The sequence below is a fragment of the Spirillospora sp. NPDC047418 genome, from assembly GCF_040643275.1.
Lineage (GTDB): Bacteria > Actinomycetota > Actinomycetes > Streptosporangiales > Streptosporangiaceae > Spirillospora.
Genome location: NZ_JBEYTW010000077.1, coordinates 1 through 43,388, shown reverse-complemented (window position 1 = coordinate 43,388; position 43,388 = coordinate 1). Strand labels below are relative to the sequence as shown.

General features: G+C 70.3%; 38 protein-coding genes and 1 tRNA gene. 9 read left to right on the top strand and 30 right to left on the bottom strand.

Features of this window, described 5'->3' with window-relative positions:
* Positions 1–88 precede the first annotated feature (88 nt).
* The 3 genes from ABZ806_RS33925 to ABZ806_RS33915 all read right to left on the bottom strand — a co-directional run bounded on the left by ABZ806_RS33925 (position 89) and on the right by ABZ806_RS33915 (position 2,442).
* A complete protein-coding gene (locus tag ABZ806_RS33925) occupies positions 89–391 on the bottom strand; it encodes a chaplin family protein (protein ID WP_500221542.1) in 303 nt (100 codons plus the stop codon).
* A gap of 160 nt (positions 392–551) precedes the next feature.
* Complete coding sequence (locus tag ABZ806_RS33920) at positions 552–1,250, bottom strand: response regulator (RefSeq protein ID WP_500221541.1); 699 nt, start codon at positions 1,248–1,250, stop codon at positions 552–554.
* Between the two features lie 22 nt (positions 1,251–1,272).
* A complete protein-coding gene (locus tag ABZ806_RS33915; RefSeq protein WP_500221540.1) occupies positions 1,273–2,442 on the bottom strand; it encodes a sensor histidine kinase in 1,170 nt (389 codons plus the stop codon).
* A 109-nt stretch (positions 2,443–2,551) separates the two neighbouring features.
* On the opposite strand from ABZ806_RS33915, the gene ABZ806_RS33910 reads away from it, so the two are divergent.
* Entirely contained in the window at positions 2,552–3,574 is a 1,023-nt protein-coding gene (locus ABZ806_RS33910) for an SAM-dependent methyltransferase (RefSeq protein ID WP_500221539.1), read from the top strand.
* A 21-nt stretch (positions 3,575–3,595) separates the two neighbouring features.
* On the opposite strand, the gene ABZ806_RS33905 is transcribed toward ABZ806_RS33910, so the two are convergent.
* From ABZ806_RS33905 to ABZ806_RS33890, 4 genes are all read right to left on the bottom strand, one after another.
* Complete coding sequence (locus ABZ806_RS33905; protein WP_500221538.1) at positions 3,596–4,804, bottom strand: cytochrome P450; 1,209 nt, start codon at positions 4,802–4,804, stop codon at positions 3,596–3,598.
* A 300-nt stretch (positions 4,805–5,104) separates the two neighbouring features.
* Positions 5,105–6,499, bottom strand: coding sequence for an SGNH/GDSL hydrolase family protein (locus tag ABZ806_RS33900; protein ID WP_500221537.1), 1,395 nt, complete (start codon positions 6,497–6,499; stop codon positions 5,105–5,107).
* A gap of 705 nt (positions 6,500–7,204) precedes the next feature.
* Positions 7,205–8,350: a PH domain-containing protein gene (locus ABZ806_RS33895; protein ID WP_500221536.1), complete on the bottom strand. Its 1,146-nt coding sequence runs from the start codon at positions 8,348–8,350 to the stop codon at positions 7,205–7,207.
* Between the two features lie 401 nt (positions 8,351–8,751).
* On the bottom strand, positions 8,752–9,132 hold the full coding sequence (locus ABZ806_RS33890; protein WP_500221535.1) for a PH domain-containing protein: 381 nt from the start codon (positions 9,130–9,132) through the stop codon (positions 8,752–8,754).
* Positions 9,133–9,502: 370 nt separating this feature from the next.
* On the opposite strand from ABZ806_RS33890, the gene ABZ806_RS33885 reads away from it, so the two are divergent.
* The gene (locus ABZ806_RS33885; RefSeq protein ID WP_500221534.1) at positions 9,503–10,651 is read left to right on the top strand and encodes an NADH-quinone oxidoreductase subunit D; all 1,149 of its coding nucleotides are present in this window, start codon (positions 9,503–9,505) and stop codon (positions 10,649–10,651) included.
* Positions 10,652–10,674: 23 nt separating this feature from the next.
* On the opposite strand, the gene ABZ806_RS33880 is transcribed toward ABZ806_RS33885, so the two are convergent.
* The 11 genes from ABZ806_RS33880 to dacB form a co-directional block, all read right to left on the bottom strand.
* The gene (locus tag ABZ806_RS33880; RefSeq protein ID WP_500221533.1) at positions 10,675–11,181 is read right to left on the bottom strand and encodes a DUF3180 domain-containing protein; all 507 of its coding nucleotides are present in this window, start codon (positions 11,179–11,181) and stop codon (positions 10,675–10,677) included.
* A complete protein-coding gene (gene folK, locus ABZ806_RS33875; RefSeq protein WP_500221532.1) occupies positions 11,178–11,765 on the bottom strand; it encodes a 2-amino-4-hydroxy-6-hydroxymethyldihydropteridine diphosphokinase in 588 nt (195 codons plus the stop codon). Before folK ends, ABZ806_RS33880 begins: the two co-directional genes overlap by 4 nt.
* Positions 11,762–12,127: a dihydroneopterin aldolase gene (gene folB, locus ABZ806_RS33870; protein ID WP_500221531.1), complete on the bottom strand. Its 366-nt coding sequence runs from the start codon at positions 12,125–12,127 to the stop codon at positions 11,762–11,764. Before folB ends, folK begins: the two co-directional genes overlap by 4 nt.
* Complete coding sequence (locus ABZ806_RS33865) at positions 12,124–12,561, bottom strand: nuclear transport factor 2 family protein (protein WP_500221530.1); 438 nt, start codon at positions 12,559–12,561, stop codon at positions 12,124–12,126. The genes folB and ABZ806_RS33865 overlap by 4 nt, the downstream gene beginning before the upstream one ends.
* Positions 12,558–13,481, bottom strand: a complete 924-nt coding sequence (folP, locus tag ABZ806_RS33860) for a dihydropteroate synthase (protein WP_500221529.1) — start codon at positions 13,479–13,481, stop codon at positions 12,558–12,560. The genes ABZ806_RS33865 and folP overlap by 4 nt, the downstream gene beginning before the upstream one ends.
* Positions 13,482–13,659: 178 nt before the next feature.
* The gene (folE, locus tag ABZ806_RS33855) at positions 13,660–14,268 is read right to left on the bottom strand and encodes a GTP cyclohydrolase I FolE (protein WP_500221545.1); all 609 of its coding nucleotides are present in this window, start codon (positions 14,266–14,268) and stop codon (positions 13,660–13,662) included.
* A 32-nt stretch (positions 14,269–14,300) separates the two neighbouring features.
* Positions 14,301–16,304, bottom strand: coding sequence for an ATP-dependent zinc metalloprotease FtsH (gene ftsH, locus ABZ806_RS33850; protein WP_500221527.1), 2,004 nt, complete (start codon positions 16,302–16,304; stop codon positions 14,301–14,303).
* A gap of 390 nt (positions 16,305–16,694) precedes the next feature.
* Positions 16,695–17,258 carry a hypoxanthine phosphoribosyltransferase gene (gene hpt / locus ABZ806_RS33845; RefSeq protein WP_500221526.1) on the bottom strand — a complete coding sequence of 188 codons (564 nt, stop codon included), beginning with the start codon at positions 17,256–17,258 and terminating at the stop codon, positions 16,695–16,697.
* A 127-nt stretch (positions 17,259–17,385) separates the two neighbouring features.
* Positions 17,386–18,381: a tRNA lysidine(34) synthetase TilS gene (tilS, locus tag ABZ806_RS33840; protein WP_500221525.1), complete on the bottom strand. Its 996-nt coding sequence runs from the start codon at positions 18,379–18,381 to the stop codon at positions 17,386–17,388.
* 48 nt (positions 18,382–18,429) lie between these two features.
* Positions 18,430–19,539 (bottom strand): zinc-dependent metalloprotease, encoded by a 1,110-nt coding sequence (locus tag ABZ806_RS33835; protein ID WP_500221544.1) that lies wholly within the window; start codon positions 19,537–19,539, stop codon positions 18,430–18,432.
* A 125-nt stretch (positions 19,540–19,664) separates the two neighbouring features.
* A complete protein-coding gene (gene dacB, locus ABZ806_RS33830; RefSeq protein ID WP_500221524.1) occupies positions 19,665–21,065 on the bottom strand; it encodes a D-alanyl-D-alanine carboxypeptidase/D-alanyl-D-alanine endopeptidase in 1,401 nt (466 codons plus the stop codon).
* A 140-nt stretch (positions 21,066–21,205) separates the two neighbouring features.
* Between dacB and ABZ806_RS33825 the strand changes: the two genes are divergently transcribed.
* A complete protein-coding gene (locus ABZ806_RS33825; RefSeq protein ID WP_131943154.1) occupies positions 21,206–21,697 on the top strand; it encodes an inorganic diphosphatase in 492 nt (163 codons plus the stop codon).
* A 183-nt stretch (positions 21,698–21,880) separates the two neighbouring features.
* Here the strand turns inward: ABZ806_RS33825 and ABZ806_RS33820 are convergent, their stop codons facing one another.
* Together ABZ806_RS33820 and ABZ806_RS33815 are read right to left on the bottom strand one after the other, a co-directional pair.
* The gene (locus ABZ806_RS33820; RefSeq protein ID WP_500221523.1) at positions 21,881–23,155 is read right to left on the bottom strand and encodes a C40 family peptidase; all 1,275 of its coding nucleotides are present in this window, start codon (positions 23,153–23,155) and stop codon (positions 21,881–21,883) included.
* Positions 23,156–23,285: 130 nt separating this feature from the next.
* Positions 23,286–25,049 (bottom strand): RNA polymerase sigma factor, encoded by a 1,764-nt coding sequence (locus ABZ806_RS33815; protein ID WP_500221522.1) that lies wholly within the window; start codon positions 25,047–25,049, stop codon positions 23,286–23,288.
* Between the two features lie 436 nt (positions 25,050–25,485).
* Between ABZ806_RS33815 and ABZ806_RS33810 the strand changes: the two genes are divergently transcribed.
* Both ABZ806_RS33810 and ABZ806_RS33805 read left to right on the top strand, forming a co-directional pair.
* A complete protein-coding gene (locus tag ABZ806_RS33810; RefSeq protein ID WP_500221521.1) occupies positions 25,486–26,478 on the top strand; it encodes a MerR family transcriptional regulator in 993 nt (330 codons plus the stop codon).
* The gene (locus ABZ806_RS33805; RefSeq protein WP_500221520.1) at positions 26,475–28,922 is read left to right on the top strand and encodes a VIT domain-containing protein; all 2,448 of its coding nucleotides are present in this window, start codon (positions 26,475–26,477) and stop codon (positions 28,920–28,922) included. Before ABZ806_RS33810 ends, ABZ806_RS33805 begins: the two co-directional genes overlap by 4 nt.
* Before the next feature lie 111 nt (positions 28,923–29,033).
* Here ABZ806_RS33805 and ABZ806_RS33800 read toward each other — a convergent pair whose 3' ends face one another.
* Complete coding sequence (locus ABZ806_RS33800) at positions 29,034–30,512, bottom strand: MFS transporter (RefSeq protein WP_500221519.1); 1,479 nt, start codon at positions 30,510–30,512, stop codon at positions 29,034–29,036.
* Between the two features lie 75 nt (positions 30,513–30,587).
* On the opposite strand from ABZ806_RS33800, the gene ABZ806_RS33795 reads away from it, so the two are divergent.
* Positions 30,588–30,962 (top strand): MarR family winged helix-turn-helix transcriptional regulator, encoded by a 375-nt coding sequence (locus ABZ806_RS33795; RefSeq protein ID WP_500221518.1) that lies wholly within the window; start codon positions 30,588–30,590, stop codon positions 30,960–30,962.
* Between the two features lie 510 nt (positions 30,963–31,472).
* The gene (locus ABZ806_RS33790; protein WP_500221517.1) at positions 31,473–32,021 is read left to right on the top strand and encodes a GNAT family N-acetyltransferase; all 549 of its coding nucleotides are present in this window, start codon (positions 31,473–31,475) and stop codon (positions 32,019–32,021) included.
* A 489-nt stretch (positions 32,022–32,510) separates the two neighbouring features.
* Here ABZ806_RS33790 and ABZ806_RS33785 read toward each other — a convergent pair whose 3' ends face one another.
* From ABZ806_RS33785 to ABZ806_RS33750, 8 genes are all read right to left on the bottom strand, one after another.
* Positions 32,511–32,906, bottom strand: coding sequence for a DUF6924 domain-containing protein (locus tag ABZ806_RS33785; RefSeq protein ID WP_500221516.1), 396 nt, complete (start codon positions 32,904–32,906; stop codon positions 32,511–32,513).
* Between the two features lie 481 nt (positions 32,907–33,387).
* Complete coding sequence (locus tag ABZ806_RS33780) at positions 33,388–33,822, bottom strand: VOC family protein (protein ID WP_500221515.1); 435 nt, start codon at positions 33,820–33,822, stop codon at positions 33,388–33,390.
* A gap of 238 nt (positions 33,823–34,060) precedes the next feature.
* A tRNA-Thr gene (locus tag ABZ806_RS33775) sits at positions 34,061–34,133 on the bottom strand.
* Between the two features lie 62 nt (positions 34,134–34,195).
* Positions 34,196–35,698, bottom strand: coding sequence for an alpha/beta hydrolase (locus ABZ806_RS33770; RefSeq protein ID WP_500221514.1), 1,503 nt, complete (start codon positions 35,696–35,698; stop codon positions 34,196–34,198).
* A gap of 346 nt (positions 35,699–36,044) precedes the next feature.
* On the bottom strand, positions 36,045–36,650 hold the full coding sequence (locus tag ABZ806_RS33765) for a hypothetical protein (protein WP_500221513.1): 606 nt from the start codon (positions 36,648–36,650) through the stop codon (positions 36,045–36,047).
* 16 nt (positions 36,651–36,666) lie between these two features.
* Positions 36,667–37,941 carry an ABC transporter permease gene (locus tag ABZ806_RS33760; RefSeq protein ID WP_500221512.1) on the bottom strand — a complete coding sequence of 425 codons (1,275 nt, stop codon included), beginning with the start codon at positions 37,939–37,941 and terminating at the stop codon, positions 36,667–36,669.
* The gene (locus tag ABZ806_RS33755) at positions 37,938–38,639 is read right to left on the bottom strand and encodes an ABC transporter ATP-binding protein (protein ID WP_500221543.1); all 702 of its coding nucleotides are present in this window, start codon (positions 38,637–38,639) and stop codon (positions 37,938–37,940) included. The genes ABZ806_RS33760 and ABZ806_RS33755 overlap by 4 nt, the downstream gene beginning before the upstream one ends.
* Before the next feature lie 134 nt (positions 38,640–38,773).
* Positions 38,774–39,949: an efflux RND transporter periplasmic adaptor subunit gene (locus ABZ806_RS33750; protein ID WP_500221511.1), complete on the bottom strand. Its 1,176-nt coding sequence runs from the start codon at positions 39,947–39,949 to the stop codon at positions 38,774–38,776.
* 277 nt (positions 39,950–40,226) lie between these two features.
* Between ABZ806_RS33750 and ABZ806_RS33745 the strand changes: the two genes are divergently transcribed.
* Together ABZ806_RS33745 and ABZ806_RS33740 are read left to right on the top strand one after the other, a co-directional pair.
* Positions 40,227–41,303 (top strand): ferredoxin reductase, encoded by a 1,077-nt coding sequence (locus ABZ806_RS33745; protein ID WP_500221510.1) that lies wholly within the window; start codon positions 40,227–40,229, stop codon positions 41,301–41,303.
* A gap of 20 nt (positions 41,304–41,323) precedes the next feature.
* Complete coding sequence (locus ABZ806_RS33740; protein WP_500221509.1) at positions 41,324–42,415, top strand: fatty acid desaturase family protein; 1,092 nt, start codon at positions 41,324–41,326, stop codon at positions 42,413–42,415.
* Here the strand turns inward: ABZ806_RS33740 and ABZ806_RS33735 are convergent.
* Positions 42,400–43,236, bottom strand: a complete 837-nt coding sequence (locus tag ABZ806_RS33735) for a GNAT family N-acetyltransferase (protein ID WP_500221508.1) — start codon at positions 43,234–43,236, stop codon at positions 42,400–42,402. The genes ABZ806_RS33740 and ABZ806_RS33735 overlap by 16 nt on opposite strands.
* Positions 43,237–43,388 lie beyond the last annotated feature (152 nt).

Genomic DNA, 43,388 nt, shown 5'->3' with positions numbered 1-43,388 from the left:
GCCGCCCCGCCCCGGACCGGCGACGCGCCGGACCCCCGGTGCGGGTCTCCGGCGCTTCGGTGACGGGTGTGGGGACCCGTCGTGAGAATCAGCCGTTGCTGGCGTGCGCGCCGCCCTTGCAGCCACCCGAGTTGGCGATGCCGATCACGGCGATGGCGTTGCCGCAGACGTCGACGGCGGCGGAGATCGGCGCGACCACCTGGGTGCCGTTCAGCACGCCGAAGTTGCCGGCGGTGGTGTTGCCGTTGCCGGCCCCGCCGCCGTGGTGGTGGCCGTGGTGACCGTGGTCCCAGCCGCCGCCGTAGGCGGAGGCGTAGGCGGGCGTGGCGGCCAGTGCGGAGCCGGCCACGGCGAGGCCGAGGATGCCGGAGACGGCAAGCTTCTTGAACAACGTGAGTCCTCCCGTACGTGGGCTTAGCAGGCCCGTTCTGACATTGCCGACGTCGCCCGCGAAGGCGGCGTCGCGTACCGTAGTTACCCAGCTACTCTCAGGTAGGGCAATGCCAATCGTCACGGTGAGGGCAAAAAGTCACCATGGAGTAATCATTCCGTTACAGACTGTGACCTCTTTGGCCGCTTTTGACCAGGCCTGTCTCGTAGGCGAAAACGACCGCCTGCACCCTGTCCCGAAGACCCAGCTTCATCAGGATCCGTCCCATGTGCGTCTTCACCGTCGCCTCGGAGACGTACAGCCGTCCCGCGATCTCCGCGTTCGACATGCCGCGCGCCACCAGCCGCAGCACCTCGCCCTCACGCTCGGTGAGCGTCTCCAGCGCGCCGCCCGCCTTCTGCGCCGCGTCCGGCAGGTGCACGGCGAACCGGTCCAGCAGGCGCTTGGTCGTGCTCGGCGCGACCACCGCGTCCCCCGAGTGCACCGCCTTGATCGCCTCGATGAGCTGCGCCGGGCCGGCGTCCTTCAGCATGAACCCGCCGGCCCCCGCCTTGATCGCCGCGAACGCGTACTCGTCGAGGTCGAAGGTGGTCAGGATGACGACCTTCGGGCCGGACTCCGCGACGATCCGGCGGGTCGCCTCGATGCCGTCCATCCGCGGCATCCGCACGTCCATGAGGACGACGTCGGCCCGCGTGCCGCGCAGCAGGTCCAGCGCCTGCACGCCGTCGCCCGCCTCGCCCGCGACCTCGATGTCGGGCTGCGCGTCCAGCACCATCTTGAAACCGGCGCGCACCAGTTCCTGGTCGTCCACGAGCACCACCCGGATGGGCTCCGCCACGTCGTCGATCTCCGTCATGCCCACTCCTCGTCCGTGCGCCTCATGCGGCGATCTCCTCGCGCACCGGGAGCCGCGCGACCACCTCGAACCCTCCGCCGGGACGCGGCGCCGCCCGGACGTCGCCCCCGTACACGGCGACGCGCTCGCGCATCCCGGCGAGGCCGTGGCCCCGGTGGTCGTCGAACGCCGCCGCGCCGCGGCCGTCGTCCGCCACCCGGATCTCCAGCGCGTCGTCCGCGTAACGCAGCCGCACCGACACGCTCACCCGCGGACCGCCGTGCTTGAGCGTATTGGTCAGCGCCTCCTGGACGATCCGGAAGACCGTGAGCTGGCGCCCCTCCGACATGGCCGCCGGCGTCCCGTCCACCTCGTACGTCACCGCCAGCCCGGACCCGCGGACCTGCTCCACCAGATCGTCCAGCTCGGCGACGCCCGGCTGCGGCGCGAACGCCCCCGCGTCGTCGTCCTCGCGCAGGACGCCGAGGAGCCGCCGCATCTCCGCGAGCGCCAGCCGTCCCGTCGAGGAGATCGCCTCGAGCGCCTGCCTGGCCCGTCCCACATCGGTGTCGATCGCGAAGGACGCGCCGTCGGCCTGCACGACGATCACGCTCACGTTGTGCGCCACGACATCGTGCAACTCCCGGGCGATCCGCGCGCGTTCGGCGGCCATGGCCACCTTGACCTCGTTGTCGCGTTCGCGCTCCAGCCGCTCCGCCCGCTCCTCGACCGAGCGCAGGTAGGCGCGGCGCGTCCGCATGTGCAGGCCCAGCACGTAGACCCCGGCCACCAGCAGCCCCAGCATCACGAACGCGTACTTGCGGTCGTCGGCGCCGGACGGGTACCTCCACGCGGCCATGCCCGCGCCGGTCAGGCCGACCAGCGCGGCCGCGATCCCCCAGCGGATCGAGAAGCCCGCCGTGACCGTGTAGATCGCCATCAGGACGGCGATGTTCCCCTGCACCGGCTGCAGTCCCGCCACGCACTGGACGAACGAGACCAGCGCGGTGACGGTGAGGACCGTGCGCGGGTACGTCCGGCGCAGGACGAGCGGACCCGTGAGGAGAACCGTCAGCAGCCCGTACTGCAGGGCGCCCATCCCGTACGTCCCGCCCAGGAGCGACGGGACGGCGATCAACAGGATCGGTGCCGCGAAGAACGCGTCGACCAGCGGCTTCTTACGCCGCAGCCACTCCCAGACGCTCGCCACCATGCCGCCAGCGTATGTACACGCCGGTAAGCACGGATCAGCCGCAAGTCGGACACACGTCCACCACAAGGATGGGCCGGTGCCGGGCACCGCTCGCGGTAACGTCACAGGCGTGGCGGCGTTGGTTTCCGAATGGCTGACATGGCGCACGGCGATGGAACGGGCGCTGTACGGGGAGGACGGCTTCTACCGGCGCGGGGAACGGCCGGCCGAGCACTTCCGCACGTCGGTGCACGCCTCACCGCGCTTCGCCGCCGCCATCGTCGGCCTGCTGACCGAGGTCGACGCGCTGCTCGGCCGCCCGGAGCGGCTGGACGTCGTCGACATCGGCGCGGGGTCGGGGCGCCTGCTGGGCAACATCCTGGCCTGCGCGCCCGCCGACCTGGCGCCCCGGCTCGTCCCGACGGCGGTGGAGATCGCGCCGCGGCCCGCCGACGTCCCCGCGCAGATCATCTGGCGGCCGGACCTCCCCCGCCGCATCACGGGGCTGGCCGTGGCGAACGAGTGGCTCGACAACGTGCCGCTGGACGTCGTCGAAAGCACCCCGGACGGCATCCGGACCGTGCTCGTCGACCCGTCCACGGGGGCCGAGCGTCCCGGCCCGTCGCCGTCCGCCGAGGACCACGACTGGCTGGAGCGCTGGTGGCCGCTCAGCGAGCCCGGCGACCGCGCCGAGATCGGCCACCCGCGCTGCAACGCCTGGGGGTCCGTGATCCGGCGGCTGTCCCGCGGGCTGGCGCTCGCCGTCGACTACTCGCACTCGCGCGAGGCCCGCCCGGTGTACGGGACGCTGACCGGCTACCGCGACGGCGCCACCGTCCCCGCCGTCCCGGACGGATCGTGCGACGTCACCGCGCACGTCGCGCTGGACGCCTGCACCACCGCAGGCGAACGCGCCGGCGCCACGTCCACCCTGCTGACCACCCAGCGCGACGCCCTGCGCGTCCTCGGCCTGTCCGGCGCCCGGCCGCCCCTTGACCTGGCCCACCGCGACCCCCGTGCCTACGTCGCGGCCCTCTGCCACGCCGGAGAGGACGCCGAACTGACCGACCCGTCCGGCCTGGGCGGCTTCGGCTGGCTGACCCAGACCGTCGGCATCCCCCTCCCGAGCGTCCTCACCCCCTGTACCTCCTGACCGAGCCCGCCCGAGAGGCGGTCAGCGCTCCACGTGGAGGGCTTGCAGGCCGCGCAGGATGTAGCCGGGCTTCCACTTCGGCTCTTCGGACACGCGGAGATCCGGTGCCACGCGCAGGAGCGCACCGAACGACTCGGCGAGTTCGATGCGCGCGAGCGGGGCGCCCAGGCAGTAGTGGATGCCGAGCCCGAACGTGATGTGCGGGTTCGGGTCACGGGACAGGTCGAGACGGCCCGGGTCGGCGAACACCTCCGGATCCCGGTTGGCGGACGCGAACTGCAACGCCACCTCGGAGCCGCGGGGGATGTCGACGCCGGCGACCGTGATGTCCTCCAGCACCCAGCGTTCGAACATGGGCGCCGGTGTGTCGTAGCGGAGCAGCTCCTCGACGGCCGTGGGGACGAGCGAGTGGTCGGCGCGGAGCCGCTCCAGCTCCCCGGGGTTGCGGAACAGCGACCACCAGCCGTTGCCGGTCGCGTTGACCGTGGCCTCGTGGCCCGCGTTGAGGAGCAGGACGCAGGTGCCGATCAGCTCGTCCTCGGTGAGCCGGTCGCCCTCGTCCACGACCTGGGCGAGTGCGCTGATGAGATCGTCGCGCGGCTCGTCCCGGCGGGTGCGCGCGAGGCCGCGCAGGTAGTCGGAGAACTCGACGGCGGCGCGGACGGCCGTGTGCTGCACCTCCTCCGGCGGGTTCAGTTCGTACATGCCGCAGATGTCGGCGGACCACGGGCGCAGGAGCGGGCGGTCCTCGGCGGGGACGCCGAGCATCTCGGCGATCACGTTCACGGGCAGCGGCTCGGCGACCTCGGCGAGCAGGTCGCCGCCGCCCTTCGCCGCCAGCGCCTCGGCCAGCTCGGCGGCGAGCCGCCTGATCGTCGGCCGCAGTCCCTCCACCATCCGGGCGGTGAACGCCTTGGACACCAGGCGCCGCAGCCGCGTGTGCACGGGCGGCTCCACGTCCAGCATCCCGGCCCGGACCAGGTCCCAGAACGGCTTCAGGAAGTCGGCCTCCGGCTGCCGGCCGAACTCCTCGTGGCCCGCGATGTGGAGGTAGGACCGTCCGAGCCGCCGGTCCCGCAGCAGCGCGTCGACGTCCTCGTACCGGCTGATCACCCACTGGCCGGTCGGCTCGTGGAAGAACACCGGCCGTTCCGCGCGGAGCCGCTCGAACGCCGGATAGGGGTCCGCCACGAACTCGGCGGACCAGGGGTCATATGCCACATCACTCATGTTCCGAACATTATGCGCATCCGGGGCCGCCCTCCTCGCGCGGCGGCGCGAGGAGGGCGCCCTGCGGGGCGCCAGCCACCGGATGGCCCGGATCACCGTCTGCTCCCACTACTCGGCCGACCCGCTCCCCGGCAGCTGGCACGCTCACGCGACCACCACCGCCCCGCACCCCAACCCGCCCACTAAACACCCCCCGCATCCGCCGCTTCTGCCATGCCCTCCACGTCCCCCCTCGTCCGCCGCGTCCTCTGTCGTCTGTCGTCTGTCGTCTGTCGTCTGTCGTCTGTCGTCTGCGGCGGCCTAGTTGAAGGCGAAGGTGGGGGGCAGCGGGTGGTGCCTGAGCAGTCCGGCGGGGACGGTGTCGGCCAGGGCCTTGTAGCCGGTCGGGTTCAGGTGCAGGTGGTCGCCGACGTCGAAGGCTGGGAGCAGCCGCCCGGGGGCGGACGGGTCGCGGGCGGCGCGGTCGAAGTCGATCACGGCGTCGAATCGGCCGCTGGTGCGGATCCAGGTGTTGACGGCTCGGCGGGCGCCCTCCCGGTAGCCGTCCGGGTCGTCGTACATGGTGTTGCCGCCGAACGGGGTGAGCGTCGCGCCGTACACGCGGATGCCCTGCGCGTGAGCGCGGACGATCATCTGGTCGTAGGCCGCGATCAGGCTGTCGGCGACCTGCTTCTGCGCCGCCGGCGTGGCCTCGGCGGTGCCGATGTCGTTGACGCCCTCGAAGACGACGAGCCACTCGACACCGCTCTGCGCCAGCACGTCGCGGTCGAACCGGGCGAGCACGTTGGGGCCGAGCCCGTCGTTGAGGACGCGGTTCCCGCCGGCGGCCTGGTTGACGATCGCGATACCGGACGTGGACGGGTGGGACTGCAGCCGGTCCAGGAGCTGGTCGGGCCAACGGTCGTTCCCGTTCGTCGTGGATCCGCGGCCGTCGGTGAGGGAGTCGCCGAGCATGACCGCCGCCGCGGTGGAGGGCTTGGCCCATACTTCGAGACCGCTCAGGAAGTACCAATGGTCGGTGCGCGTGGCCCCGGCAAGGTCGGTGTCGGCGACGTGGTCGCCGGCCAGCATGTAGGACGTGGTCCGGGAACCGGGGTGGGACGTGATGTCGGTCGACGCCTGACCGTCCGCCAGGTAGATCGTCACCGTGAGGATCGACCCGGGCGCCACCGGGAACTTCAGCGGGTCGGACACCATCTGCGCACCGACCGGAATCACCGTGGACGAGCGCCCATGGAAGGTCACCGGCCGGGACGTCTCCGGCTCGATCGAGCCGACGCCCGCCTGCCCGCCGCTCGGCAGCGCGACGGACGCCTTGGTGATCGGGAGTGCGGCCCCGCCGAACGCGTTGGAGAACCGCAGCCGCAGGTTCCGGCCGCCGGCGGACACGCGGACGGTCTGCCGCAGGGTCGCGTCGTCGAAGACCTTGCCGTCCTGCGTGAACGGCGCGGGAGGCATGTTCCCCGGCTCGGTCAGCTGCGGCATCGACACCCAGCTGTCGACCCAGTGGCCGCCGAACCGCGGCGCGGCGTGGCCTGCTGCGTTCCGTGGCGCGCCCTCCGCGCCCGTCAACGATGCCGCGACGAGGCCGACCGCGAGCAGGAGTGCGGCGACGAGCCGGCCGGCGGGGCTCACGCGCGACGCGAGCGCACCCGCCCCCGGCCGCCGGACGTGGACGGGCGTGAATCGTCTCACCACAGGTCTCCGATCGACTCCACGGACCCTTCGAAACATTTCGATCATTTTCGGATCGGAGCCCGAACGTACGCCGGGCATAACGAAGCGTCAAGAACTTCTTCACCAATCCACGCTCCACGACAGATCACCCTCACGTTCGAAGAACTGGCCACATCAAGGCTTCGCCACGCCGTTGACCCCACCCGCAGGGCCACGTACATTGCCGAGGCACCATCGCCGATAAGTTTCGAAACTCCCCGTCCTTCGTCCCTACCGCGGCACAGCGACTCGGCCGAGGCGCGGGCGGTCGCCGGGCTGCCGAGCGCGTCGAGGGAGTCCTGCCGCCGCCCGACCGTCCCGTCCCACCACCCCGACGACCAGCCCCACTCATCGCCGCCCCGAAAGCCGCCCTGCCACACGCCCCGCCGCCCGCCTCAGTACACGGCTCAGCACGCACGCCGCACCCGCCCCGAAGTGTCTGCCTGGGCGCACGCCCCGGTACAAGCGGCTTCGGCGCTCGGGGTCGCCTACTTCAACGGGCTTCTCGCGAGGAATCCCGGTCCTTTACAGCCGGGAGGAATCGTCTGGCCGCGTATCGCTGCGCGTTGGTCGTCTCCGTTGGTGGGCGGTCGGCCCGTCCTCCCCCTTGGACGGGCCGACCGGTTCCATCGTCGGGGGTGGCGTGGAGACGTGGAAGTAGAACGCGATTCTGTGGAAAAGTCGTCAGCGGGCCCAGTGGGCCGGGTCTCCGCCGCCGGCGCGGCGGGCGGCCAGCGCCCGGCCGGCGGTGCTCTCGACGATCGCGCGCGCCTCGCCCAGGTCGCGGTCGGTGGCGGCGACCTGCACCGGCCCCGGGGGCGCGTCGACGTGGACGGTGGCCAGGCCGAGGAGGCGCTGGAAAACGTTCGCGGTGAGCCGGACACTCTGCGCGCGCGCGTGGGCGATCACGTCGGTGCGGCGGCAGGGCCAGCCGTGCCGGGTCACGAAGACGACATCGTCGGTTCCGGCGCCGTCCGCACGGTCGATCGCCACGGCCTTGGATGACGCGGGGACGAGGGGGACGGCATCGACATGCGTCCCCGGGAAGACTTGCGAGACGAGGTGCATGGCCACGTGCCGGGGCGCGACGGGCAGGAGCGTCGAGGACAGTGCCTGGCGCTCGCCCGCGTAACCGGCGACGGTGACCTCGACCCGGGCCCAGCCGAGGCTCCGCCAGATCACCGGTTCGACGATGCTGACGGCCTGGACGCGGCCCGGAGGGAGCGTCTGCATGCGCGTCTCCAGCAGCCCGTAGCGCAGGCGGATTCCGTCCGGTGACATCGCGACCGTGAAGTTGGCGTACATCACCAGGGGCGCGATCACGGCCCTGATGAGCCCGAGCAGGACGGGAACGGTCACGGCGAGCATGCCGCCCTCGGCGTACATGACGAGGAAGACGAGGGAGGCCAGGAACAGCAGGGCCGTCCCCAGAACGGGCAGCCGTACGAGGAGGGACGCGAACAGCGCACCGAACGGCACCCGCCAGACGTGACGCTCGGGTGCCTCCGGTGTGTGGCCGGGCAGTCCGGCGGCGCGTGCGAGGAGTTCGGCGCGCAACTGCTGCGCGGAGTTCCGTCCCAGGTAGCGGAGGGCGATCTCGCTCTGCTCACCGCCGGCCAGTTCCACCCGTACTTCGGCCAGGGCGAACACCCTCGTCACCAGCGGACGGACGAGATCGATGGCCTGAATGCGCGAAAGCGGGATACGGCGCTTGTTCTTGCGGAGGATCCCGGTCTCGACGACGAGGTCGTCACTGTCGATGCGGAATCGGAGCGCGAGCCACGTCCAGAGACCCGACCCCACCGCGATCAGTCCCATGGGGATGGTCACGATGATGAACCTGAAGATGACCTCAGGGGTGAGCGCCAGGGTGATGCCGTCTTCGGTCTGGGTCAGCAGGAGAGGAAAGCCTAGCAGGACGAAGTAGATGATGAGGAAGATGAAAGCGCGCAGTGGGGCGGTCGCCCAGTGGAGCCTGTGCGTGCCCTCGGAGAACCGGACCGGTGGACGGTAGCCGGGCGGCGGCCCGTACCCGTACGGAGGGCGCGGCGGACCGTACGGACCGGGCGGCGAGCCCGGGGGCGGACCTGGTGGGCCGTAGGGCGGGCCTGGGCGGCCTTGAGGTCCGTACGGCCCCGGGCCTGGTCGCCCTGGCGGGCCGTAGGGACCGGGAGGTGGGGGTCCCTGCGGACCTGGTGGTCCCGGCGGACCGTAGGGGCCATAGGGGCCGCTCATAGCCCCATGCTCCGTTCCTCGCCCTTCTGGGCGAGACGATCGCGCAGAAGCGCGGCCTCGGCGGTGGGAAGGCCCGGAATGGTCGCGTCCGTTGCCGCGGCAGCGGTGTGCATCCGGACGGTGGCGATCCCCATCCACCGTTCAAGGAGCCCTGCCGTGACGTCCACGAATTGCATCCGCCCATAGGGGACGACGATGAGGCGCTTGACGAACACCCCGTGCGTGACGATGAGGTCGTCCGCGCGCTCGGCGTACCCGTACGCCCTGCGATCCAGTTCGGCGACCAGCCAGGTGAGGGCCGTGCCGAGGATCACGGCGACGACCCACATTGCGGCGGCGAGCACGCTGCCGTTCCGCCACACGATGAACGCGCCCACACCGCCGATGGGAATCGCCCACAGAACGGCGGTGAGAAGCCTGTGCCAGGCGTGGCGCCTCGAAATGGGCGCCCACTGGAGGCCGCCGCCGGGCGCGAACGCCTGATCGGCGCGGTAGACCGGCGGTGCCTGCGGCGGTCCCTGCTGCTGCGGCGGCGGGTAGTGTGCCGGTACTTGACCTGGCGGTTGACCGCCAAGACCCGGCCCAGGGGGCACGGGCGGGTGCGCCGCGCCCTGGGGTCCAGGCTGCGCGGCGGGCTCGTACGGTGGCTCGCCATGGCTCGGGTTCATTGCCCCCTAGTCAACCGGAAAACGACCGCCGCTCGCCATGGGACCATGAAGCGGTGATCGGAGCGGCGGAGGCGCGACCATGACCACCGAGCGGATCGTCGGGATCGGTGCGGGCGCCAAGGAGCTCGCCACCGAGGACATGACCCTGAACATCGGCCCCCAGCACCCGTCCACGCATGGTGTGCTCCGGCTGAGGCTGACGCTGGACGGGGAGCGCATCTCGGCCGCGGAACCCATCGTCGGCTACATGCACCGCGGCGCGGAGAAGCTCTTCGAGGTCCGGGACTTCCGTCAGATCATCGTGCTGGCGAACCGCCATGACTGGCTGTCGGCGTTCTCCAGCGAACTGGGCGTCGTCCTCGCCGTCGAGCGGATGCTCGGCATGGAGGTCCCCGTACGCGCCGTATGGATGAGGACCCTCCTGGCCGAACTGAACCGGATCCTGAACCATCTGATGTTCCTCGGCTCGTATCCGCTGGAAGTGGGCGCCATCACCCCGATCTTCTACGCGTTCCGCGAGCGTGAGGCATTGCAGCGGGTGATGGAGGAGATCTCCGGTGGACGCATGCACTACATGTTCAACCGGGTCGGCGGGCTGAAGGACGAGCTTCCGGCCGGCTGGACGGCGCGCGCGCGGACGGCCGTCTCCGAAGTCCGTTCCCGCATGGGCGACATCGACGACATCATCATGGGCAACGAGATCTTCCGTGCGCGCACGCGAGGCGTCGGTGTCCTCACCCAGGAGCAGATCCTTCAGTACGGAGTCTCGGGGCCCATCGCACGAGCGTCCGGGCTCGACTTCGATCTCCGCAGGGACGAACCGTACCTCGCCTACAGCGACCTCGACGTCCGTGTGGTCACCCGCACCGAGGGCGACTGCCTGGCCCGCTTCGAATGCCTCCTCGACCAGGTGCACGCGTCCCTGGACCTCGCCGACGCCTGCCTGGACCGCATCGCCGAACTCCCGCCGGGTCCGATCAACCAGCGTCTGCCGAAGGTCCTCAAAGTCCCGGAGGGCCACACCTACGCCTGGACGGAGAACCCCCTCGGCATCAACGGCTACTACCTCGTGTCGCGCGGCGAGAAGACCCCGTGGCGGATGAAACTGCGGTCCGCGTCCTTCAACAACATCCAGGTCCTGACGGAACTGCTGCCGGGCACCCTGGTCGCCGACATGATCGCCATCCTCGGCTCGATGTTCTTCGTCGTCGGCGACATCGACAAATGACCGGGTGCCCCTAGGCGCGCCCGCTAGGCGCGGGAGGCGCGGCGGTCGCGTTCCTCTTCGTCCGGGTCCTTGGGGACGCGGCACGCGTACTCCAGGAAGAACGCCGCGGCCACCAGCACAACGGCCGCCAGGAACGTGGCGCCGCTGACGAAGAAGTCGTGGCGGGGGGTCGGCTTGTCCAGCTGGGTCGCCAGGTTGATGGCGAAGCCGCCGAACACGCCCGCGATGAGGGCGGCGGTGTGCGCGCTCGCCTTGCCCAGGGCGGCCAGCCGCGCGACCGCCATGGGCTCGATCGGCTTCGGCGACCTGCGGCCGGTCTCGGGCATGCGGGGCCGGCCGGGCTTGCGGCGGATGCGGCGCAGCACGTTCCAGCCGCTGACGGCCTCGCCGAGGGCGAGCAGCAGCAGCGTCGGCACCGCCGTCCACGGAAGCGGCGGCAGCGAGATGTAGGCGGAACGCAGCACCGCCCAGGTGACCACCGCGACGACGACCACCAGGGCGGTGAGGAACAGGGGGCGGGACGGTTTCATGCAGGCTGCTGCAGGGACATGTCCTCCCGTCGGCGAACGGCCGACGGGCCACCCTCGGACTGTTTGGCCTGGGCGAGGTCACCGACGCGGCCGTGCCCGGGCAGCAGCACGTCCGGCTCGATGTCCGCCCAGGGGACGAGGACGAACGCGCGCTCGTGCGCGCGCGGGTGCGGAAGCGTCAGGACGGGGTCGTCGGACGCGATGTCGCCGAACACGACGATGTCGATGTCCAGGGTGCGCGGCCCCCAGCGGACCTCGCGCTCGCGCCGCATGGAGGTCTCGATGTTCAGGACGCGTTCGAGCAGGTTCTCCGGTGCCAGCCGCGTGTCGGCCACCAGCACCACGTTGAGGAAGTCCCCCTGCTCGGGGATGGTCTCGCCGGGCGGCGCGTAGGGCGCGGTCTCGTAGACCGGCGAGAACGCCACGAAGTTGAGCCCGGGCGCGTCGAACAGCGCGTCGACCGCCCCCTGGATGTTGTCGAGCCGGTCCCCGAGGTTGCTGCCGATCGAGAACACGACACGATGCTGGACGAGCATGTGGCCGCCGGTGGCGGTGCGGTCGTGCATGCGGTCGGACGCTGTCATGGGCGACTCCTCCTGATCTTCACGGCGACGTCCGTGAAGGGGTGCGGCACGGGGGCGCTCGGCTTGTGGACGGTGATCTCCACCTCGGACACCGCCCTATCTTCCAGACATATAGTCGCCAGCCGGTCGGCCAGCGTTTCGATCAGATTGACGGGCTCGCCCTCGACGACCTCGACCAGACGGCCGGCGAGGCTCCCATAGTCGACGGTACGCGAGAGGTCGTCGCCGGCGGCGGCGGGGCGTGTGTCCAGCCCCAGGACGGCGTCCACGACGAACTCCTGTCCCAGCTCGCGCTCCGCGGGCAGGCAGCCGTGCCGGCCCCGGGCCCGGAGGCCGCGCAACTCGATGCGGTCGAGAGTCATTCTTCCTCCGCATCCACGACGTTGAGGACGGGTGAACCATGGTGGAGCAGGAGTCTCCACTCCCCGTCAGACCGTACGAACACGTTCGTCGCCACGATGCTTCCGCCCGCGAGGAACCCGGCCTCGGTGTCCTCGTCGGCGGTGAGGACGTTCTCCTTGCACGTCACCACGGCGTGATCGCCGTACACGTCGGTCTCGACATCGGTCAGCACGAACTGGATGTAGGTCGTGTTGGCCATGATGAGCGCCCAGGAACGCAGCACCTCGTCACGTCCGCGGAGCATCGTCCAGCCGGGATGCACGCAGGAGACACCGGCGGCGTACGGGCCGTCTGCCCACACCGCCGACATCCGGTCGAAGTCGCCGGCCTCGAACGCGGCGTAGAACTCGGCGTGGACCTCGTCCACATCGGCGCGGTTCACGGCACGGCTCATACGCGGTGTCCCCCTCGCTGGGCGCGACCGTCCGCCGCGACCGGTTCTGAGATCTCGTCATCGGACGGGCGGGCCGCGGTGATGGCGGCCGCCACGCGCACCGCGTCCGCGTTCGGGCGGACACGGTGGACTCTCGCGCACCATGCCCCGGCCGCCGCGGCCAGGGACGTGGTGGCGACGGTGGCGTCATCGCATTCGGCGAACGCACGGGGGGTTCCGTCGGGTTCGGCCAGCAACTTCGTGAGGAAGCTCTTGCGCGACGCACCGACCAGCACCGGATACCCGGTCGAGGTCAGCTCGCCGAGCCGGGCCAGCAGCGCCCAGTTGTGGCCCGCCTTCGGGCTCTTGGCGAAGCCCAGGCCGGGGTCGAGCACGATCATCGACGGGTCGACGCCCTCCCGCAGGACCGCATCGACCCTCTGCAGAAGCTCCTCGCGCACTTCGCGGACGACATCCGCGTAAACGGCACGGGTCTGCATGTCGTGGCTGTGGCCGCGCCAATGCATGACCACGTAGGGAACGCCGGCCGCGGCGACCACCCGCGGCATGTCCGGGTCGGCCAGGCCGCCACTGACGTCGTTCACCAGCCGTGCGCCCACGGCGACGGCGGCCTCCGCGACCTCCGCGCGCATGGTGTCCACACTGACCGGGATGTTCTCGGCGCTGAGCGCCTCTATGACGGGCACCACCCGGCGGAGTTCCTCGTCCTCCGACACACGCTGCGCACCGGGCCGTGTCGACTCGCCGCCCACGTCCACGATGTCGGCGCCCTCCGCGGCGAGGTCCAGCCCATGGCGGATGGCCTTTTCGGGGTCGAACCAGGCTCCGCCGTCCGAGAAGGAGTCCGGAGTCACGTTGACCACGCCCATGACGAGGCAGCGCCCTGGCGCGGGCAGCCCCGGAACTACGGCATTGGTCATGTCACCCAACCCTATGCCTTGACGCCGTCCTCTCGACGCGGCGCCTCGACCGCTCCGGCCCGGCCGCGCCGCCCTCGCCACCCCCCCCGCCGAGGACCTCCCCAACCAGCAGAACGGGCCTCAGCGCGACGCTGAGGCCCGTTCGGACGGCCGGGGCTCCACGGGAGCGGGCGGACGGTCAGTAGCGGCCCAGGATGAGGCTCATCGCCTCGGAGCGGGTCTCGGCGTGATCGCGGAAGTCGCCGCGAACCGCCGACGTCACCGTCTTCGCGCCCGGCTTCCGCACACCCCGCATCGTCATGCACAGGTGCTCGGCCTCGATCACCACGATCGCACCGCGCGGCTCGAGCACGCTCATCAGCGCGTCCGCGACCTGGCTCGTCAGCCGCTCCTGCACCTGCGGGCGGCGGGCGTACACGTCCACCAGCCTGGCCAGCTTCGACAGGCCGGTGATCTGGCCCTTCTTGTTGGGCGTGTACCCCACGTGCGCCACCCCGTGGAAGGGCACCAGGTGGTGCTCGCACACGGAGTAGACCTCGATGTCCTTCACCAGGACCATCTCTTCATGGTCGGCGTCGAACACCGTGGTGAGCGCGTCCTCAGGGGTCTGCCTGAGGCCGGCGAACTGTTCGGCGTACGCGCGCGCCACCCTGGCCGGGGTGTCGCGGAGTCCGTCACGGTCGGGGTCCTCCCCGATGCCGATCAGGATCTCGCGCACGGCCCTCTCTATACGCGCGTGGTCGAAATGCCCGCCGTGCAGGGTCTCGCCCGGCGGGTCACTCTCGATCGGCGCCTCGTCGTACGGAATCGCCAAAGCGGTCAGCTCTCACCCTGGGCCGGGTCGACCGCCTCGGAGGTGACCCCGCCCTGGCCGTTGTTCTTGGTCAGGTCGGTGACGTCCTGCGGGCCGAGCAGAGCCAGCTCCTTGGGCGACAGCACCGGCGGACGGTCGGACGGGAGGCGCTTGCCGTAGCCGGTGTAGGAGTTCTGGTGCGGCCGCTTCTGGATCGGCGCGAAGATCTCCAGCACCATGTCCTTCGACAGGGTCTCCTTCTCCATCAGGTTGACCACGAGCTCGTCCAGGACGTCCCGGTACTCGACAAGGATCTCCCACGCGGTGTCGTGGGCGGCCTCGATGTACCGGCGAACCTCGTCGTCGATCGCGGACGCTATGTCCTCGGAGTAGTCACGCTCGTGCCCCATGTCGCGGCCCAGGAAGACCTCGCCCTGACCGGAGCCGAACTTGCGTGCGCCCAGACGCTCGCTCATGCCGTACTCCGTCACCATGTTGCGGGCGATGGAGCTGGCCTTCTCGATGTCGTTGGCCGCACCCGTGGTCGGCTCGTGGAACACGAGTTCCTCGGCGGTGCGCCCGCCCAGCAGCATGGCGAGCTGGTCGTTCATCTCCGAGCGCGTGGTGAGGAACTTGTCCTCCATCGGAAGGGTCATGGTGTAACCCAGGGCCCTGCCGCGCGGAAGGATCGTCACCTTGTGCACGGGGTCGGAGTTCGGCAGCGCGTGCGCCACCAGAGCGTGCCCGCCCTCGTGGTAGGCGATGATCTTCTTTTCCTTCTCCGACATCACGCGGGTCTTGCGCTCCGGCCCGGCCATGACGCGGTCGATGGACTCCTCGAGGGTGTCCATGTCGATCAGCTTGCGGTCGAAGCGGGCCGTGAGCAGCGCGGCCTCGTTGATCACGTTGGCCAGGTCGGCGCCGGTGAAGCCCGGCGTGCGGCGCGCGATGATGTCGAGGTCGACGTCCTGCGCGAACGGCTTGCCGCGACCGTGCACCCGCAGGATGCCCTTGCGGCCCTCCAGGTCGGGGCGGTCCACCGTGACCTGCCGGTCGAACCGGCCGGGACGCAGCAGCGCCGGGTCCAGGATGTCGGGGCGGTTCGTCGCCGCGATCAGGATCACGCCGCCCTTGACGTCGAAGCCGTCCATCTCGACCAGCAGCTGGTTGAGGGTCTGCTCCCGCTCGTCGTGGCCGCCGCCGAGGCCCGCGCCGCGGTGCCGGCCGACGGCGTCGATCTCGTCGATGAAGATGATCGAGGGGGCGTTGGTCTTGGCCTGCTCGAACAGGTCGCGGACGCGGGAGGCGCCCACACCGACGAACATCTCCACGAAGTCCGAACCGGAGATCGAGTAGAACGGCACACCGGCCTCACCGGCCACGGCGCGCGCCAGCAGCGTCTTGCCGGTGCCGGGCGGGCCGTACAGGAGCACGCCCTTCGGGATCTTGGCGCCGATGGACTGGAACTTCGCCGGGTTCTGCAGGAAGTCCTTGATCTCTTCCAGTTCCTCCAGGGCCTCGTCGGCCCCGGCCACGTCGGCGAAGGTGGTCTTCGGGGTGTCCTTGGTGATGAGCTTCGCCTTGGACTTGCCGAAGTTCATGACCCGCGAGCCGCCGCCCTGCATCTGGTTCATGATGAACAGGAAGATCAGCACGATGACCACGATGGGCAGCAGGCTGAACAGCAGGTTCAGGAAGAAGCTCTGCTTGGGGACATCAACGTTGTAGCCGCCGGACAGTTTGCCCGCGTCGGCCTGCTTCTGCAGCTGCTGCTGCAACTGGAGCCCCTGGCCGTCGACCCAGGACGCCTGTTGCCGCTTGTCGTTCTGAAGGGTGACCTCGATCCGCTGGTCCTTGTCAACGATCTTGGCCGACTCCACCTGGCCAGCGTTGATCTCCTTGACCACCTGAGAGGTGTCGACCTTCTCGAACGAACGGCCCGGATTGACGCCCCACATGACGAGGGCGACCAAGATGCCGAACAGCAGGATCCACAGCAGCGGCCCGCGAAAGTAGCGCTTCACGTCCATTTATCCGGTTACCCCTAGGGGGCCCGTCCCTCCTGACCAACGTCTGTGTACGATCCCCGCCCGTCCCGGGGGGACGAACGCCACTGCGATCAACAATGCGTCCAACGAAAGGACCGTCGCCCTGGGCTTCGGACCCACCGTGGCGGCTTCCCTCATATGACCCCCCGAACCAGAGGTCCGGGACACCGACGGTACACCGCAGGCGCAGGAGACGCAGCCGACGCCGTTCTCCCGCATCCCTTCCATATACCCGTCAACGATCCTTGCAACGATTCGTCACGGTCACTTGTTCCCCGGACTCTCCCCGGGCCTGGTGCGCACGCCTGTGACCAGTACGACCGCATCCGGGGATCGGCGCACGTCCGGGGCCGTCCGCGCCGGGCGGGACGGTCAGGCGCCGTCACCGCCGTACACGTGCGGGGCGAGCGTTCCGACGAAGGGCAGGTTCCGGTACTTCTCCGCATAGTCGAGCCCGTACCCGATCACGAACTCATTAGGGATGTCGAACCCGATGTACTTCACGTCGAGGTCGGTCTTCACCGCCTCCGGCTTCCGCAGCAGGGCGCAGATCTCCAGTGACGCGGGACCGCGCGAGCGCAGGTTGCTCACCAGCCACGACAGGGTCAGGCCGGAGTCGACGATGTCCTCCACGATCAGGACGTGCCGGTCGATGATGTCGGTGTCGAGGTCCTTGAGGATGCGCACGACGCCCGACGACTTCGTGCCCGAGCCGTAGGACGACACCGCCATCCAGTCCATCGACGCGGGCGTGTGCAGCGCCCGCGCCAGATCCGCCATGACCATGACGGCGCCCTTGAGGACCCCGACGAGCAGCAGGTCCTTGCCCGCGTAGTCGGCGTCGATCTGCCCGGCGAGCTCCCGCACCTTGGCCTGCAGGTCGCTCTCGGGGATCAATACCTTCGCCAGGTCGGTGCCCAGGTCCTTCTCGTCCACAACCCCACCCTTTTGCTCAACCTCGCCCGTCCGGGTGGGACGGACGCAGGACGGACACCGCCGCACGCGCCCTGTACGCGATGCGCACGACGGACGCGCCGTGTGGCCGTTCGCACACGCCGCGAGATCACGCCGGGCCGAACAGCAGCCTCCCAGACCTCCGGACGGCGCGAAACCCTCCGGGCAGATCTACGTGCCGCTGGCCGTGCCAGGCCGTGACCAGCCGGTCCACCGCATCGACATGAACCGCCGCGAGCGTACCCGGTGGGCTGCCGGCCTTTATCGCGGCCATCCGCAAAACCCTCGTACGGACGGCCCTGGGCAGTTCCGCGAGCCCTTCCAGCCGGACGGCCGCGCCGCAGCCGTCCTCCAAGGTCTCCAGGTCGGCATAGGCGCGAGCGGCCAGGTCGTCCAAGGCATCGGCGTCGTCGCGAAGCATCCCGGCCGTCCGCGCCAGGGCCTCGGCCACTCCTGGCCCCAGTGCCTTCTCCAGGGCGGGGAGTGCCTGGTGCCGTACGCGCACGCGCGCGTAGGCGGGATCGACATTGTGGGGGTCGTCCCAGGGCTCCAGCCCCATCGCCTTGCAGGCCCTGCGCGTGGTGGCGCGATCGACCCCCAGCAAGGGCCTCAGATAGCGGACGCCCTGCCGGCGGAAGGCGAGGGGCATGCCGGAGAGCGATCGGGCACCGGACCCACGCGCAAGCCCCAGAAGCACGGTTTCGGCTTGGTCGTCCTGAGTGTGGCCGAGGAGGACGGCCGCGGCTCCCAGTCGCTCAGCGGCCTCGTCAAGCGCCTTGTAGCGGGCATCACGCGCGGCGCCCTCGGGGCCTCCCGGCCCGTCGACGGTGACCGCGACAGATCCGGCCGGGTCGAGCCCAAGGCCCGCCATGGTTCGGACTACGGTCTCGGCACGCTCGTCCGAGCCGTCCTGCAGTCCGTGGTCGATCGTGACCCCGCCCGCGGGGCGTCCGTCCCTGGGCGCCTCGAAGGCGAGCGCGGCGGCGAGCGCGAGGGAGTCGGCGCCCCCGCTGCACGCGGCCAGCACCATCCCGCCCCGCGGCAGATCGGCGACCACCCGCCGCACCGCGAGACGTACCACCGCCACTGCCGGATCAGGCCCCATGGTGAAACGTCTACCACCACACGGGGCCGTGCAGGAGCGCGGCCAGGCTCAGGCTTCGTTGGCCTTGGGCGGGGTGTCGATGGCCCTGGGACCGACCACGCGGGACATCCAGGCCGTGGGCTCCTTGATCTCGTCGTGCGTGGGGAGCGTCTCCGGGGACTGCCAGACCTGGTTGAAACCGCTCATGCCCACTTCGGCGACGACCCGGCGGACGAACCGCGACCCCTCCGCGTACTGCTTCATCTTGAGGTCGATGCCGAGCAGGCGCCGGATCGTCTTGTCGAGCTTGGTGCCGCCCTCACGGCGCCCCTGGAAGCGCGACCGGATCTGCTGGACGGACGGCACGACCTCCGGCCCCACCGCGTCCATCACGTAGTCGCCGTGCCCCTCCACCAAGGTCATCACGGCGGTCAGCCGGTCCAGGATCTCGCGCTGCTCCGGGCTCTGGATCGCGTCGATGAGGTTGGCGTCACCGCCGCGGACTGCGTCTGCCACGGCTTCGGCCGCATCCCGGATGCGGTCCAGCATCGCGCCCGGATCGAGGTCCGAGGCGAGCAGGAACTTCGTCATCTGGTCCTGGACGTACTCCCGCAGCCAGGGAACACCGGTGAACTGCGCGCGGTGGGTCTCCTCGTGGAGGCACACCCACAGGCGGAAGTCGCGCGGCTCCACACCCAGTTCTTGTTCCACATGGACGATGTTGGGTGCGACCAGCGTCAGTCGCCCTGTCGCGGCACGACCGGTCGGGTCCGGCGGCAGGAACAACTCGTACTGCCCCAGAACACGGCTGGCCATGTAGGCGAGGATGGCGCCCACCTGCATGCCCGTCACGCGGGAGCCGACCGCCTGCACGACGACGTTGCCCGCACCACCGAGGGGCCCCGGGGCCCGCCGCTCGGACAACTGCTCGATGAGCGGCTCCAGCACCACCCGGAAGCCGTCCACGTTCGCACGGATCCAGCCGGGCCTGTCCACGACCGTCGCCGGGTCGGGATCGAGCTCGGACGCCATGCCGGTGAAGTCGCGCACGTGCCCGTGGGCGACCTTCGACAACTCGCGCAGCTCCTTCACGACCTCACGGGCCTCGTCATAGCTGACCTGCGGTCCCGGCCTCACGAGCCGGGTTCCGGCCTGTACGGCCACGTTCCAGTCGATCATTGAGGCGCTCATGTGCTCCACCGTACGTTTCGGAGACGGCGCCGAGGCGCCCCTGCTCGATCGTTCAACGAACAACCGTTCTGGTTATCTCCCGTACGACCGCGCCCACACGCGACCGGCCCCGGTCAGCCGCAGCCGCAGGCGGCGACCGTCGCGGCGAGCTGGTCGAGCTTGCCCGGGTCGACCGGCCCCTTCCCGTCCCCCGCCATGAAGGCGAACGCGAGCAGCCGTCCGTCGGCGTCGTAGGCGAGCCCCGCCAGCGTGCTGACACCCGCCAGCGTGCCGGTCTTGGCGCGGACCATTCCCGCCCCCGCCCGGCTGGAGGCGACGGTGTAGCGCGGCGGGCTCAGCGTCCCCGAGAACCCCGCGATGGGCAGCCCGGTGATGACCGGCCGCAGGTCCGGATGGTCGTCCCCCGCGGCGAGCGAGACGATGCGGGCGAGCGCGATCGGCGAGATCCGGTTGCGCGGCGACAGCCCGCTCCCGTCGTTGACCGATACCCCGTCCGCGACACCGAGGGTGGCGAGAACCTGCTGCACGGCCTGCGCCGAGTCCGCGAACGTCGCCGGACGTCCCTGCTTGATGGCGACCTGGCGGGCCACCGCCTCGGCGACGTCGTTGTCGCTCTCGGTCAGCAAATGCTCCACCAGAGCGGACAACTGCGGTGACTGGACGGCGCCGAGCCGTTCCGCGCCTTGAGCCGCCACCGTCTTCCGTCCCGCCTTGGCCTTGACCCCCTGCTGGGACAGCAAACGCGCGAACTGTCGCGCCGCAGCGGCGGGTGGGTCGGCCACCCGTGTCTTCTTGGTCGGATCCAACGGGGAGACGCGCCCCTCGTCGACGGTCAGGGCCGACACAGGGGCGACCTCGCCGTCCGGCAGATAGTTGGGCTTCCAGCCCGCCGCCGTACGCGGACCCTGGTACGCGGACACGTCGTAGTCCACCCGCACCTGGCGCACCCCTGACGCCTTGAGCGCGGTGGCCGTCTGACGGGCGAGATCCAGCAGCGACGCATAGGGCGGATGGCCCGCCCCCGGACGTGGCGGAAGGGCCGTCAAGGTAGGATCCCCGCCTCCGACCAGTACGATGCCGCCGCCGGCGCCGCGCACGACCTGCGTGGTGATCCGGTGCGCGGGTCCGGCCGAGGCCAGCGCCGCCACCGACGTCGCCAGTTTCGTCGTCGAGGCGGGGGTGGCGGGCCGGTCGGCGCGCAACTCGTACAGGGGCCGCCGCGTCTCCGCGTCGACCACCACCGCGTTGATCTTCGCCTGCGGGCCGCCGATCAGCGCCGACAGCCGTCCCGCCAGGACGGACGGGTTCGGCGGGCGGGCCGTCCCGGGATCGGCGGCGGGCATGACCACCGACGACGCCGGGACGCTCACGAGGTCGCGGACGGCCACGCTCGGCGGCTGCGGGGAAAGATGCCGGTCGGGTGTGAGTTTCGCCACTGCCAGCCCGGCGGTGACGGTGAAAACGTTGAGGAGGGACAGCGACAGAATGACGAGGGTCCGGCCCCGTCCAGGCACGTGACCGCCCCTCTCCCACTCAGCACTCGCCAACGTGCGACATCCTTATACGAGGGAACACTCGCCCCGTGGGGCCGGCCTCACCCACCGGGGCTCCCGAGAGACTATTCACTGCGCGCGCGCAGGGAGCGGAGGACATCTTGGATTTCGACGTCACCATTGAGATCCCGAAGGGCCAGCGGAACAAGTACGAGGTGGACCACGAGACGGGGCGCATCCGGCTCGACCGCATGCTGTTCACCTCGACGCAGTACCCGGCCGACTACGGGTTCATCGAGGACACCCTAGGGGAGGACGGCGACCCGCTGGACGCACTCGTCCTGCTCCAGGAGCCGACCTTCCCCGGTTGCCTGATCCGCTGCCGTGCGGTGGGCATGTTCCGGATGACCGACGAAGCCGGTGGTGACGACAAGGTCCTGTGCGTCCCCGCCACCGACCCCCGCATGGAGCACCTCCGCGACATCCACCACGTCGCCGAGTTCGACCGGCTGGAGATCCAGCACTTCTTCGAGGTCTACAAGGACCTGGAGCCCGGCAAGTCCGTCGAGGGCGCCAGCTGGGTGGGGCGTGTCGAAGCCGAGCTGGAGATCGAGCGTTCGCGCAAGCGCGCCGCGGACCAGGGCGGTCACTGAGCGCCGTCCGGTCCTGCCGACCGGCCGGGCCATGCCGGGGCCACGCCGGGTGAGGGCCGGGCCGGGGCAGGGAGTCGCGGACGGCGCTGATCCGCTCCCCGCCGCCCCGCGACACGACTCGCGAGGAACCCTTCCGTGCGGAACGCCGCGCGGAAGGGTTCTCGCCGTCCAGAAGGCCGTACGTCACCCGGCGGGACGGGTGGCACCGATCAGGTCACTCCGGTGGATGCTCGATATGCGCACGCTGGCGCCCGTGTAGGGAGCCTCCACCATCCGGCCGTCGCCGATGTAGACGCCGACGTGATGGATGGTGCCGGGGTCGGTCGGGTCCACGGCGAAGAAGACCAGGTCGCCTGGCCGCAGTGCTCCGAGGGGAACGTGCGGGCCGGACGTCCACTGCGTACCGGTCCAGTGGTCGAGTCGTACACCGGCCTTGTTCCACGCGTACATGGCCAGGCCCGAGCAGTCGAAGCCGACTGTGCCCGCGCCTTGCGCGACCCCATGGCTGGGTCCGAACGTGTTGCCTCCACCCCACGAGTACGGTGTGCCGAGCCACTTGAGCGCCGCCCGGGCCACCAGCGCACCGCGAGCGGCGGACGACGTCAGCCCGGGGACGGCGGAACCGGCACCGGCGAAAGAGGCACGGACCTTGCGCGCTTCGGCCTTCTCTCTGGCCTTCTCCCGCGCGCGCTTGACCCGGACTGCGCGGGCCTGGGCCCTGCCAAGCCGGTGCTCCAGGCGCCGCTTCTCAGCTTCGATGCGCTGGACGGACTCCTGCTGCTCGGCCACCGCGTCCTGTGCGACTCTCTTGGCCTCGTCGGCGCGCCGGGTCGCCGCCTCCTGGTCGCCCAGCGCGGTCTCCGCCTGGCGACGGAACACGTCCGCGACGTTCTTGGACGCCTCGACACGTCGGACCATGGCGGTGCGCCGTTTGGCGAGCATCTCCACCAGGCCGGCACGGTCCATGAATCCCTGCGGACCGCCGTCACCGGCGAGCGCCGAGGAGATCTGGTCGTAGCCGGTGTTGTCGCGGTAGACCTGAGCGGCGAACGACGCCAGTTCGGCCCGGGTCTGCTCCACGCGCCGGTCGGCCTCCACAAGGCGCCCTTGAGTGACCCTGTACTCCTGTTGCGAGCGTTGCAGTTTCACCTGTTCGCCGTTGTAGCGCTCTATGGCGGCCTCCGCGGCGATGGCGAGCCTGTCGAGTTCGCCGTCCGCCTGGGCGAGCTTGGCCTTCGTCCGGCCGACCTCGGCCGCCCGCTGCCTGACCTGGCGTTCGCTCCGTTCAACGTCCTGCGCGCTGGGGCCGGGATCAGCGGAGGGACGCGCGGACGCGGCCGGCACCAGCAGGGTCATTCCGATCGCGATGCCGGAGGCGAAGGCCGCCGACCGCAGCGCCGCACTCCGGGCCGGGGACGGTGTCGCGCGGCGGCGGGTGTCTGCTGCGCCAGATGCCATGAGCACGTCCTCCCCCGGGGATGTACTGCTTAGCGCAAACGATCACCTACGAAGAGTAGTTGTCTCTGGCAACGGCCGGTACTTCCGCCGCTCTCCAGCGTGGGTTCGCGTCATCCGGGGCGTGTTCGCGTCACCCGGTGGACGCGGGGCTCACGCTTGGTGAGGTGCTTCCGGACGACCGCTCCGCCGGGGTCGGCGTCGGCTCCGGAGTGCTGCTGGACGGCGGCGTTGTCGGCGAGGGAGTCGATGGCGGTCGCGGGGACGGTTGTGGGCTCTCTGGCCGTCGAGTGCCGGACGGTGTGGGATGCGGGCTCTCCGGTCGCTGCGTCTCCGGCGGCGTGGACGGAGTTTCCGGTGCGGAGCCCGTCGGTGTAGGCGACGGGCTGTTGCCGGGTGGCGCGTCCTGCCGCCAGGTGACGCGCACGTGCACGGCACCGGGCCGGAAGATGATGGTGCCGTTCCCCTGCTCGTCCGGCCGTCGGGAAACGTGCACGCGCACGGTCATGGTCTGTCCGGCTCGAAGCTCCCCGGAAGAGGGTTCGACCCGTATGGGGCCTTGAGTCGCCGCCCGCCAAGCCACCGGCCCGTGTTCTGCGCGCACTTCGATGGAGCCGTCCGACTCCCCCGCCAAGTCGAGGAAGAGCGGTGAGACCGCCAGGACGCCCTTGGCGCCATTCGGTTCGCCCTCGGATACGGGGACCGGGAGTGGTGCGGGCAGGGCGGTCGCCGGTGCCGAGGACGCGCGCGCGCCCAGCGGCAACGTGGCCGACACCGGAGCGGCGTCAAGAGTGCCCGGCCCTTCATGAGGCGCCGTCGGCGGCCGTCTGGTCCCCGGCGCCTGTGAGAAGCCCGGGATCCCGGTCGGACGCGGGTCGGCCGCCGTTCCCGCGGGCTTCCGTGCCGTGCCCAGGACGCCGTACATGGAGGCGACCCCGCCACCCGACAGGAGGGCCACCACCGCCAGCACCATGGCTGCCCGGACGACCTGCGCGCGCATGCCGGCCTCATGTTCTTCGAAAGGGGCGTTGCGGGGACGTCGCAGCCATGAGCGTCCGCTGCCGGAACGGATCACTCGTCCTGACCGAACGGCCTGGGTCGGGAAACCATCAGGCGTGAACTCCGTGACCCGGGTGGCCACGAAGAGCCTGTAGCCGACCAGTTCGGGGTCGAGGAAGCAGCTCATCACCCGCAGGCGCAGTTCTGCCGCAGGGCGCGGGTCCGGCAGGAGCCCGTAGACCTTCTTCGCCGACACGGTCCGGGGACGGAACGCTCCGCAGATGGAACACTCCTCCGCGTGTTCCATCAGCCGTCTGCTCAGGTGGTGATCGAGTTCGCCACGTCGCTCCCGCAGCAGCATGGCGCGCTCGGTACAGCCGTAAGGACCCTGCTGGGCGAGGATCTCCCCCGTCAACGCCTCTTCCAGTTCGGCGTGCGCGTCGTCCAACGCCTGCTGGACGTCCTTCAGCGACAGGCCGAGCACGGCGGCCAGATCCGGGACTGACAACCGTCGCCTGATCCTCAACTCCAGGATCTCCCTGGAGGCCGGACGCAGCGCCAGTACCGCGTGCCACGCCGTGACGCGCTGGTCGACGTCCTCCTGGTCATGGGTGGCGACCGGCACGTCCGGCGCCTTGAGCCTGGGGGGCAGGCGCCGTTCGCACTCCTGCCTGGCGATGGCACAGAGCCACGGCCCGAACCGGCCGGGGTCGCGCAGCCTGCCGATGTGCGCCTCGGCCACGATGAACGTGTCGCGCAAGGCGACCTGTGCGGCGTCACGGCACCGCAACCGGAACCAGCAGTACGCGTAGAGCCGACGGGCATGGGCGTCGTACACCGCGGCCGTGGCGCCCGGATCGCGCTCGCGCAGCGCCTCGACCAGGAGATGGTCGTTCATACCAGAAAAGGTAAAGGCTTCCGGCGGTCTTTACTGGCCAATTCAGAAGATCCAACTCCGGCACCGAACATCATTCTTGCGCTATCTGCATAACTCTCATGAAGAGTCGCAATTATACGCTATGCGTGGTTTGACCGACATACTGCAAGTATCGCACGCTTGCCGTGACCAGCGGATCATGACCGTGAGCGATCGACATACAGCCCATGGTGAACGGGGTGAATTCGACCGTCTGCTTACGACGACATGTCACCGAAGCGCGCCGGTGCGAGATAGCCGACGCCGCTGGTGCGCACCACAAGGCCCCTTTTCCTCGGCCCCGAGCCGCACCTGAGGCAACAGCGTGCGGCAGGCCAGCGGTGACGATATGAGGTCTTCCGAAGTTGATCTTCGTACGAGCTTGACACTGTCACGATGACAGTGTCATCATTGAGCCATGGACGGTACCTGGACGATCGGCGAGTTGGCGCAACACGCCGCCGCCGCCCTCGCGGCGGACGGTGCCGTGCAGGCCAGCGGCCGGGTGCGCGACCTCCCGAACACCCGGCTGATCCGCTGGTACACCACGATCGGCCTGCTCGACCCGCCGCTCGGCCGCCGCGGCCGCACCGCGCTCTATGGCCCCCGCCACCTCCTCCAGCTCGTCGCCGTGAAACGCCGCCAGGCCGAGGGCAGGTCGATCGCGGAGATCCAACTCGAACTCGCCGCCGCCACCACCGAGACCCTCACCCACATAGCCGCCCTCCCACCCGGGCTGGACGGAACCACCCCGCACGCCGGCTCACCACCCGGCACGGGCCACACGATCCAAGACACGAACACCTTCCGGGCCCCGCCAAGCACCGCCGACGCGAACCCCGTCGAGGCTTCGGCGACGTCCCCGGCCCAAGGAGGATCCGCGGCCGACGGACGCGCCCTTCTCGACGTGAACGCCGCCGAGGACCCGGCAGGCGCTCCAGTGCCGGCCCGGAGAACGGACACCGCCCCAGGCCACGGCGCTGAGGGCGCGAACGCCGCCGAGACGGGCGGCTCTCCGGCTCGGGAGGGGTCCGAAGCCGGGCCCGGCGGGCCGGGCGCGGACATGGAGACCGCCGACTCCGTGGACGCGCCGGCCGGGCCGGAGAACGAAGGGGCCGGTGAGCGGGGAGCCTTCTGGAGGGCCCGGCCCGATGTGTCGTACAGCCCGGCGACCGTCGCCGCCGACTACGGCAGGCCGATCCCCGTGGTCGTGCAAGGGGTCCGCCTGGCACCCGGCCTCACCTTGCTCCTGGACGGTCCCGCCCTGAGCGACGACGACCTCGCCGCGATCGACGCCGCCGCACGGCCGCTGCTCGACGAGTTGCACCGGCGCGGCCTCGTCACCACCGTCGAAAGCCCCGCACGTCCGCCCGCACGTCCGCCCGCAGATCACTTCCGGAGGTCACCGTGACCGTGCGCATCCTGCCGCTACCCGAGACCGAACTGCCGGCATCCGACGGCGGGCTCGGGGCGCTCAGCACCGGCAAGGGCAACCTGCCCCTCGAATCCGTCGACGTGCACGCGTCGATCACCGGCCTCGCCGCCGGTATCAAGGTCGTCCAAGGCTTCCGCAACCCGTTCGACACCCCGCTCGAAGCGACCTACATCTTTCCCCTGCCCGACCGTGCCGCCGTGACCGCGATGCGCATGGAGGCCGCGGACCGGGTGATCGAAGGGACGCTGAAGGAGCGCGCCGAGGCCCGGCAGGACTACGACACCGCGATCACCTCGGGCCAACGCGCCGCGATCACCGAGGAAGACCGGCCGGACGTGTTCAGCATGCGGGTCGGCAACATCCTGCCGGGCGAGCAGGTGACCATCACGCTGACGCTCGCCCAGCCGCTGCCGCACGAGTCGGACTCCGGCGCGACGTTCCGCTTCCCGCTCGTGGTGGCCCCCCGCTACATCCCGGGCACGCCCTTGGACGGCGGACGCGCAGGGCCCGGGGTCGCGGACGACACCGACGCCGTGCCGGACGCGTCCCGTATCAGCCCGCCAGTCCTCCTGCCCGGCTTCCCCAACCCGGTGCGCCTGGCGGTCACCGCCGACATCGATCCGGCCGGCCTGCCCCTGACCGAGATCCGGTCCGCGCTGCACGTGGTGAGCCAGGAGGGTGACGGCGGGCGCACAACCGTGCGGCTGCAACCGGGCGAGCGGCTCGACCGCGACTTCATCCTGCGCCTCGGTTTCGCCCCGCACGAGGCCGCGGCCCTCACCCTGGTCCCCGACGAGATCGCGACGAGGTACCCGCCCAAGGGCGATCACGCGACGATCGCCATCGTTCCAGGGTGGCGCCAGGAGGGAACGTTCAGCCTGACCGTGCTGCCCTCCGGCGACGCCCGGCCGAGCCCGCGCGACGTGGTGCTCGTACTCGACCGCTCCGGCAGCATGCACGGCTGGAAGATGGTCGCCGCCCGCCGTGCCGCCGCCCGCATCGTCGACACCTTCCGCGGCGAGGACCGGTTCGCCGTCCTGTCCTTCGACAACGTGGTCGAACGCCCCCGCGACCTCGGCACCGGCCTCGCCGCCGGCACCGACCGCAACCGGTTCCGCGCCGTCGAGCACCTGGCGGCACTGGAAGCGCGAGGCGGCACCGGAATGCTCGCCCCACTCGACGAAGGCTGCCGCCTGCTCGCCGACTCCGCGAGGGACCGGGTGCTGGTCCTCATCACCGACGGGCAGGTCGGCAACGAGGATCAACTGCTCGTCCACCTGGAGCCCCGGCTCCAGGGCATCCGCGTCCACACCGTGGGCATCGACCAGGCCGTCAACGCCGGCTTCCTGAACCGGCTCGCCTCCCTCGGCGGAGGGCGCTGCGAACTCGTCGAATCCGAGGACCGCCTCGACGAGGCCATGGAGCACATCCACCACCGGATCGCCGCCCCGCTCGCGACCGGCCTCACCCTGCACGCCGACGGCCTGGACATCGAACCGGACACCGTGGCCCCGTCCCGCCTGGGTGCGCTGTTCCCCGGCGTGCCCCTGGTGATCACCGGCCGGTTCCGCGGCCCACTCTCCGGTTCGTCCGACGTCGGCGGCACGCCCTCCGGATCGCTCTCCGTGCGGGGCACCGCATCCGACGGGACGCCATGGGAGCAGCACGCCGCCGGCGTCGTGTCCACCGACCGCGCCACCACGTCCATTTGGGCACGCGCCCACCTGCGCGACCTCGAAGACCGCCACACGACCGGCAGTTCAGGCAACCTGGAACACCGCATCGTCCGAACGTCACTCCGCTTCGGCGTCCTGTGCCGCTTCACCGCGTTCGTGGCCGTGGACAGCCGGGTGGTGACCGAGGGCGGAACCCCGCACCAGGTCGTCCAGCCCGTGGAGTCCCCCCGGGGCTGGGCACCGCCCACGGCACCCCAGAGAACCGCGCACGCCACGTTCTCCGCGGCACCGGCGGCGTTCGCACCCCCACCGGCCCCCGGAGGCGCCCCCGATCCATCGCTCTACGGCGACGCGCCCGCCGCAGCGGCAGGCTCCGGCCGCCCCCACGTCAGGCGGGCCCAGAAGCGACCGGTCCCACGCCCGGCACGCCCCGTCCCAGCCCTCACCGGCTTCCAGCAGGAACTGTCCAACGTCCTCGACCGCCTCCGCCAGGTCACCGACGACCAGCGCATCCACGTCCTGCTGAGCGAACTCCTCCCCGTCCTGGAGTCGATCGTCCAGCGGATGGAGGCCGAGTACCTGGACGCCACCCCCCTGGCCACTCTTCGCGACGACCTGCTTCGCATCCAACCCACCGCAGACCAGGCCAGCGTCAATGCCCAGTGGACTCGCGCCCTTCAGACTCTGGCCGACTTCACGGGCGAGGCCCCACCCCGTCGCCCTTTCTGGAAACGCGCCGAGTAGTTGCGCCCACCCAGCACCCCACCGAACCACCGCCGGGGGCGACCCCACCAAGGCCTCCCCCGGCACCCGACACACGTGCCCGGCAAGTGTTCACCAGTTGGAGGAAGGTCGTCAGGCGTGCTTGCCCCGGTAGTGGTGCAGCAGCGGGACCAGGTTCAGGGCCAGGCCGACGACGGCCACGGCGCCGACCAGGTTGACGCCCGGGTGGAACTCGGCGAAGCCGTCGCCGCCGGCGGCCGTCCCGCCCGCGACGAGCGCGGTGACCACGGCGAGGACCAGGGCGGCGCCCACCTGCCCCGAGGTCTGGACGAGACCGGAGGCGAGGCCCTGCTCGGAGTCGTCGATCCCGTCCGTTGCCTGAGCCATGATGGAGCTGAAGCCGAACGCGAACCCGCCGCCCAGCAGCAGCATCGTCGGCAGGATCGTGACGGCGTAGTGCGGGGCGTTCCCGGCCGTGGCCAGGAACCAGCCGTAGCCGAGGCTGAGGGACGTCATGGAACTGATGATCAGCCGCGGTGTCCCGTACCGGTCGATCAGGCGCCCGACGAACGGGGAGCCGAGGGCGACGAGAAGCCCGGCGGGCAGCAGCGCCATGGCCATCTTCAGCGGCGACCAGCGCAGCACGTCCTGCAGGTAGAGCGTCATCATGAACTGGAAGCTGAGGTACGACCCGAACAGCGCGACGATGCTCAGGTTGGCGCGGACGATGGAACCGATCCGCAGGATGCCGAGCCGGATCAGCGGGTGCCGCACCTTCTTCTCGGTCACGATGAAGCCGACCAGCAGCGCGGCCGCGAGCACAATGGACCCGAGGGTGACGGGGTCGAGCCAGCCGCGCTCCGGGGCCGAGACCACGGTGTAGACGGCGAGCAGCATGCCGCCGGTGAGCGTCACGGCGCCGACGAGGTCATGGCCGCCGTCGTCCGCCGGCCTGTCCCTGGGGATCAGCGCGGCACCCGCGATGAGGGCGATGACAGCGAGCGGAACGGGCGTCAGGAACGTCCAGCGCCATCCGAAGCTGGTCAGCAACCCGCCGAGGATCAGCCCGGACGAATAGCCGCTGGCACCGAAGACGGAGAACACCGACAGCGCCCGGTTCCGCGCGGGCCCCTCATGGAACGTGGTGGTCAGGATGGACAGGGCCGTGGGCGCCGTGAACGCGGCGGCGAGCCCCTTGACGAAACGGGTGACGATCAACAGGGTGCCGTCGTTCACCAGCCCGCCCACCAGGGACGCGACGGCGAACACGGCAAGTGCGGTGAGGAAGACGCGGCGGCGTCCGAGTAGGTCGGCGGTACGTCCACCGAGGAGGAGCAGCCCCCCGTAACCGAGGACGTACCCGTTCACGATCCACTGCAGCGACGTGGTGGAAAGGCCGAGCTCAGTGCCGATCGACGGCAGCGCGACGCCCACCATCGAGACATCGAGCCCGTCGAGGAACATCACGGCGCACAGGACCGCGAGGATTCCCCACAGCCGGGGAGTCCAGATCTGTTCGGCCGGTACACGCTCGGCGCCCGGCGGACGGACGGTGGAGACAGGTGAGATGTCGGTGATAGCCACGCCGGAGGACAGTACATGCACATGCATCAAATGTCTACGCACTAGTTGTGGTCGAACTTAATGCAGATGCACATGATGTGCACACATGCTAAAATCCGCGCCATGGAGGCGAAGACGGCTCTGGTCGACCGCTGGCGGGAGCTCGCGACCTGCTACAACACGGTCGCCTGCGCCCTGGAGCGCGCCCTGCAGGACGCCCACGGCCTGAGCATGAGCGAGTACGAGACCCTGGACCGCCTCGTCGATCTCCACTGTGAGAAGCGCCGCATGCAGGAGATCGCCGCGGCGATGTACCTCAGCCAGAGCGCCCTGTCCCGCACGGTCGCCCGCCTGGAGAAGCACGGCTACGTCGAGCGCGACCTCTGCAAGGACGACCGCCGCGGCGTCTTCGTCCAGATCACCGAGTCCGGCCGCCGCCGCCACGCCGAGGCCCGCGAGACCCACCTGAAGATCCTCGCCGAAAACCTGACCCCCTGACCCCCTGACCGCCCCCACGGGCATCACACAACAACCGACCAGCCAGAACCCGCCGCGCTCGCCTCACGCCAGTCCCCCAGAACACCCCCGGGCGCGCCCCAAGCCAGGTCGAAAGACGCGGCCCCCAGCCATCGCAGGACGGCCCACCTGCCGGAGACCGCCGCCTTCACCCACGCGGCGCGTCCCAGGGCACCCCTTGGACGCACCCCAGGCCAGGCCATAGCGCCGCCACATTCACAGGCCGGGCGGCGCACAGCCACCGCGCAACAGCCGACCCGCCGCAGTTCGCCGCGTTCACTCGTGTGCACCGGCTTGGGCATCCCGGGGACGCGTTCGCGGGGCGGTGGCGTGCTCTGCTCGGCGTCGCGGTGGTGTTTGGGGCAGGCGGGTGGGGCGGGGGTGTCTCGCAGACGTGACTGCGGGGGGACTGCGGTTCGTGAGGTGGGTGGGGCAATCTGGGCCCTAGGCGAAATGCGGTCCATGGGCAACGGTGCCGGGGACGGAGGCATTGTGGGATGTCGCGTGATGCTGCGCCGGATGCGGGCGGCGGACGAGGACGAATTTCTCCGGCTCGCCGAACAGAGTGCGGACTTACACGGGAACTGGGTCCGGACTCCGACCGACGTGCTGACGTTCCGCGAATACCTGGGCCGCTTCGCGGATCCGACCGTCGGCGAGGCACTGCTGATAAAGCGCGTGGACACGGGGGCCATCGCAGGTCATGCCACCCTCACCGGCATCATCCGCGGGCCCTACGACCGCGCCGTCCTGGGGTTCGCCGCCTTCGCACCGAGCGCCGGCCGGGGTTTCATGACGGAGGGTGTCGGTCTGACCGTGCTTTACGCGTTCGGTCCCCTCGGCCTGCACCGGGTCGAGGCGGACGTCCAGCCGGGGAACGAGCCGTCCCGCCGCCTCGTGCGCCGCCTCGGGTTCCGGCGGGAGGGGTTCTCCCCGGAGTTCATCAACATCGGCGGCGTCTGGCGCGACCACGAGCGCTGGGCGATCACCGCCGGCATGACGACCAGCCTCCCCCCATGCGACCCCAACATCCTCCCCTAGGGCCTCCGCCCGGGGTTCCCCCATTGAGGCCCGCCGCTGGCACCCGCGTAAGCAGGCTCGACCGAATGAACCGTTTCGCGAGATGGTGAACGGCATGACGAGTTGAAGAGAAGAGGCTGAGCGCTGGCGCTGAAGAAGACCTCTGCTCTGGGCTGGTGCATGACGGTCGACGGCCTCCCGCACTGTGCCGCCTGCGGCGTCCCGCTACGAGGGTACGTGTACCGGTCCAGGCCAGGCAGTGATCGCTGCATCGGCCTGGCCTGGTGCCCCGCCTGCCGGACGTACTCCGGAACGATGGTCCATGTACCCCGGAAAGAAGATCTCCCCGACGCGCTGGGCCCGCTGGACGGATTCGCCCGGGAGCGACCTGCTGAACAGCGAGACCGAGCTCATCGAGCGCATCGACCGACTGATCCGACGCGGCACATGGCCGCCGGTCTCGGGTCGTCGGCGTCGATGACGAGCCCGTGACCGTGCTTGCTGATCCGGTTACCCGTCGAAGCCTCGGAAGGTACCTGACTGATCCGCACTATCTGCGAAGTCGTCGAAGTCCAAGTTCGCGATGCTGAGGTTGAGCGATACCTCGCCGTACCAGCGCGGCGGTACCCGGAATGTCCGGCCGGGTCCCGTGTACAGGTCAACGGCGAGCAGCGGCCGTTCGTCGTCCCTCATAGTGGCTGCGTCGGCGAGAAAGAGGTACGTGAGTTTGTCGTCGTCACTCGCTGCGGCGTCCAGGTCGACGAGCCGCCGGATGCTGATGCCGGAGTACATCGGGTCGCTGACGTAGGTTGCGTACGCGTCCTCACCCTGACCCTCTATCGCAGTCTTGAGCTCGGCCCACGCCGGGTCACTGCTGAAGTCGGTCCGCAGAATCAGCGACGTCATGTCGTTGGGGCGAGGCAGGGGGGTCACCCTGTCGATCTTCCCAGCCATACCGGGCGGCGTCGAGACGCCGCGCGGTCAGGCACTGTGTCGGGCAGTCATGCAGAAAGCCCATCGCGAGTGATCGCGGTGGGCCTTCGAGCTGGGAGCCGCCTATCGGAATCGAACCGATGACCTATTCATTACGAATCTCACGAACGAGATCCACACTCGTCCAGCGATGGCCATCGACCTGCTCGACGGCCCTCTCGGATGCCGTTGGATTCCATCCTCGTCCGAACTCGTCCGGACCCGGTGTTAGCAGCCGCGTTAGCAAGATCACGCGGTGCCAGCTAGATGCGAACCACCGGCGCACCTAAGGTCCAACCGTCCACCTCGGCTACCGCGTGCGCTGACGTGTGCCCGCGCTCACACCGCTGTGCTCGGTATCGCCCGGCTGCACGACCTCGTGCTCGGGGTAACTCCCGTAATTGGCCGGGGCCCATCAGTCGATGCAGAATTCGTTGCCCTCGATGTCCAGCATTGGGATGCATGACTCGTTTTCCTCGTCGGCATAGAGCGTTTGCACGTGGGTCGCACCGAGCGCAACCAGCCGTGCGCACTCGGCTTCGAGCACCGCGAGGCGCTCGTCCCCCACAAGCCCGGTGCCGACCCGGACATCGAGATGCACCCGGTTCTTAACGATCTTGCCTTCGGGGACGCGCTGGAAGAACAGGCGCGGACCTACACCTGAGGGATCACTGCAGGCGAACCATGAATCCCGCTTCTCAGGGGGCTGGGTACGGTTGTAATCCTCCCAGGTGGCGAATTCCTCCGGTGGCGGCGGCGTGACGTACCCCAACACCTCGCACCAGAAGCGAGCGAGGCGCTCAGGTTCTGCGCAGTCAAAGGTGACTTGGAAGTTCTTGATCGTTGACATCGGTGCAGCGTACCGTGGGCAAGTTCGAACGGCGTGTGACCCCGATCCTGGTCCGGTGGCTGCTACGTCCTGGCCCCCGCCATGATCGGCTTCGGGCCGCTGCTGATGCGACGCAGGGGGTCGCCCTGTCGATCTTCCCAGCTGCATCGGGCGGCGTCGCGACGCCGCTTGGGCAGGCAGGTCGGGCGGTCATGCAGAAGGCCCATCGCGAGTGGACGCGATGGGCCTCTGAGCTGGGAGCCGCCTATCGGAATCGAACCGATGACCTATTCATTACGAGTGAATCGCTCTGCCGACTGAGCTAAGGCGGCGCGCCGTACGGGCACGGCGGGATGAAGTCTACCGGGTCCGCGGGGGTGGGTGCGCACGGGTTTCAGCCGCAGGTGGTTCCGTCCTTGGGCGGGTCGGTGGTGATCAGGTAGTTGTCCGTGGCCTTGGTGATGCAGGAGTTGCCCTGCAGGTAGGCGGTGTGGCCGTCGCCGTTGAAGGTGAGGAGGACGCCGCTGGAGAGTTCGCCGGCGAGGTTCTGGGCCCACTTGTAGGGCGTGGCGGGGTCGCGGATGGTTCCGATGACGACGATGGGGGGTGCGCCCTTGGCTGCCAGGGGCTTCGGCTGCTGGCTGGTCTGGAAGGGCCAGTAGACGCAGGAAAGTCCGCCCCAGACGACGAAGGGGCCGAAGCGGGGGGCGACCTTCTTCGCCTGGTCGACGTACTTCTCGTAGGCGGCGAGGTCGGCGGGGTTGGGTTTGTCGATGCAGTTGACGGCCATGTTGGCGTCGGTCTGGTTGCTGTAGGTGCCGTCGGGTTTGCGTTCGACCATCTCGTCCGCGAGGGCCAGGAGGATGGTGCCGTCGCCGCTCTGCATCGCCTGGGTGAGCGCCTGGCGCAGGACGGGCCAGTACTGCTTCACGTAGAGGGACCTGGCTATGCCCATCACGGCCAGGGACTCGGTGACCTTGCGGGAGTCGCGCGTGTTGCTGAGCGGCTTCTTGTCCACGGTGGAGAGGAAGGACGAGATCTTGGCGATGACCGCGTCGGCGGTGTTGCCGAACGGGCAGCTGCCCGACTTGACGCAGTCGTCGGCGAACGCGCGGAGGGCCGTCTCGAAGCCTTTCGCCTGCTCGACGAGTAGTTCCGTTGAGGAGAGCTTCGGGTCCACCGCGCCGTCCAGGACGAGGGCACGGACGTTCTTCGGGAACTGCTCGGCGTAGAAGGCGCCCAGGTAGGTGCCGTAGGAGGCGCCGTAGTAGGTGAGCTTCTTGTCGCCGAGGGCCGCGCGGAGGATGTCCATGTCGCGGGCGGCGTTGACGGTGCCGACGTAGGGCAGTTTCGAGGCGTCCTTGGCCTTGCAGCGCTGGGCGAAGTCCTTGCTCTCGGTGGCGAGTTCGTTCGTCTCCTTCTGGTCGTCCGGGGAGGCGTCGGTGGCGAAGAACTCGTCGAGCTGCGGGCCGGTGTTGCAGCGGACGGGGCCGCTGGCGGCGACGCCGCGGGGGTCGAAGCCGACGATGTCGAAGCGGCGGCGCAGGTCGCTGCCGAACGTCCGGGCGGCCTGCCGGACGAAGTCGACCCCGGAACCGCCCGGTCCGCCCGGGTTGGTGAGCAGTGAACCGATGCGCTGGGACTTCTCCTCGGCCGGGAGCCTGATCACGGAGATGCCGACCTTCTCGTCGGACGGGTGGGAGTAGTCCAACGGGACCTGGACGGTCGCGCACTCGAAGCCGTCGTCGCACTTCTTCCAGGACGGCTTCTGGGCGTAGAACGATTCGAGGCCCGAGGGGACCTGCGATGACGACGTCGTCTTGTTGTCGCCATCGCCGTTCCCGCCGTTCCCGTTGCTGCATCCGGTGGCCATCGCCAGTGCAAGCACGGTGGCCACACTGATGAACCTCGCTGCCCGCACCTGGACCCCGTCTCGTCATAGCGGCACGTACGCCGCCGCCTACGCTACGGCTGCGCGGCGCGGGAGGCCACCACCCTGCCGGTGCGTGGGGTGGAGATGGGGCCCGCGTGGCGCGGGCCCCATCCGCGCGGCGCCGGCGTTGTGGGATGCGCGGGCGCGCCTCCGGGCGGCCGCATGGGCCGTGCGGCCGCCCAGAGATTCGGGGGGTGCGGGCGTGGTGCGTGTCAGGAGGTGGAGCCCTGCGGTGGTCCGCCGGGTGGTCCGCCGCGGCCGCTGATTCGGGGCGTGGTGTTTGGTCTCATCGGCCTCCTTCGGTCAGTGGTCAGCGGCCCGAGCCCTTGCTCACCGTGGTCGCGGTGACGGTGCCGTTGGCGTCCTTCGTGCCGCGGACGGTGACGGTCGCGCCCGAGCCGAGGTCCTTCAGCGCGCCGTCCTCGGTGATGCGGATCTTGGTCGTCCCGCTGGTCCTGACCTGCACGGTCTGGCCGGACGTGGTGCGCAGGTAGAGCGTGCTGCCACTGATCTTGACGACGGTTCCGGTGGTGGTGTCGCCCGCTGCCGCGCCGCCGCGTCCGCCCGGCCCCATCCCGTCCGGCCCCATCCCGCCCGGCATTCCGCCGCCGGGCATGCCGCCGTAGCCGCCCGGGGGCCGTCCGCCCGCGTAACCGCCTGCCGGGGCCGGGCCCGCGCCGGACGCGCCGGAGTCGTCCGACGACCACTTCTGTGCCTGGACGCCGCCGAGGAAGCCCGCGACCAGCAGGATCCCGGCGGCGAGGTACAGCGTCGGGCCCGACAGGGGCCGAGGCCGCGGGCGGGCCGACGCCAGCGCGGTGTCCAGGTCGTCGTCGAACGGGGAGTCGGACAGCAGTTCGGCGTCCCCCATCGGCGTCCCGGCGGGCGAGGGGTCGTCTCCGCGGGTGCGGCTCACGGTTCTCCTTCGGTGGTCAGTCATGGCGGAGCGCCTCGATCGGGCGGAGGCTCGCGGCGCGGGAGGCGGGGTAGCCGCCGAAGAACAGGCCGATCGCGACCGAGACGCCGAGGGCCAGGACGATCGACGACGGCACCAGGACCGGTTCCACGCCGGCGATCGTGAAGCGGCTTCCGACGACGCCGGTGAGCACGCCGAGGAGGCCGCCGAGCAGGCTGAGGACGGTCGCCTCCGCGACGAACTGGCCGAGGATGGCGCCGCGCGGTGCGCCGATGGCCTTGCGGATGCCGATCTCGCGGGTCCGCTCGGTGACGGTGACCAGCATGATGTTGGTGATGCCGATGCCGCCGACGAGCAGGCTGATCGCGGCGACGGCGCCGAGCAGGACGGTGAACGTGCGGCTCGACTCGCTGACCGCCGACTGGACGCCGGCCTGGCTCGACACGGTGAAGTCGGCGGTGCCGGACGTGGTGCCGTGCCGCTGGGCGAGCAGCCCGGTGATCTCGGCCTGGGCCGCGTCGACGGTGTCGCTGCCGGTCGCCTGGACGATGATCTGGTCGAGGCCGCCGTAGCCGGTGAGGGTCTCCCGGACGGCGTTGAGCGGCGCGACGGCGATGCTGTCCGGGTCGGAGAACGACGATGAGGACGAGCCGGTCGCCTTCAGGACGCCGCCGACCGTGAACCTGATCCCGCCGACGTCGATCTTCTTGCCGAGCGGGTCCACCCGTCCGAACAGGTCGGACGCGACCGTGCTGCCGATCACGACGGTCTTGCGCGCGGCGGTCACGTCCGCGTCGGTGAACAGGGCGCCGGACGCGATGGTCTTGTTCGCGGCGCCGAAGTAGGACGGGGTGGTGCCGACGAACTGGCTGATCGTCACGCTCGTCCCCGCGTACCCGGCGGTCACCGACTGGCTGGTCACGACGGGGGACGCGCTCTTGACCGCGGACGCCTTGCGAAGCGCCTCCGCGTCGTCCGTGGTGAGGTCGTGCGCCTGGATGCGGGGGCCGCTGCCAGAACCCTGAGCGCCGCCCGGCCCGCCGCCCGGCCCGCCGAAACCACCCGGTCCGCCGAAGCCGCCGCGGCCCGTGGTGGACGGGCTGACGGTCAGCGAGTCCGCGCCGAGCCGCTGGATGCTCTTCTTGATCTGCTCGGACGAGCCGTTCCCGACCGCGACGAGCAGGATCACCGCGGCGACCCCGATCAGGATGCCGAGGGTGGTGAGGGAACTGCGCAGCTTGTTCGCCGACAGTCCGCGCAACGCGAACCGGAGGATGTCGAAGGCGTTCAACGCGCGCCCTCCGTCGTCCAGGAGGCGTTGGGCGGCGGTCCCGCGACGGGGGCGCGGCGGACGTCCTCGACGATCCGGCCGTCCACCAGCCGGACGATGCGTTTGGCGTGCGCGGCGACGTCGCCCTCATGCGTGATCACGATGATGGTGCGGCCGGCGAGGGCGAGCCGGTCGAAGACGCCGAGGACGTCGGCGGTGGATCCGCTGTCGAGCGCGCCCGTCGGCTCGTCGGCGAGCAGCAGCGACGGCGCGGTGACGAGGGCGCGGGCCACGGCGACGCGCTGCTGCTGGCCGCCGGACAGTTCGTTCGGCTCGTGCCGGGTCCGGTCGGCGAGCCCGACCTCGCGCAGCGCGGCGAGGGCGCGCCGCCGCCGGTCGGCGCCCCTGATCCCGCCGTAGGCGAGCGGCAGTTCCACGTTGGCCTGCGCGGACATCCGCGGGATGAGGTTGAAGGACTGGAACACGAACCCGATCCGCCGGTTGCGCAGGATCGCGAGGCTCCGCTCGTCGAGGCCGGCGACGTCCAGGCCGTCGAGGAGGTAGCGGCCGCCGCTCGGCGCGTCCAGGCAGCCGATGATGTTCATCAGCGTCGACTTGCCGGAGCCGGACGCGCCCATGATCGCCACGTAGTCGCCGCGTTCGACGGTCATCGACACGCCGCGCAGCGCATGGACGGCCGTGTCGCCCGTCCCGTACATCTTGGTCACGTCGCGGAGGCCGAGCACCGGGGCGGGCGCGGCGCCGCGGCGGGCGCGCTCCCCCGGCGGGCGCCCGCTCTCGGGCGGGGGCCCGCTCGCGGCCGGGGCCGCCGGAGCGGAGCGATCCGGGGAGGTCATCGGCGGCCTCCCCCGCCCGGAGCCCCGCCGCCGCTCATTCCCGGTCCGCCGCCGCCCGGGAAGCCCTGGCGGCCCGTGGTGCCGGACGTCCCGGAGCCGCTCGTGGACGTCACGGCGATCTGGTCGCCCTCCTCCAGGCCCGACTTGATCTCGGTGCCCTGGTCGCCCTTGACACCGATCTCCACCGTGACGGTGTTCTGCTCGCCGTTCCTGACGACCGTGACCGTGCTCTGCCCGCCCGCCGTCCTGACCGCCGCGCTCGGCACGTAGAGGACGTCCTCCGCCTTCGCGACGGTGATCTCGACGGTCGCGGTCTGGCCGAGCCGGACCCCGGAGGGGACGTCGCCGAGCGAGATCGTCGCGGGGAACTTCACGACGTTGTCCGTGGTCGTCGGCGACAGGCCGATCGCGGTGACCTTGCCGGTGGCGGTCTTACCGGTGAGTGCGTCGAACGAGATGGCCGCGGCCTGGCCGACCTTCAGCTTGGTCGTGTCCGCCTCGGTGAAGTCGCCCACGATCTGGAGCTTGCCGGTGTCGGCGATCTCCATGAAGCCGGAACTCGATGAGGAGGACGAGGAGGACGTAGACGATGATGAGGAACCCGGCGAGGACCCGCCAGAACTGGAGGCCGACCCAGAGCTCGAACTGGAACCGCCGGAGCTGCCGGAGCTGCCGCCGACCGTCCCGTTGACGGCGGTGATCGTCCCGGCGAACGGCGCCTTCAGGACGGTCCCCTGGTAAGTGCGCAGAGCGGAGTTGTACGAGTTCTTCGCCTGGAGGTAACTCGCGTACCCCTGTTCGGACGACGTGTCGGCCTTCGCGGCGACGGCCAGGTTCGCCTTCGCCGCGTTGACGTTCTCCAGCGCCTCGGTCTGGTCGAGCCGCGCGAGGACGTCGCCCGCCGAGACCTTCGTCCCCGCCTTGACGTAGATCTTGGCGACTGTGCCAGAGGCGCCGAACGACAGGGAGCGGCTCTTGGCGCTCTCCACCGAGCCGGACGCCGACACCGACGACTCCACGGTCCCGCGCGTTACGCGGGCGGTCCGGGTGGACGCGGCGGCGCCGTCACCTCCGTCGCCGAGAGTGAGGTATGCGGTGCCGGCGCCCGCGACGAGCAGTACGCCGAGCGCGCCGTTGACGAGGAGCGTCCGGCGTTGAAACGGCCGATTCATGCGGATGAGGTTCTTGCGCACGCATGTGGCTCGGGTGAGGCGAGAGTGAGAATCGAATGAGAGCGACGCAGGAGCGAGCCTGGCGGCGGGGACGAGATCTCGCTACCCGTCGACAACCTGCGGCGCCGTTCTTGTCACCGAGCTTTACACCGCCGGATGGAACATCGTGCGATGGTGTGATGCCTGTCGCTTTAGCGCCGTATGCCTTGAACATCCCCCGCTTCCTACGCGACCGTAGGTTACGCAACCGTAAGTTAAGCGCCATCGGGGAGGCATCGTGATCAGCGCACCGCGACGTCCGGGCCCGGGTCCAGGCCGCCGGATCGTGGCGGCCGCCCGGCTCCTCACCACACCGCTCCTGCCGGAGGACTACCTCGGCCTGGTCAATCCGCTGTGGTCGGCCACCGATCCGCGCGGGCGCGTCGAGGCCGTCCGGCACGAGGCGCCGGGCGCCGCGACCCTGGTGATCAGGCCCGGCCGGACCTGGCGGGGGCACCGGCCGGGTCAGTGGGTGCGAGTCGGCGTGGACATCGGCGGCGTCCGGCACTGGCGGACGTTCTCGCTCTCGTCCCCGCCCCGGCCGGACGGGCGCATCACCATCACGGTCAAGGCCGCCCGCGACGGGTTCGTCTCCGCGCACCTGGTCAACGTGATCCGGCCTGGAACGTTCGTGCGGCTGGCTCTGGCGGACGGCGAGTTCGTCCTGCCCGCGCCCGTCCCCGCAAAGCTCCTGTTCGTCACCGCGGGCAGCGGCATCACCCCGGTCATGTCCATGCTGCGCCACCTCACCACAGCCTCGGCCGCCCAGGCGGACGCCGTCGTGGTGCATTCCGACCGGACGGCCGGGGACGTGATCTTCGGTGCCGAACTCCGCCGGATGCCGGGGGTGCGCCTGCACGAGCGGCACACCGCCGTCGAGGGCCGCTTCAAACCGTCCGACCTGCCGGACATCTGCCCCGACTGGGCGGAACGGGACGCGTGGGCCTGCGGCCCCGGCGCGATGCTGGACGACCTCACCGCGTTCTGGCGCGCCGAGGGAGCCGAGGAGCGGCTGCGCGTCGAACGCTTCCGGACCGTCCTGCGAACCGGCGACGGCGAGGGCGGCCGCGTCACGTTCACCAGGAGCGGCGTCGCGGTGGACGCCGACGGGGGCACGCCGCTCCTGGTCGCCGGGGAGGGCGCGGGCGCCCTGCTGCCGAGCGGGTGCCGGATGGGCATCTGCTACGGCTGCGTCGGCCGGCTGTGCTCCGGCAAGGTCCGCGACCTGCGCACCGGCCGGGTGCACGGCGAGGAGGGCGAGATCGTCCAGACCTGCGTCTCGGCCGCCGCCGGCCCCGTCGAAATCGACCTCTGAGGCTTCTGGGGGACAGACCCATGACCGACCATCTGACGACCGCCGACTACGACACGATCGCCGCCGAGCTGGACGCGCTGCAGGAAGAGATCATGTCCGGTCTCGGCGCGCGCGACGCGGACTACATCCACCGGGTGATCCGCTGGCAGCGCGGCCTGGAGATCACCGGCCGGGCGCTGCTGATGGCGTCCTCGCTGCCGCCCGCCTGGGTCGCCGGGACCGCGACGCTCGCCGTCGCGAAGATCCTGGAGAACATGGAGATCGGGCACAACGTCATGCACGGCCAGTGGGACTGGATGCGCGACCCGAAGATCCATTCGACGACGTGGGAGTGGGACAACGTCTCCCCCGCCGAGCAGTGGAAGCACTCGCACAACTTCGTCCACCACACGTTCACGAACGTCCTCGGCAAGGACAACGACGTCGGCTACGGCATCCTGCGCGTCGCGCCCGAGCAGGAGTGGAGCCCCGCCCACCTCCCGCAGCCGATCTACAACCTGCTGCTGGCGATGTTCTTCGAGTACGGGGTGGCGCTGCACGACCTGGAGCTCGACAAGATCCGGGCGGGGACGGCCGACGTGGAGGTCACCAAGGCGAAGCTGCGCCAGATCGGCCGCAAGATCGCCCGCCAGTGGGGCAAGGACTACCTGGCGTTCCCGCTGCTCAGCGGCCCGCAGTTCGTGGCCACGCTGGCCGCGAACTTCACCGCCAACATCGTCCGCAACGTCTGGGCCCACATGATCATCTTCTGCGGGCACTTCCCCGGCGACGTCGAGGTGTTCGAGGAGGAGCGGCTCGACGGCGAGACGAAGGGCGAGTGGTACGTCCGGCAGCTGTGCGGCTCGGCCAACATCGCCGGCAGCCCCCTGTTCCATCTGATGACCGGCAACCTCAGCCACCAGATCGAGCACCACCTGTTCCCCGACATGCCGAGCAACCGGTACGGGCAGATCGCCCCGCGCGTCCGCGAACTGTGCGACAAGTACGACCTGCCGTACCACACGGGATCGCTGTCGAAGCAGGTCACCAGCACCTGGAAGAAGATCGTTCGCTACGCCCTCCCCGGCGGAAAGCCCGCGCTGAAGGCGCCGGGTCGTCAGCCGAGCGCCTGAGCCACCGGGAGGAAGAGGCGGGACGGGTCGTTCGCGATCGGGGCGCCGTACTCCATGATCGTGGTGGTGAACGCCGGGCGGAGGCCGTGGTCCTCCGCCCAGGCGATCAACTCGGGGTGCCGGTGGTCGACGTCGAGGCGTATTGGGCCTTCGGGGGCGATCTCGTCCACCAGGGTGAGGGCGGTTTCGGTGTCCCGCGCGATGACGGGGCCGACGATGACCTGGTCGTCGTTCCTCCATGCACCGCCATAGCCCGCGACGCCGCTCCCGTCGCGGACGACGCGTAGCGTCTGGCAGAAGAACGGCAGCCCCTCGACCACCTGCGACCGGTCGGCGCCGAACACCTCGGTATCGAGTGCGTGGACGGCGGGCATGTCGCCCGCCTCCACCGGCACGGACACGCTCCGCCGGGAGGGCCCGTCCGACACACCCTTGTACGTCGTGCACAGCCCCACGGCCCTGAACCCGAGACGCTCGTACAGCACACGTCCATACTTCGTGGCGGTCAGGCAGAGGCTCGCCGTGCCCGCGTTGTCCATCGCGTGGCGCATCAATCGTCCGCCCAGGCCACGTCGCTCGAACCGCTTGGCGACCAGGACCATGCTGATGGCCGCGACGTCCTTGCCGTACGGGGTCGACACCACCGTCCCGGCGAGTTCCCCGTTTCCGTCGTCAACGCCGTAGACGTCCGCCACTGAGAACAGGAACCGCCACTTGCGGTCTTCTCGTCCCCACTCGCGGTCCTCGGCGAGGCGCTGGCAGGCGGCCAGGTCGTCGAGTCCGAGCAGCCGCACGGGTCCGTCCGGCAGGGGGGAGTCCATGCGGAGGACGCTAGGAGGCCGCGACCGGCGGCACAACCGAATTATGGAGGCCCACGACTGCGGGGCTCCCTGCGCTGAGGGCGGGGCCAGGATCATCGGCTACGTCGCCGGGTCGTCCGATCCGGGCGGTGGGCAGCAGGTGTACAGGTAGC

Excerpts from the sequence above, each read along its gene's own strand:
- ABZ806_RS33920 (WP_500221541.1), bottom strand. The coding sequence starts at position 1,250 with ATGACGGAGATCGACGACGTGGCGGAGCCCATCCGGGTGGTGCTCGTG.
- ABZ806_RS33915 (WP_500221540.1), bottom strand. The coding sequence starts at position 2,442 with ATGGTGGCGAGCGTCTGGGAGTGGCTGCGGCGTAAGAAGCCGCTGGTC.
- ABZ806_RS33905 (WP_500221538.1), bottom strand. The coding sequence starts at position 4,804 with ATGAGTGATGTGGCATATGACCCCTGGTCCGCCGAGTTCGTGGCGGAC.
- ABZ806_RS33885 (WP_500221534.1), top strand. The coding sequence starts at position 9,503 with ATGACCACCGAGCGGATCGTCGGGATCGGTGCGGGCGCCAAGGAGCTC.
- ABZ806_RS33880 (WP_500221533.1), bottom strand. The coding sequence starts at position 11,181 with ATGAAACCGTCCCGCCCCCTGTTCCTCACCGCCCTGGTGGTCGTCGTC.
- folK (WP_500221532.1), bottom strand. The coding sequence starts at position 11,765 with ATGACAGCGTCCGACCGCATGCACGACCGCACCGCCACCGGCGGCCAC.
- folB (WP_500221531.1), bottom strand. The coding sequence starts at position 12,127 with ATGACTCTCGACCGCATCGAGTTGCGCGGCCTCCGGGCCCGGGGCCGG.
- ABZ806_RS33865 (WP_500221530.1), bottom strand. The coding sequence starts at position 12,561 with ATGAGCCGTGCCGTGAACCGCGCCGATGTGGACGAGGTCCACGCCGAG.
- folP (WP_500221529.1), bottom strand. The coding sequence starts at position 13,481 with ATGACCAATGCCGTAGTTCCGGGGCTGCCCGCGCCAGGGCGCTGCCTC.
- ftsH (WP_500221527.1), bottom strand. The coding sequence starts at position 16,304 with ATGGACGTGAAGCGCTACTTTCGCGGGCCGCTGCTGTGGATCCTGCTG.
- tilS (WP_500221525.1), bottom strand. The coding sequence starts at position 18,381 with ATGGGGCCTGATCCGGCAGTGGCGGTGGTACGTCTCGCGGTGCGGCGG.
- ABZ806_RS33835 (WP_500221544.1), bottom strand. The coding sequence starts at position 19,539 with ATGATCGACTGGAACGTGGCCGTACAGGCCGGAACCCGGCTCGTGAGG.
- ABZ806_RS33820 (WP_500221523.1), bottom strand. The coding sequence starts at position 23,155 with ATGGCATCTGGCGCAGCAGACACCCGCCGCCGCGCGACACCGTCCCCG.
- ABZ806_RS33815 (WP_500221522.1), bottom strand. The coding sequence starts at position 25,049 with ATGAACGACCATCTCCTGGTCGAGGCGCTGCGCGAGCGCGATCCGGGC.
- ABZ806_RS33810 (WP_500221521.1), top strand. The coding sequence starts at position 25,486 with ATGGACGGTACCTGGACGATCGGCGAGTTGGCGCAACACGCCGCCGCC.
- ABZ806_RS33800 (WP_500221519.1), bottom strand. The coding sequence starts at position 30,512 with ATGCATGTGCATGTACTGTCCTCCGGCGTGGCTATCACCGACATCTCA.
- ABZ806_RS33795 (WP_500221518.1), top strand. The coding sequence starts at position 30,588 with ATGGAGGCGAAGACGGCTCTGGTCGACCGCTGGCGGGAGCTCGCGACC.
- ABZ806_RS33785 (WP_500221516.1), bottom strand. The coding sequence starts at position 32,906 with ATGACGTCGCTGATTCTGCGGACCGACTTCAGCAGTGACCCGGCGTGG.
- ABZ806_RS33780 (WP_500221515.1), bottom strand. The coding sequence starts at position 33,822 with ATGTCAACGATCAAGAACTTCCAAGTCACCTTTGACTGCGCAGAACCT.
- ABZ806_RS33755 (WP_500221543.1), bottom strand. The coding sequence starts at position 38,639 with ATGTACGGGACGGGCGACACGGCCGTCCATGCGCTGCGCGGCGTGTCG.
- ABZ806_RS33750 (WP_500221511.1), bottom strand. The coding sequence starts at position 39,949 with ATGAATCGGCCGTTTCAACGCCGGACGCTCCTCGTCAACGGCGCGCTC.
- ABZ806_RS33740 (WP_500221509.1), top strand. The coding sequence starts at position 41,324 with ATGACCGACCATCTGACGACCGCCGACTACGACACGATCGCCGCCGAG.
- ABZ806_RS33735 (WP_500221508.1), bottom strand. The coding sequence starts at position 43,236 with ATGGACTCCCCCCTGCCGGACGGACCCGTGCGGCTGCTCGGACTCGAC.